General features: G+C 55.0%; 56 protein-coding genes (2 of these 56 running past the window's edge). 23 read left to right on the forward strand and 33 right to left on the reverse strand.

What is annotated here, in order from left to right; translation table 11 throughout:
* The 4 genes in view from rph to RA28_RS21295 are tightly spaced (at most 3 nt apart) and all read left to right on the forward strand, a layout consistent with a single transcriptional unit that may run on beyond the window.
* Positions 1–472 carry the 3' portion of a ribonuclease PH gene (rph, locus tag RA28_RS21280; protein ID WP_039533179.1) on the forward strand. 242 nt of this gene lie to the left of the window's left edge, so only the last 472 of its 714 coding nucleotides appear in the window; its start codon lies beyond the left edge, outside the window; its stop codon occupies positions 470–472.
* Positions 469–1,083 (forward strand): RdgB/HAM1 family non-canonical purine NTP pyrophosphatase, encoded by a 615-nt coding sequence (rdgB, locus tag RA28_RS21285; protein WP_039533182.1) that lies wholly within the window; start codon positions 469–471, stop codon positions 1,081–1,083. Before rph ends, rdgB begins: the two co-directional genes overlap by 4 nt.
* Positions 1,073–2,227 (forward strand): radical SAM family heme chaperone HemW, encoded by a 1,155-nt coding sequence (hemW, locus tag RA28_RS21290; RefSeq protein WP_039533183.1) that lies wholly within the window; start codon positions 1,073–1,075, stop codon positions 2,225–2,227. Before rdgB ends, hemW begins: the two co-directional genes overlap by 11 nt.
* Positions 2,228–2,230: 3 nt before the next feature.
* Positions 2,231–2,584, forward strand: coding sequence for a YbaN family protein (locus RA28_RS21295; protein WP_039533185.1), 354 nt, complete (start codon positions 2,231–2,233; stop codon positions 2,582–2,584).
* On the opposite strand, the gene RA28_RS21300 is transcribed toward RA28_RS21295, so the two are convergent.
* From RA28_RS21300 to RA28_RS21330, 7 genes are all read right to left on the reverse strand, one after another.
* Positions 2,574–3,470 (reverse strand): ParB/RepB/Spo0J family partition protein, encoded by an 897-nt coding sequence (locus tag RA28_RS21300; protein ID WP_039533188.1) that lies wholly within the window; start codon positions 3,468–3,470, stop codon positions 2,574–2,576. The two genes, RA28_RS21295 and RA28_RS21300, sit on opposite strands and share 11 nt — an antisense overlap.
* Positions 3,471–3,491: 21 nt before the next feature.
* Positions 3,492–4,292, reverse strand: a complete 801-nt coding sequence (locus RA28_RS21305; RefSeq protein WP_039533190.1) for a ParA family protein — start codon at positions 4,290–4,292, stop codon at positions 3,492–3,494.
* On the reverse strand, positions 4,285–4,908 hold the full coding sequence (gene rsmG / locus RA28_RS21310; RefSeq protein WP_039533192.1) for a 16S rRNA (guanine(527)-N(7))-methyltransferase RsmG: 624 nt from the start codon (positions 4,906–4,908) through the stop codon (positions 4,285–4,287). Before rsmG ends, RA28_RS21305 begins: the two co-directional genes overlap by 8 nt.
* Positions 4,905–6,782, reverse strand: a complete 1,878-nt coding sequence (mnmG, locus tag RA28_RS21315; protein ID WP_039533194.1) for a tRNA uridine-5-carboxymethylaminomethyl(34) synthesis enzyme MnmG — start codon at positions 6,780–6,782, stop codon at positions 4,905–4,907. Before mnmG ends, rsmG begins: the two co-directional genes overlap by 4 nt.
* A gap of 3 nt (positions 6,783–6,785) precedes the next feature.
* A complete protein-coding gene (mnmE, locus tag RA28_RS21320) occupies positions 6,786–8,069 on the reverse strand; it encodes a tRNA uridine-5-carboxymethylaminomethyl(34) synthesis GTPase MnmE (RefSeq protein ID WP_039533196.1) in 1,284 nt (427 codons plus the stop codon).
* 30 nt (positions 8,070–8,099) lie between these two features.
* Positions 8,100–9,371: a transcription termination factor Rho gene (rho, locus tag RA28_RS21325; protein WP_039533198.1), complete on the reverse strand. Its 1,272-nt coding sequence runs from the start codon at positions 9,369–9,371 to the stop codon at positions 8,100–8,102.
* Between the two features lie 124 nt (positions 9,372–9,495).
* On the reverse strand, positions 9,496–9,945 hold the full coding sequence (locus RA28_RS21330; protein WP_039533199.1) for a CopD family protein: 450 nt from the start codon (positions 9,943–9,945) through the stop codon (positions 9,496–9,498).
* 403 nt (positions 9,946–10,348) lie between these two features.
* Between RA28_RS21330 and RA28_RS21335 the strand changes: the two genes are divergently transcribed.
* The 4 genes from RA28_RS21335 to dnaQ are packed head-to-tail and all read left to right on the forward strand — an operon-like array spanning position 10,349 to position 13,083.
* The gene (locus RA28_RS21335) at positions 10,349–10,948 is read left to right on the forward strand and encodes a Maf family protein (RefSeq protein WP_039533201.1); all 600 of its coding nucleotides are present in this window, start codon (positions 10,349–10,351) and stop codon (positions 10,946–10,948) included.
* A complete protein-coding gene (locus RA28_RS21340; protein ID WP_039533203.1) occupies positions 10,945–11,778 on the forward strand; it encodes a shikimate dehydrogenase in 834 nt (277 codons plus the stop codon). Before RA28_RS21335 ends, RA28_RS21340 begins: the two co-directional genes overlap by 4 nt.
* Complete coding sequence (gene coaE / locus RA28_RS21345; RefSeq protein WP_039533206.1) at positions 11,775–12,368, forward strand: dephospho-CoA kinase; 594 nt, start codon at positions 11,775–11,777, stop codon at positions 12,366–12,368. The genes RA28_RS21340 and coaE overlap by 4 nt, the downstream gene beginning before the upstream one ends.
* A complete protein-coding gene (dnaQ, locus tag RA28_RS21350) occupies positions 12,361–13,083 on the forward strand; it encodes a DNA polymerase III subunit epsilon (RefSeq protein ID WP_039533208.1) in 723 nt (240 codons plus the stop codon). Before coaE ends, dnaQ begins: the two co-directional genes overlap by 8 nt.
* 25 nt (positions 13,084–13,108) lie before the next feature.
* On the opposite strand, the gene secB is transcribed toward dnaQ, so the two are convergent.
* Both secB and RA28_RS21360 read right to left on the reverse strand, forming a co-directional pair.
* A complete protein-coding gene (gene secB / locus RA28_RS21355) occupies positions 13,109–13,609 on the reverse strand; it encodes a protein-export chaperone SecB (RefSeq protein WP_039533211.1) in 501 nt (166 codons plus the stop codon).
* Between the two features lie 54 nt (positions 13,610–13,663).
* Positions 13,664–14,167: an FxsA family protein gene (locus RA28_RS21360; protein WP_039533213.1), complete on the reverse strand. Its 504-nt coding sequence runs from the start codon at positions 14,165–14,167 to the stop codon at positions 13,664–13,666.
* Between the two features lie 108 nt (positions 14,168–14,275).
* Here RA28_RS21360 and RA28_RS21365 point away from each other — a divergent pair, with 108 nt between their 5' ends.
* Genes RA28_RS21365 through RA28_RS21375 form a run of 3 tightly spaced genes read left to right on the forward strand, consistent with a single transcriptional unit; the run spans position 14,276 to position 16,565 of the window.
* Positions 14,276–14,935 carry a Tim44/TimA family putative adaptor protein gene (locus tag RA28_RS21365; protein WP_039533214.1) on the forward strand — a complete coding sequence of 220 codons (660 nt, stop codon included), beginning with the start codon at positions 14,276–14,278 and terminating at the stop codon, positions 14,933–14,935.
* Entirely contained in the window at positions 14,932–15,972 is a 1,041-nt protein-coding gene (gene mltA / locus RA28_RS21370; protein WP_039533216.1) for a murein transglycosylase A, read from the forward strand. Before RA28_RS21365 ends, mltA begins: the two co-directional genes overlap by 4 nt.
* The gene (locus RA28_RS21375) at positions 15,972–16,565 is read left to right on the forward strand and encodes a Smr/MutS family protein (protein WP_039533219.1); all 594 of its coding nucleotides are present in this window, start codon (positions 15,972–15,974) and stop codon (positions 16,563–16,565) included. Before mltA ends, RA28_RS21375 begins: the two co-directional genes overlap by 1 nt.
* A 123-nt stretch (positions 16,566–16,688) precedes the next feature.
* Here the strand turns inward: RA28_RS21375 and RA28_RS21380 are convergent, their stop codons facing one another.
* The 4 genes from RA28_RS21380 to RA28_RS21395 form a co-directional block, all read right to left on the reverse strand.
* On the reverse strand, positions 16,689–17,735 hold the full coding sequence (locus RA28_RS21380) for a phytanoyl-CoA dioxygenase family protein (protein ID WP_152612128.1): 1,047 nt from the start codon (positions 17,733–17,735) through the stop codon (positions 16,689–16,691).
* 119 nt (positions 17,736–17,854) lie between these two features.
* Entirely contained in the window at positions 17,855–19,156 is a 1,302-nt protein-coding gene (locus RA28_RS21385; protein WP_039533224.1) for a nucleotide sugar dehydrogenase, read from the reverse strand.
* Positions 19,157–19,400: 244 nt separating this feature from the next.
* Entirely contained in the window at positions 19,401–20,012 is a 612-nt protein-coding gene (locus tag RA28_RS21390) for a pseudaminic acid biosynthesis-associated methylase (RefSeq protein WP_039533226.1), read from the reverse strand.
* 89 nt (positions 20,013–20,101) lie between these two features.
* A complete protein-coding gene (locus RA28_RS21395; protein WP_152612129.1) occupies positions 20,102–21,637 on the reverse strand; it encodes a hypothetical protein in 1,536 nt (511 codons plus the stop codon).
* Positions 21,638–21,829: 192 nt separating this feature from the next.
* On the opposite strand from RA28_RS21395, the gene pseB reads away from it, so the two are divergent.
* Positions 21,830–22,840 (forward strand): UDP-N-acetylglucosamine 4,6-dehydratase (inverting), encoded by a 1,011-nt coding sequence (gene pseB / locus RA28_RS21400; protein WP_039533228.1) that lies wholly within the window; start codon positions 21,830–21,832, stop codon positions 22,838–22,840.
* Positions 22,798–24,021 (forward strand): UDP-4-amino-4,6-dideoxy-N-acetyl-beta-L-altrosamine transaminase, encoded by a 1,224-nt coding sequence (pseC, locus tag RA28_RS21405; RefSeq protein WP_342585429.1) that lies wholly within the window; start codon positions 22,798–22,800, stop codon positions 24,019–24,021. The genes pseB and pseC overlap by 43 nt, the downstream gene beginning before the upstream one ends.
* Positions 24,022–24,253: 232 nt before the next feature.
* On the opposite strand, the gene RA28_RS21410 is transcribed toward pseC, so the two are convergent.
* The 4 genes from RA28_RS21410 to RA28_RS21425 are packed head-to-tail and all read right to left on the reverse strand — an operon-like array spanning position 24,254 to position 28,063.
* Positions 24,254–25,408, reverse strand: coding sequence for an MBOAT family O-acyltransferase (locus RA28_RS21410; protein WP_039533231.1), 1,155 nt, complete (start codon positions 25,406–25,408; stop codon positions 24,254–24,256).
* Positions 25,409–25,448: 40 nt separating this feature from the next.
* Positions 25,449–26,273, reverse strand: a complete 825-nt coding sequence (locus RA28_RS21415) for a hypothetical protein (protein WP_039533233.1) — start codon at positions 26,271–26,273, stop codon at positions 25,449–25,451.
* 10 nt (positions 26,274–26,283) lie between these two features.
* Positions 26,284–27,798, reverse strand: a complete 1,515-nt coding sequence (locus tag RA28_RS21420) for a class I adenylate-forming enzyme family protein (RefSeq protein WP_082029884.1) — start codon at positions 27,796–27,798, stop codon at positions 26,284–26,286.
* 25 nt (positions 27,799–27,823) lie between these two features.
* The gene (locus tag RA28_RS21425) at positions 27,824–28,063 is read right to left on the reverse strand and encodes a phosphopantetheine-binding protein (protein WP_193747447.1); all 240 of its coding nucleotides are present in this window, start codon (positions 28,061–28,063) and stop codon (positions 27,824–27,826) included.
* A gap of 149 nt (positions 28,064–28,212) precedes the next feature.
* On the opposite strand from RA28_RS21425, the gene RA28_RS21430 reads away from it, so the two are divergent.
* The 3 genes from RA28_RS21430 to RA28_RS21440 all read left to right on the forward strand — a co-directional run bounded on the left by RA28_RS21430 (position 28,213) and on the right by RA28_RS21440 (position 32,312).
* The gene (locus RA28_RS21430) at positions 28,213–29,733 is read left to right on the forward strand and encodes an aldehyde dehydrogenase family protein (RefSeq protein ID WP_193747448.1); all 1,521 of its coding nucleotides are present in this window, start codon (positions 28,213–28,215) and stop codon (positions 29,731–29,733) included.
* A gap of 1 nt (position 29,734) precedes the next feature.
* Positions 29,735–30,691 carry a hypothetical protein gene (locus RA28_RS21435; RefSeq protein WP_039533240.1) on the forward strand — a complete coding sequence of 319 codons (957 nt, stop codon included), beginning with the start codon at positions 29,735–29,737 and terminating at the stop codon, positions 30,689–30,691.
* Positions 30,692–30,857: 166 nt separating this feature from the next.
* A complete protein-coding gene (locus tag RA28_RS21440) occupies positions 30,858–32,312 on the forward strand; it encodes a glycosyltransferase family 2 protein (protein ID WP_039533243.1) in 1,455 nt (484 codons plus the stop codon).
* 411 nt (positions 32,313–32,723) lie between these two features.
* On the opposite strand, the gene RA28_RS21445 is transcribed toward RA28_RS21440, so the two are convergent.
* Positions 32,724–33,821, reverse strand: coding sequence for an alpha/beta fold hydrolase (locus RA28_RS21445; protein ID WP_152612130.1), 1,098 nt, complete (start codon positions 33,819–33,821; stop codon positions 32,724–32,726).
* Positions 33,822–33,927: 106 nt separating this feature from the next.
* Positions 33,928–35,235 carry an ATP-dependent protease ATPase subunit HslU gene (gene hslU, locus RA28_RS21450; protein WP_039533244.1) on the reverse strand — a complete coding sequence of 436 codons (1,308 nt, stop codon included), beginning with the start codon at positions 35,233–35,235 and terminating at the stop codon, positions 33,928–33,930.
* Positions 35,236–35,426: 191 nt separating this feature from the next.
* On the opposite strand from hslU, the gene RA28_RS21455 reads away from it, so the two are divergent.
* Positions 35,427–36,668, forward strand: a complete 1,242-nt coding sequence (locus tag RA28_RS21455; RefSeq protein WP_039533245.1) for an MFS transporter — start codon at positions 35,427–35,429, stop codon at positions 36,666–36,668.
* Here RA28_RS21455 and hslV read toward each other — a convergent pair.
* Entirely contained in the window at positions 36,660–37,217 is a 558-nt protein-coding gene (hslV, locus tag RA28_RS21460; protein WP_039533246.1) for an ATP-dependent protease subunit HslV, read from the reverse strand. The two genes, RA28_RS21455 and hslV, sit on opposite strands and share 9 nt — an antisense overlap.
* Before the next feature lie 197 nt (positions 37,218–37,414).
* Here hslV and RA28_RS21465 point away from each other — a divergent pair, with 197 nt between their 5' ends.
* Entirely contained in the window at positions 37,415–37,609 is a 195-nt protein-coding gene (locus RA28_RS21465; protein ID WP_039533401.1) for a DUF1127 domain-containing protein, read from the forward strand.
* A gap of 60 nt (positions 37,610–37,669) precedes the next feature.
* Here RA28_RS21465 and RA28_RS21470 read toward each other — a convergent pair whose 3' ends face one another.
* On the reverse strand, positions 37,670–38,032 hold the full coding sequence (locus RA28_RS21470; RefSeq protein WP_039533247.1) for a Lin0512 family protein: 363 nt from the start codon (positions 38,030–38,032) through the stop codon (positions 37,670–37,672).
* On the reverse strand, positions 38,029–38,379 hold the full coding sequence (locus RA28_RS21475) for a Lin0512 family protein (RefSeq protein WP_039533248.1): 351 nt from the start codon (positions 38,377–38,379) through the stop codon (positions 38,029–38,031). Before RA28_RS21475 ends, RA28_RS21470 begins: the two co-directional genes overlap by 4 nt.
* 205 nt (positions 38,380–38,584) lie before the next feature.
* Here RA28_RS21475 and RA28_RS21480 point away from each other — a divergent pair, with 205 nt between their 5' ends.
* Entirely contained in the window at positions 38,585–38,920 is a 336-nt protein-coding gene (locus RA28_RS21480; RefSeq protein ID WP_152612131.1) for a hypothetical protein, read from the forward strand.
* Between the two features lie 89 nt (positions 38,921–39,009).
* Here RA28_RS21480 and trxA read toward each other — a convergent pair whose 3' ends face one another.
* The 8 genes from trxA to regB all read right to left on the reverse strand — a co-directional run bounded on the left by trxA (position 39,010) and on the right by regB (position 50,833).
* Complete coding sequence (gene trxA / locus RA28_RS21485) at positions 39,010–39,330, reverse strand: thioredoxin (RefSeq protein WP_039533251.1); 321 nt, start codon at positions 39,328–39,330, stop codon at positions 39,010–39,012.
* Between the two features lie 60 nt (positions 39,331–39,390).
* Positions 39,391–42,750, reverse strand: a complete 3,360-nt coding sequence (gene addA, locus RA28_RS21490; RefSeq protein WP_039533252.1) for a double-strand break repair helicase AddA — start codon at positions 42,748–42,750, stop codon at positions 39,391–39,393.
* Entirely contained in the window at positions 42,747–45,674 is a 2,928-nt protein-coding gene (gene addB / locus RA28_RS21495) for a double-strand break repair protein AddB (RefSeq protein WP_039533255.1), read from the reverse strand. The genes addA and addB overlap by 4 nt, the downstream gene beginning before the upstream one ends.
* The gene (locus tag RA28_RS21500; protein ID WP_039533257.1) at positions 45,667–46,353 is read right to left on the reverse strand and encodes a nucleotidyltransferase family protein; all 687 of its coding nucleotides are present in this window, start codon (positions 46,351–46,353) and stop codon (positions 45,667–45,669) included. The genes addB and RA28_RS21500 overlap by 8 nt, the downstream gene beginning before the upstream one ends.
* Positions 46,350–47,354, reverse strand: a complete 1,005-nt coding sequence (locus tag RA28_RS21505) for an aminoglycoside phosphotransferase family protein (RefSeq protein ID WP_039533259.1) — start codon at positions 47,352–47,354, stop codon at positions 46,350–46,352. Before RA28_RS21505 ends, RA28_RS21500 begins: the two co-directional genes overlap by 4 nt.
* On the reverse strand, positions 47,351–47,821 hold the full coding sequence (gene tsaE, locus RA28_RS21510; protein ID WP_039533260.1) for a tRNA (adenosine(37)-N6)-threonylcarbamoyltransferase complex ATPase subunit type 1 TsaE: 471 nt from the start codon (positions 47,819–47,821) through the stop codon (positions 47,351–47,353). The genes RA28_RS21505 and tsaE overlap by 4 nt, the downstream gene beginning before the upstream one ends.
* A 41-nt stretch (positions 47,822–47,862) precedes the next feature.
* Complete coding sequence (locus RA28_RS21515) at positions 47,863–49,371, reverse strand: PAS-domain containing protein (protein WP_039533403.1); 1,509 nt, start codon at positions 49,369–49,371, stop codon at positions 47,863–47,865.
* Between the two features lie 64 nt (positions 49,372–49,435).
* Positions 49,436–50,833: a sensor histidine kinase RegB gene (gene regB / locus RA28_RS21520; RefSeq protein ID WP_039533262.1), complete on the reverse strand. Its 1,398-nt coding sequence runs from the start codon at positions 50,831–50,833 to the stop codon at positions 49,436–49,438.
* An 88-nt stretch (positions 50,834–50,921) separates the two neighbouring features.
* Here regB and RA28_RS21525 point away from each other — a divergent pair, with 88 nt between their 5' ends.
* The gene (locus RA28_RS21525; RefSeq protein ID WP_039533264.1) at positions 50,922–51,542 is read left to right on the forward strand and encodes an SCO family protein; all 621 of its coding nucleotides are present in this window, start codon (positions 50,922–50,924) and stop codon (positions 51,540–51,542) included.
* 86 nt (positions 51,543–51,628) lie between these two features.
* Positions 51,629–52,183: an ActR/PrrA/RegA family redox response regulator transcription factor gene (locus RA28_RS21530; RefSeq protein WP_039533265.1), complete on the forward strand. Its 555-nt coding sequence runs from the start codon at positions 51,629–51,631 to the stop codon at positions 52,181–52,183.
* Here RA28_RS21530 and RA28_RS21535 read toward each other — a convergent pair.
* Both RA28_RS21535 and RA28_RS21540 read right to left on the reverse strand, forming a co-directional pair.
* Positions 52,176–53,882 (reverse strand): SulP family inorganic anion transporter, encoded by a 1,707-nt coding sequence (locus RA28_RS21535; protein ID WP_039533267.1) that lies wholly within the window; start codon positions 53,880–53,882, stop codon positions 52,176–52,178. The two genes, RA28_RS21530 and RA28_RS21535, sit on opposite strands and share 8 nt — an antisense overlap.
* Before the next feature lie 123 nt (positions 53,883–54,005).
* Positions 54,006–54,599, reverse strand: a complete 594-nt coding sequence (locus RA28_RS21540; protein WP_039533268.1) for an HD domain-containing protein — start codon at positions 54,597–54,599, stop codon at positions 54,006–54,008.
* Between the two features lie 207 nt (positions 54,600–54,806).
* Between RA28_RS21540 and RA28_RS21545 the strand changes: the two genes are divergently transcribed.
* Complete coding sequence (locus RA28_RS21545) at positions 54,807–55,121, forward strand: hypothetical protein (protein ID WP_039533270.1); 315 nt, start codon at positions 54,807–54,809, stop codon at positions 55,119–55,121.
* Positions 55,122–55,124: 3 nt separating this feature from the next.
* Here RA28_RS21545 and RA28_RS21550 read toward each other — a convergent pair whose 3' ends face one another.
* A complete protein-coding gene (locus RA28_RS21550) occupies positions 55,125–56,120 on the reverse strand; it encodes a glycosyltransferase family 8 protein (protein ID WP_241481188.1) in 996 nt (331 codons plus the stop codon).
* Between the two features lie 150 nt (positions 56,121–56,270).
* Between RA28_RS21550 and ahcY the strand changes: the two genes are divergently transcribed.
* Positions 56,271–57,054, forward strand: the 5' portion of a protein-coding gene (gene ahcY, locus RA28_RS21555) for an adenosylhomocysteinase (protein WP_039533275.1). 605 nt of this gene lie beyond the right edge of the window; only the first 784 of its 1,389 coding nucleotides appear in the window; the start codon lies at positions 56,271–56,273; its stop codon lies off the right edge, out of view.

The following is a 57,054-nucleotide window of genomic DNA, read 5'->3' on the forward strand; positions in this document are numbered from 1 at the left end:
AAAACAAGGCGGGCGTACGGTGGAAATCCAACGCCTGATTGGCCGTGCCCTGCGGGCTGGTGTCGACCGCGTCGCGTTGGGCGAACGTCAGATCACCGTCGACTGTGACGTCATCCAAGCCGATGGCGGAACCCGCTGCGCCTCGATCACCGGCGGCTGGGTCGCACTGCGCCTTGCAGTGAACAAGTTGATGAAGACCGGCGATGTGATCTCGGACCCTTTGGTAGACCCTGTTGCAGCGGTTTCTTGCGGAATTTACGCGGGTCAGCCGGTGCTGGACCTCGACTATCCAGAAGACAGCGAAGCGGGCGTCGATGGTAACTTCATCATGACTGGGTCCGGCAAGCTGATCGAAGTGCAGATGAGCGCTGAGGGCTCCGTTTTCAGCCGTGCGCAAATGGATCAGCTGGTGGATCTGGCGGAGAAAGGCGTGGCTGAGCTGGCCGCTGCCCAAAAGGCCGCCACCGCATGACCCGAAAGTTCGACGGCGACAGGCTGTTGGTCGCGACGCATAACAAAGGCAAGCTCGAGGAGGTCGCGCATCTGCTTGAACCCTTTGGCGTGACCGTCGTGAGTGCGGGTGAGATGAACCTGCCCGAACCGGAAGAGACCGAGGACACATTTGTTGGAAACGCCCGGATCAAAGCCCACGCCGCGGCCAAAGCAACCGGCCTGCCCGCCTTGTCGGACGATTCCGGAATCACCATCGACGCGCTGGACGGCGCACCCGGCGTTTACACCGCGGACTGGGCTGAAACCGAAAACGGGCGCGACTTTCTGATGGCAATGACGCGCGCGCATGACGCGCTTGAGGCCAAGGGCGCTGCGCATCCGCGCACCGCGCAATTCCGCTGCACCTTGGTTTTGGCCTGGCCCGACGGGCATGACGAAGTTTTCGAAGGCGTCGCACCCGGTCATCTGGTTTGGCCCATCCGGGGCAAGGACGGCTTTGGCTATGACCCGATGTTTGTTCCGGAAGGCCATGACATTACCTATGCGGAAATGGATCGCTGGGAAAAAAACAAGATCAGCCATCGCGGACGCGCGGTGGAGATGTTTGTGAAAGGCTGCTTTGGCGGATGATTGGCGCAACGGGGGCTTTGGCCTGTATGTGCACTGGCCTTTTTGCGAGGCCAAGTGCCCATATTGTGACTTCAATAGCCATGTCTCAAGAAATATTTATCAAAAACAATGGCTTGAGTGTTATCTGAGCGAACTGAAGCGCTCTGCTGCCGAGACACCGGATCGCGTCCTTAACACGATTTTCTTTGGCGGTGGTACTCCATCGCTGATGAATCCCGACACCGTCGCGGCGGTTATTGATGAAGCCCGCGCCCTCTGGCGGCCGGCCAACAATATGGAAATCACGTTGGAGGCCAATCCAGGCTCGGTCGAAGCGGGTCGGTTCGCGGCTTACCGGGATGCCGGGGTGAATCGGATCTCGATGGGTGTGCAGGCCTTGAACGACGAAGATTTGCGCCGTCTGGGCCGCATACATACCGTGGCTGAGGCCCGCACAGCGTTTGATATTGCCCGGGCCTGTTTCGATCGCGTCAGTTTTGATCTGATCTATGCGCGTCAGCACCAGACTCTGGCCGCTTGGCAATCCGAATTGTCCGAAGCATTGTCCATGGCCGTCGACCACCTGTCTTTGTACCAATTGACCATCGAGGACGGCACAGCCTTTGGCGATCGGTACGCAGTTGGCAAGCTGCGCGGTTTGCCCGAGGATGACAGTGCCGCCGATATGTATCTGGCCACTCAAGAGATTTGCGAGGCGCACGGATTGCCCGCGTATGAAATCTCGAACCACGCACGGCCCGGTGCCGAGTCTCAGCACAACCTGATCTATTGGCGTTATGGTGATTACGTCGGGATTGGCCCCGGCGCACACGGGCGCATCACCCGAAATGGCCAGAAATTCGCAACCGAAACGCATCTTGCCCCGCAGCGCTGGTTGAACGCTGCTTTGAACGGAAATGGGGAAAAGTCACTGGCGCCGTTAACGCAGGAAGAGCAAGGGAGCGAATACCTTATGATGGGGATGCGCATCCTTGAAGGTCTAGATATAGATCGGTATGCCGCTTTGTCCGGTCGAACCCTGCGCAAAGAGGTCATTGATCATCTGACCGATATCGACATGGTTCGGGTCATTGGCACCAGATTGGTTGCCACGAAAAACGGGCGTGCTGTCCTGAACGCCGTGGTTCGAGAGTTGTTGGAGTAACCGATGCAATATCTCTGGGCCGGCTTGGGTTTGATCTGCGTGGCGCTGGCCGTTGTCGGTATTGTCTTGCCGCTTGTTCCGACGGTTCCTTTTCTGTTGTTGGCCGCCTTTTTCTTCGCAAGATCATCCTCGCGATTGCACACTTGGCTGATCACGCACCGCACCTTTGGCCCAATGATTTTGGATTGGCAAAGGTCCGGCGCAATTCGGCCTGCCGCCAAAAAAGCAGCGACAGTTTCCGTTGCTGCGGTGTTTGGGTTGTCTTTGATCCTTGGCGCACCCTCACATATCCTGATTATTCAGGCAGTCGTGTTGAGTTGCGTTTTGGTCTTTATCTGGACTCGCCCTAACGGCTGAGCTTGGCGCAGAGATCGTCGAGCTGATCAAGGTTTTCATACGAAAGAACAACCTGCCCCGTTTCGCCGCCGGGTTTGTGGTTGATTGAAACCTTCATCGCCAGAATTGCAGACAGGTCTTTTTCCAGCGCACGTGTGTCAGCATCCTTGCCAGCATTCAGGTTTCTGGACTTCGGTGCCGGTTTGTCATCAGCTTGCTGGTTCTGCTTTTTCACCAGCGCCTCGGTCGCGCGGACAGATAGCCCATCCCGAACCACAAGCTTGGCCAGATCTGATGGTCTTTCGGCTGTAATGAGCGCGCGCGCGTGGCCTGCCGATAATTTCCCTTCAATAACAAGAGCTTGAACATCCATTGGAAGGGACAAAAGACGCATCAAGTTTGCAATGTGACTGCGGCTTTTGCCCAAAGCTTCTGAAAGTTTTTCCTGCGTATGGCCGAATTTGTCCATCAACTGCTTGTAACCTGCGGCCTCCTCCACGGCATTCAGGTCCGCGCGCTGGATATTTTCAATGATCGCGATCTCAAGGACTTCGGTGTCATCAAAATCTCGCACTATGACAGGGATATCATGCAACTGCGCCATCTGCGCCGCGCGCCAGCGGCGTTCGCCAGCGACGATTTCATAATCTCCGCCTGAGATACCGCGCACGATCAAAGGTTGGATAATTCCCTTTTCCTTAACCGAAGCTGCCAACTCGTCCAGTTTATCCTGGGCAAACGTTCTGCGCGGTTGGTTCGGGTTGGCACGCAGCTTTTCGATCGGAACTTTCATGTCAGGGCGGCGCGGTTCAGACGTTATGCGGCCCTCGCCTTCCGTCGTCACGTCCGCCATCAACGCGGACAGTCCCCGACCCAACCCTCGGGATTTGCTTTTTTTGACGCTCATGGTTGCCCTCCTGACGGCCGCTTAGGCGGCTACTTTATTCTTATGTATGACTTCCCGGGCCAAATGCCGGTACGCCATCGCCCCCAAAGACCCCGAGTCATACTGCAAAACCGGAAGTGCATATGAAGGCGCTTCGCTGACCCGGACATTTCTGGGTATCTTGGTTTTAAATACCATCTCTCCCAGATTGTCACGCGCATCCTTTTCGACCTGCCGGGACAAGTTGTTGCGGTTGTCATACATCGTCAACACAACACCTTCGATTCTCAGGTCTGGATTCGCGGTCTGCCGAACCTCCCGAATGGTCAACATAAGCTGCGACAGTCCTTCAAGCGCGAAGAACTCACTCTGCAATGGAACCAAGACAGAATGTGCCGCGACCATTGCATTGACCGTCAGAAGATTCAGCGATGGTGGGCAATCGATCAGGATGTAATCCAGATCAAATGCATCGACTGACGTCTGCCTTAACGCATCATGCAATAGATAACTGCGCTTTTCATTCGAGATGAGTTCTATGTCGGCCGAGCTGAGATCTACCGTTGCAGGGACGACCAGAAGATTCTCGATTTCCGACTCCTGAATCACGGCCTCAAGCGGCGCATCATCCAGCAACAGATCATAGGTTGTCCAATCCCGGTCTTCGACGCCAAGCCCGGTGGATGCGTTCCCCTGTGGGTCCAGATCCACAACAAGAACCTTGCATCCGGCCTCAGCCAACCCCGCAGCCAAGTTTATCGCCGTTGTGGTTTTCCCAACCCCGCCTTTTTGATTGGCCACCGCAATAATCCTGGGTCCGGCAGGACGAGACAGATCAACCACGGGTGACTCCTTTGACCATGAGGATAACGGCTTTGGGCTCCGTTAAACTTGTAATCGGGTCGGCCTGAAATTTCCATTCTTGACGGGCTTCAGAAACCTCTTTTTTCCAGTTTTCACCTTTCGGCAACAACGCAATCCCGGATTTGTTTAAATGCTTGTCGCAAAAAGAAATTAGCGTTCTTAGGTCAGCCAAGGCCCGCGCCGAAACAACATCCGCGTTCAGGGCATCCAAGGTTTCGATCCTTTTGGATAACACTCTGCAGTTTGCTTTGGTTTCCCGAACCACCGTTCTCAGAAACGCGGATTTCCTTTGGTCGCTTTCAACCAATGTAAATCTTGTTTCCGGGGAGTCTTCGATCGCCATGATCGCGCAAACCATGCCAGGGAAACCGCCTCCGCTGCCAAGATCGACCCAGTGATCCGCAGATGGTGCGCATCGAAAAACCTGCGCCGAGTCGAGAACATGGCGAGTCCAGATTTCATCCAGACTGTTTCGGGAAACAAGGTTAATTCTTGGATTCCAACGCTGTACCAAGTCGACATATTTGGAAAGCCTTTGAAGTGTTTCACGTGAAACATTCAGATCTGACAGCGCGCGGCAATCGTCCGGCGTCATACCTTGCGTACTTTCTGGGAGCGCCTGAGCTTGGCAAGGACCAGAGACAATGCCGCTGGTGTAACGCCCTCGACTCGACTGGCTTGCGCGATGTTTTCCGGTTGGGCCTTCGACAGTTTCTGCTTCATTTCATTTGAAAGGCCGTCCAAGGCGAAATAATCGAAGTCTCGCGGTATTACGTGGGATTCGTCCCGCTTCATGGCTTCGACGTCTTTTCTTTGTCGATCAATGTAGTTCGCGTAAAGCGCATCACGCTCAATCTGCCGACGCGTTTCCGGATCAGTATTTTCCAGCCCATCATAGAGCGGGACAAGGTCTTCAAAGTTAACATCTGGGAATGCCAGGATGTTCATGCCATTCCGACGGTTCCCATCCTGGTTGATGTTGATCCCAACCTGGCGGATTTCTTTTGGCGTAAAGTCCTTGTCAGATAAAAGCGACTTTGCCACTTCCAACTTTTCAATCTTCGCCTGAAAAACCTCATGTCTTTTGGCGCCGACGCATCCGAGATCGAGGCCGATTGGCGTAAGCCGCTGATCTGCATTGTCGGCCCGCAACGACAGGCGAAATTCGGCGCGGGATGTGAACATGCGGTAGGGCTCTGCCACGCCGCGCGTCGTCAAATCGTCAATCATTACGCCTATATAGCTGTCGGAACGGGTGAAGTAGTGTGGCTCACGGTCTTGCGTCTTCAAGGCCGCATTCAAACCTGCGACCAGCCCTTGGGCCGCGGCCTCTTCGTAACCAGTTGTTCCGTTGATTTGACCTGCGAGGTACAGCCCGGGCACACCCCGAAGCGCCAGTGTCGCTGACAGAGCACGGGGATCAACATAGTCGTATTCAATCGCATAGCCCGGCTGCAAAATCTCTGCGTGCTCCAACCCAGAAATGGACCGGACATAGTCCCATTGGACGTCTTCCGGCAGTGAGGTTGAAATTCCATTTGGATAAACCGTGTGGTCGTCAACACCCTCGGGCTCCAGAAAGATCTGGTGGGACTCTTTGTCCGCAAATCTGACAATCTTGTCTTCGATCGATGGGCAATACCTTGGGCCGATGCCATCGATGTGGCCGCCATACATGGCTGATCTGGAAAGGTTTTTTTCGATTATTTCGTGTGTCTTGGTATTCGTATGGGTGATTCCACACGCGATCTGAGGCGCAATCGTTCCACTGGACAGAAAAGAAAACAGTGTGGGTTCTGCGTCCCCATCTTGCCTTTCGAGGATATCCCAATTGATGGACCGCCCATCCAGACGTGGCGGCGTGCCGGTTTTCAATCTGGCCATCGGTAGATTGAAACCATCCAATCGTTCGGCCAGCTTGACCGATGGTCGGTCACCCATTCTCCCGCCGGGTCGCGACACATCTCCGATGTGAATAACCCCGCGCAGGAATGTTCCAGAGGTCAGGATGACTGTTTCGGACGGCACTTCGGATCCGCCCGCAAGCGATACCCCTGCTACGCGCTTTCCATCCATTAGAAAGTCTACAACTTCACCTTCAATGACGGACAGGTTCGGCTGATTTCGAACTTCTATCAGCATTGCCGCGCGGTAAAGTGCGCGGTCCGCTTGCGCCCTTGGCCCCTGAACGGCCGGGCCCTTGCGCCGATTGAGCAGGCGAAACTGAATTCCCGCCTTATCCGCAACGCGCCCCATGACGCCGTCCATGGCGTCGATTTCGCGCACGAGATGGCCTTTTCCCAAACCTCCGATGGCCGGGTTGCAGGACATCACGCCGATGTCGCGTTCTGACAACGTGACCAATGCGGTGTTTACACCCATCCGGGCTGCGGCATGCGCAGCCTCGACACCGGCATGGCCTGCACCTATCACAAGGACATCAAACCTTGAATGTTTCACGTGAAACACTCCCTACTTTCCCAAACAGAAGCTGGAGAATATTTCATCCAGCAGTGTTTCGACATCTATCCGCCCAACCAGAGATTCAAGGGCGCGAATGGCCGTGCGCAACTCCTCTGCCGCGATATCATACATATCCGGCCCCGATTCCAGAATGTTTTCGGCGGCGGTCAAAGCATCAATTGCATTCAACATCGCAACGCGATGGCGTTCCCGGGTGGCTATACCGTGACTTGCTGCTCTGTCGTTTAGAGTATTTGAGATACTGTCGATCAGTTGATCCACACCCTGCCCGGTTTTTCCGGATATGCCCTCACCTGTGTCTCTCAGGTCAGCTTTTGGCAGGACGTGAATGTCCCCATCCGCAAAACCCACGCCGAGCTCCGCCGGTGAATCTGAGAGAAAGACACGTAGGTCTGCATTCTCGGCGCGTTTACGGGCCAGTTCGATCCCAAGATTTTCAACGTGGTCTTCGGTATCCCGCAAACCAGCCGTATCCAGCAGTGTCACCGGTAAGCCTGACAAGTCCATGCGCACTTCGATTATATCACGTGTCGTGCCGGCGTATTCCGAGGTAATTGCAGCTTCCCGACCTGCTAACATATTCAAAAGAGTGGACTTTCCGGCGTTTGGAAGGCCAATAATCGCCACTTCAAACCCCGATCGTATACGCTCGGCAATCCGAACACCGCCCGCCTCTTTTTTTAGGTCGGCCAGGACGCGGGACATCAAGGACTTCACTTCTGGTGTGACGTCGGTTGGAACTTCTTCATCGGCAAAGTCAATTACGGCCTCCAGCAGTGCCGCAGCCCGTATCAGATCGCGGCGCCATTTTTCGACCAGTGAACCAAGTGCCCCTGTTAGGATAATCTGAGCCTGCTTGCGCTGCGCTTCCGTTTCCGCATCGATCAGATCGGCAAGACCTTCAACCTGGGTCAAATCCATCTGGCCGTTTTCCAGCGCGCGCCGGGTGAATTCGCCCGGTTCAGCCAGGCGCAATCCGTCCATATCTGACAGACATCTCATGACGGCATCAATGGATGCCGTACTGCCGTGAATCTGCAGCTCGGCAACATCCTCACCGGTGAAACTGGCTGGTCCTGTGAAGGTCAGAACCACCGCGTCATCCAGCGGTTCGCCCCCGCCGTCGCGCAATTCGCACAGCCTCATTCCCCGCGCTGGCAAAGCCCGTCCAGACAGCTTGGATGCGGCCGACAGTGCCAGCGGACCAGACAACCGTATGACCGCAACACCGGCTTTGCCTTGAGCGCTGGCCAAGGCGAATATCGTATCCATTCGGCGGCCTCGCGTCAGTTAAGACCAGGGTTAGGTATTCATCGAGTCGAAGAATTCCGAGTTCGTTTTGGTCTGCTTCAACTTGGACAAAAGGAACTCGATCGCGTCAGTCGTTCCCATCGGGTTGAGGATGCGGCGCAGAACATAGGTTTTCGCCAGATCGCCCTTATCCACCAGCAGGTCCTCTTTCCGGGTTCCGGACTTGAGAATATCGATCGCCGGATAAACACGCTTGTCCGCGATCTTCCGATCCAGAACAATCTCCGAGTTGCCCGTGCCCTTGAATTCTTCGAAGATCACTTCGTCCATCCGGCTGCCCGTATCGATCAGGGCCGTCGCGATGATGGTCAGCGAGCCGCCTTCCTCGATATTCCGTGCAGCGCCAAAGAACCGCTTGGGTCGTTGCAAAGCATTTGCATCGACACCACCGGTCAGAACTTTACCCGAAGATGGCACCACGGTGTTAAACGCCCTACCAAGTCTAGTGATCGAGTCTAGAAGAATAACAACATCTCGTTTGTGCTCGACCAGACGCTTGGCTTTTTCGATCACCATTTCCGACACGGCCACGTGGCGCGTTGCCGGTTCGTCGAAGGTCGAGGACACAACCTCACCCTTCACCGAGCGCTGCATGTCGGTCACCTCTTCCGGGCGTTCGTCGATCAGCAGGACGATCAGATAACACTCCGGGTGGTTCTGTTCGATCGAATGCGCAATGTTCTGTAGGATCACGGTTTTACCGGTCCGCGGCGGTGCGACGATCAGCGAACGCTGGCCTTTACCAATCGGAGCGACCAGATCGATTACACGAGCCGACTTGTCCTTGATCGTCGGGTCTTCGATCTCCATTTTCAGGCGCTCATCCGGGTACAGCGGCGTGAGGTTGTCGAACAGGATCTTGTGCTTGGCCTTTTCAGGATCTTCGAAGTTGATCTTGGTGACCTTGGTCAGGGCAAAATAACGTTCGTTATCGTCTGGTGCCTTGATCTCACCTTCGACCGTGTCGCCAGTGCGCAGCGAATGCTGGCGGATCATGTCAGGCGAAACATAAATGTCATCGGGACCCGGCAGATAGTTCGCCTCGGGCGAGCGCAGGAAGCCGAAGCCGTCTTGCAGGACCTCAAGCACACCATCACCACCAACGGTCCAACCCTCATCCGCGCGTTCGCGCAGAATCTGGAACATCATCTCGCCCTTGCGCATGGTCGAGGCGTTTTCGATCTCCAGCTCTTCGGCCATCGCCAGAAGGTCTTTGGGGCTTTTGGCCTTGAGGTCGGCCAGATTCAGGGATTCAGTGGACATGATGATACGAACCTTGGCCGCTAGGACACGGCACAGTCTGGAATTTCAAATCGGAAGATACGTCACCCGGACGGGCGTGTTGACCCCTACATAAGCGTCCGTGCGAACGGAGTCAAACAGGCCGTCAGAACTTCAGAACGACCGACAGGACGATGATAACCATCAAAACGGTCGGAACCTCGTTCATCAACCGATACTGCCGCCCAGTCAGCTTATTTTGCCCGTTCAGAAAGTCCTTGCGTCGCGCCATCAGCCAATGGTGAAACCACGTCATGGCAATCACCGCTGCCCCCTTGACCCAGGGCCAGCTCCAGTCCCACCCGACAATGCCCGGTGTGAATACCATGATCAAACCGCAGACCCATGCGACAATTATCGCGGGCCGCATGATCACGCGGAGCAGCTTTTCCTCCATTTCAAAGAAAATTCGCTCCGCACCCTCAACAGCTTGCGCTTTTTCAACGTGGTAAACGAACAAACGAGGTAAGTAGAACAGACCAGCCATCCATGAAATGACAGCCATGATATGCAGCGACTTCACCCAAGGATAAATTGTGTACAGAAGGTCTGCCATTGCTTCCCCGCGTTTCGGTCATGTCATCCCTAATAAAAAATAATAGAAAGAAAAAGGATGATGGTTTTGTAGGGGGCACAAATTCCGTGGATTACTTTTTTACCCTCGACTTTTCCCCACGAGGATAAGTCCATGGCATTGAAGGCGGTCCTTGTTTGTTACTTAAATTTTTAATTTAAAACAATGGTTTAAAGAAAATCCGAGCCAACAGAACTGGGGATAACTTGCTGAATAGATGGGGACAGGAAGGATATTCATGCCATGCAAGTTATCCTTGTCCCGTTTGGATCAGATCGGGACGACTCGCAGATGTTTTTTCCGAATTCCCCGGGCTTGCGTGTCAACAGGAAAGCCATACAAACCATCCTTGATCACTTAACGATTTGCTCAGGGGTTTTTCCACATGTCTGTCCCCATCATCCTCGCCTCGAGCTCGAACATTCGGGCGCAAATTCTGCGGAATGCGGGTGTTGCGTTCACGGTGCAAACCGCCCGAGTGGATGAAGAGGCCGCTAAACGCGCTTTGCTGGCCGAAAGTGCCCCGCCGCGCGATATTGCGGACACACTGGCCGAGATGAAGGCCCGCAAGGTCAGCGACAAAAACCCTGAGGCGATGGTGATTGGTTGCGACCAGGTTCTGGACTTTGAAGGCCAACTTCTTTCCAAACCGGAAACCCCGGATGAGGCAATCGCGCAACTGAAAATGATGCGGGGCAAACGTCATGTGTTGCTCTCCGCCGCGGTTATCTATCAGGACAGCGAACCCCTTTGGCGGCATGTGGGTCAGGTTCGGCTTCGGATGCGGGCGAGTTCGGATGCATATCTGCGCGCCTATGTCGCGCGAAACTGGGACAGCATTCGCCACGCCGTAGGAGCCTATAAACTGGAAGAAGAAGGCGTACGCCTTTTTGCCACAATTGATGGCGACTATTTCAACGTACTGGGTATGCCATTATTGGAACTTCTGAATTTCTTGGCTGTGAAAGGTGTAATCGACCAATGACGGATCACCGTATTCCGCTGGCCGGTGTCCTCGGGCATCCGATTGCGCACTCCCGCTCTCCCAAATTACACGGTCACTGGCTGAAAACCTATGGTTTGCCAGGTCATTACATTCCGATGGACGTTGCACCGGCTGACCTTGAGACCGTTCTGCGAACGCTGCCGAAGGCAGGTTTCGTAGGTGCGAACGTCACCGTGCCGCATAAAGAGGCCGCTTTGCGACTGGCGGACCACGTCTCAGACCGGGCCTCGGTCATCGGGGCCGCCAATACTCTTGTTTTTCGCAATGACGGTTCAATCCATGCTGACAACACAGACGGGTACGGGTTCATCGAAAACCTTCGCGCTGGGGCGCCGGACTGGGTCCCGCAGGATGGGCCTGCGGTTGTATTTGGGGCTGGCGGTGCCGCACGCGCAATCCTATGGGCCTTGGCTGACGCCGGAGTTCCGGAAATTTTGCTGACCAACCGCACACGAACCCGCGCCGACCACCTGAAGGAAGAGTTTGGTCAGCGTATTACGGTCGTCGATTGGGTGCAGGCCGGCAATGTTATCGAAACCGCTGAACTGGTCGTCAACACCACGTCGCTTGGTATGCAGGGTCAACCGGAATTGCGCGTCCCCTTGGACGGATTGCAGCCGGGCGCTGTAGTTACCGATCTTGTCTACACACCTCTTCGAACCCGTTTGTTGCAACAGGCTGAAGATGCCGGCTGTACCACGGTCGATGGCCTGGGTATGTTGCTGCATCAGGCCGTTCCTGGATTTGAGCGTTGGTTTGGAGTACGGCCCCAAGTGGACGCGGAAACCCGCGCGGCAGCTTTGGCATGAGCTTCGCGCTGGGCCTGACCGGTTCTATTGGCATGGGCAAAAGTACAACGGCGCGAATGTTTGTGGACGAGGGTTGTGCCCTGTGGGACGCAGATGCCGCCGTTCACCGGCTGTACGCCGTTGGAGGTGAGGCCGTAGCACCAATTCAAGCAGCCTTTCCCGACGCAATTTCAAATGGCGCGGTCAGCCGTGAGGATCTGAAGCGGATAATCTCGGCCGATCCCTCCGCGCTGAAGACGATTGAGTTCATTGTCCATCCTCTTGTCGCGAAGGATCGCGCCGCCTTTCGGGACAATGCGTTGGCGGATATTTTGGTCTTTGATATCCCTTTGCTGTTCGAAACCGGCGGCGACGCTGCAATGGATGCCGTTGCTTGTGTTTCCGTGTCTGCGCAGGAACAGTTGCGCCGGGTCATGGCGCGCGGAACCATGACAGAGGCGCAGTTCCAACAAATTCGGTCAAAACAGATGCCCAACGACGAAAAATGTGCGCGGTCCGATTTCGTAATTGTCACAGACACGCTGGACCACGCCCGCGCGCAGGTGCAGGATGTCGTCAGGCAGATCAGGGCGGGGCTGGCAGATGCGTGAAATCGTGCTCGATACAGAGACAACGGGATTTGATCCGGAAAGCGGCGATCGGATTGTCGAGATCGGTGCGGTTGAGTTGTGGAATCATGTGGCAACCGGGGAAACCTATCACGTCTACATCAACCCCGAACGCTCGATGCCAGAAGAGGCGTTCGGCGTCCACGGCATTGGTCCGGACCTGCTGGAAAGCCCGCGCCCGCCGGAAAAAGGTGAGGTTACGCTGAAAGACAAACCCAAGTTTGCCAAAGTTGGTCAGGGTTTTCGGGATTTCGTCGGCGACGCAAAGCTGGTGATTCACAACGCCTCATTCGACATGAAGTTTCTCAATGCCGAGTTGGGCTGGATGGGGATTGCGCCTATCCCGATGGACCAGGCGATTGATACGCTGGCCATCGCGCGCAAACGCTTCCCTGGATCGCCAGCTTCGTTGGATGCGCTTTGTCGCAGATTCAACATCGACAACTCGAACCGCGTGTTACACGGCGCGTTGCTCGACTCTGAAATTCTGGCCGAGGTATATCTGGAACTGATCGGTGGACGGCAGCCCGATTTCGGTCTGTCTACCTCGGCGTCAAGTGCCGGGGGTGGCAGCGAAGATTGGCGACCGACCCCACGCGCCACCGCGTTACCCGCAAGAATTACCGAGGACGAGCGCGCAGCGCATGAGGCTTTTGTCGAGAAACTGGGCGAAAAAGCCCTGTGGACCCGCGCCTGATCACTGACAGCCGCGGGTCAATTGATCAGGCTTCAGTTTTCTGTGCCTGCGCGGCCTTGCGGCGCGCCAACTCGTTCCGATACAGCGCAACAAAGTCGATATTGTCCAGGTTGACCGGCGGATAACCACCGTCGCGGGTTATGTCACTGACGACACGACGCAGGAACGGGAACAGCATGCGCGGGCATTCGATCAACAGGAATGGGTGCATCTGATCTTCCGGCACACCTTCCACGTGGAACAGGCCGCAATAGTCGATCTCGCACAAGAACAGGATGTCATCCATACCCTTGGCTTTGGACTTCAGGTTCAGCTTGATCGACACCTCAAACTGGTGTTCGACCGAACGTTTCTTGGCGTCCAGATTGACCTGGACCGAGATTTCGGGCTGCACTTCGCCCGAAACGCCCTTTTGCGCCATAACGTTCTCAAAAGACAAATCGCGAATGAATTGCCCCAGAACGCGCATCTGGACCTGCGGGGCGGCCTGTGCCGCGGTGTTTTCTTTGGCGTCTTCTTCGGCCATGGAACTACTCCAAAAATGAATTTCGCCACTGCTTAGCAAGTTGGGCGTGGCACCTCAATGCTGGTGCGGACCTTCCACCCATTTTGAGGGCTTTGAAGGATCCTTTCGGGGCTTCACTTCCGAAAACTCTCCGTCGATTATGTCGCCCTGATCAAAAGGTGCGGGGCCGCCGCGAAAATGCGTACCCCCATGTCCCATCTGGAATTGTGTCACTGTTACTTTGGACTTCAGATAGCGAAACACGGCAACACGTACCCCGGGTATCAACAAAGCAAAGCCAACGGCGTCTGTGAAAAATCCGGGCGTCAGCAACAATGCGCCCGAGAGCAGGATCATCGCCCCATGGGCCAAGGGTTCGGTCGGGTCGTCCAACTCGGCGAATGATCGCTGAAGATTTGCAAGCGCCATGCGACCTTGTGTCCGCACCAAAACCGTACCCAGAACCGCCGTCAGAACGACGATGGCAAGGGTTGGCCACAGCCCGATCAGACCGCCGACTTGTATGAAAAGGGCGATCTCGATGATGGGTACCAACAAAAATGCCAAGAACAGATACATTTGCGCTATCCTATACCATATCCCGAACTGTGGACTTGCCACCCGGTGTCACCTACATAAGTGCAAGAGGCCGGGTATACAAAGTTCCGGTTCTGAAAAGAGGACGAAATGAACAATCCCATGATCCAGCTATTGGTCCTGCTTGGCATTGCTGTTTTCCTGATCATGCGCCTAAGAAGCGTATTGGGCACACGCGAAGGCTTTGAAAAGCCGCCGCTGCAGCAACAGCCCGACACCAGCAAATCGCGCCGCGACTTCGAGGTGATCGAAGGCGGCCCGGATCATGACATCACCGACCATGTGGCCGAGGACAGCGAGCAGGCCCAGACGTTGACCGCGATGAAGCGGATCGAACCCAGTTTTTCTGTCACCGAGTTTGTTCAAGGTGCGCGCGGGGCGTATGAAATGATCGTGATGGGCTTTGAAAAAGGCAACCTGGATGAAATCCAGCCGTTCCTGTCCGAAGAAGTCTTTGACAGCTTTGTTTCGGTGGTCGCGGATCGCGAAGATAAAGGCCTGACAATCGAGGCAGAGTTCATCGGGGTGCGCGAAACCACTTTGGCGGACGCCCATTTCGACAAGGATACAAATCAAGCGGAAATCACGATGCGGTTTATTGGTGAGCTCACTTCGGTCGTACGAGATCGGGGCGGCGATATCATCGAGGGCAACCCGAACACCGTGAAGCGCCAAAAGGACAGCTGGACATTCGCCCGCGTTATGGGAACGGATGATCCGAACTGGCTGCTTGTTGCTACGGACGCATGATTGCCGCGCTCCGGTCGCTCTTTCTGGTGGGTGCGATGACGACTGCCAGCGCGGCAGGAGCCGACGCGACGCGCTCTATTCTGTCATTTGACGATCTGGATGGCTGGGCCGCCGACGATCACGGGGCGGCCCTTTCAGTTTTTCTCAATACCTGCGGGGATCTGAAAGATCCTGATTGGCAGGCGCTGTGCGCCGCGGCACGCAGCTATGAACCTGGGGCTGCCCGGGCCTTCTTTGAGGTGTTTTTCCGTCCGGTTTTAATCGAAGATGGTGATGACGCCCTTTTCACCGGTTACTTCGAACCCGAACTGGACGGGGCGACAACTCCTTCAGGGAAGTTCCGGTATCCGCTGTACAAAATGCCGCCCGAGGCGAGACAGCAAAGCCAATGGCTGAGCCGGCGCGAGTTGTTGAGCAGCGACGTAATGAAGGGCCGTGGGCTGGAAATCGCCTGGGTCGATGATCCTGTCGAGTTGTTCTTCCTTCAGATTCAGGGCTCGGGCCGCATTCGCCTGCCGGATGGCAGCGCACTACGCGTTGGATACGGCGGGGCCAACGGGCATCCGTATCGGTCGATCGGGGCAGAGTTGGTGCGGCGTGGGGCGCTGGGCGCACACGAGGTCAGTGCCCAGATGATCCGCGCCTGGGTGCGCAAGAATCCTGAGGCCGGAGCCGAACTTTTGTTCCACAACCCATCCTACGTATTCTTCCGCGAGGTCACGCGCGTTGCGCCAGAATTTGGACCCCTGGGCGCGATGAACCGATCTGTCACGACACTGCGTAGTATTGCCGCTGATCCTGCCTATACACCCCTTGGCGCCCCTGTCTGGGTCGAGAAAGACGGCAAGAACCCAATGCGGCGTTTGATGATCGCTCAGGATACCGGGTCGGCCATCAAGGGCGCGCAGCGCGCAGACATCTTTTTCGGCACCGGGGATCAGGCCGGGCAAGCGGCCGGACGTCTGAAAGATCCTGGCCGCATGGTCGTCCTTTTGCCAATTCAACGTGCGTATGCGTTGCTTCCGGACGAGTTCTGATGTCTCGGCGAAAATTGACGGCGGATGAAATCGAGCTTTGGCGCAAGGTCGCAAAACAGGCTGAACGCCTGCATCCGGAACTGCCCCAGACCGTGCATCCAACCCTATTGCCAAAGCCAAAGCCGTCGAAAACGCCAAAGCCACGGATCGAGGCCTTTGAAATCGGTCAGATGTCCAAACCCGCACCAACAGCAGGCCGGAGCACGTTCAAGCCATCTGTTGCCGAGGAGCTTCGGGGTGCTCCGGTTCAGATGGATATCAAAGCTTTCGGGCGCATGAAGCGTGGCAAACTCAAGCCCGAGGGAAGGATCGATCTTCATGGTATGCGCGTCGATACTGCGCACCCCGCCCTGATCCGTTTCATCCTGACGGCGCAGACACAAGGCAAACGCCTGGTTCTGGTCATCACAGGCAAAGGCAAAGACAGGGACGAGCCCGGCCCCATCCCCACCCCGCGCGGTGTTCTTCGCAACCAGGTCCCACAATGGCTGTCCCTGCCGCCGCTGGCTCAAGCCGTGCTACAGGTAGCGCCCGCGCATATCAGCCATGGCGGCGAGGGGGCGTATTATGTCTATCTGCGTCGAAACCGGTGATAGTTAAGTTGATCCAGAAATAGAAATTTTTGGAAACGACAACACGCGCGCTTTGCAATTTAACCAATCAAAGGCAATTCGACTCGTTTCTGGAAAGCTGAATTGCAGGTGGGGGCGCAGTTACTAAAGACCAGACGCCCATTTCGCCCATTCGTGGACTCTGTGAGGGCGCGACTGGGCGCGAATAATGTTGCGACGCTTTCCGGGTGCCACGGGTTGTGCGCCATGCGCAGTATCGGTGAGAAACAAAAAGAACGTTCCTGCGGGGCCCCCAGTTGATATGACGGGGACATCTTCTTCGCGGACGCTATTGTCGATCTTTCGAAGTGGAACGCCGTCGAACATAGCGTCTTCGCGCGCGTATCTGAGCCACTTGTTGCTGCCGACCCCTGCGCGCATGGCGCCGCAACCTTCTCCGCCGTCGGTGACATATAGCCAAGACTTCAATGTAAGTTGTTTGTCCCAATGCAAGGTACCTGATGCTGGCACGCTGGTGTGATCGGTCCATTGCGCGTAAAGCGCTGAATTGAAGTCAAATGCTTGTCCCGCAAAGATCTCGCGTGTTATTTGGCTGATCGTTTCCGACGCAAACAGTGCATGAACCTCGTCAAACCGTTCTGAAGGCAAACCCTCGCGTTCAATCCAAACACCGAAGGAATTAGCTGTAGAGTCTTCCCGAGCGTCGACTTTATAGGCGAATTGGGCACCGTTTTCGATCATGTCCTCGTACTGGCGTGAGATTCTTTCAAGCCGGTCTTCTCCAAGAACCGATGGAAAGATAGCGACACCATAATTTCGCAGAGTTTCGACAACCGTTGACATATCTACCGGTTCACGAAAGGTAACCAGGTCGAGGCAGGCTTCGGCATTTCTGTCCAAAGCCTCAAAGTCGTCAATTCTGCTCTGAACTTTGCGCAGAACACTTGCCGTGTCTGCGGGACCCTCGGGCTTATCCTTGGAGTTAACGTCTCCAGTTTCAGGCTTGTCCATTACAATGCGCATCGAAAGCGGGTCCGAAAGAAGCACTTGGCTCTCCTCAACCCTACTGGTCGCCGCAATTGCGTCGCGAGGCACGTGTAACTCCGTTGAGTCTGAGAAATCCTTCTTTCTAGAAAGATACTCGCTTGCTTTTTTGAACAACATGGTATGCCTTCGGTTATCTTTGGCCAAATCTAGCCCATCTCTAAGTCTTGTCGCAACAACGACACACTCTGGGTCACGCTGTTTGTTGGAGTGAAACCGCTGCTCAGATCGGCAGTTCAATCAGCCGTTCAATGAGGTTGATGTCCTCAGGCCCGGACAATGTTTTCCCCGCCGTCCCGAAATTTTCCGCGCGTATCAATCAAAAGCGGGGCGTTCTCTTTGATCATGCCGTAGTCAAACGAACTGTGATCGGTCAACAGAAGCACCGCGTCTTGTTCAGAAAGTACCTGTGGTGTGAGATCGACCGACGACAAATCGAACTTGTGCTCGCGCATCGTTGGAAAAACGGGCACATTAGGGTCGGAGTAAGACAGATCAGCGCCCCATTCGCGCAACAGCTCCATCACAAGGACCGACGGGCTTTCCCGGACATCATCTATGTCCCTTTTGTATGAGATACCAAGTGTAAGAACTTTCGCGCCCTTAAGCGATTTTCCGGCCTCATTGAGTGCGCGGATCGTCTTGTCGACCACAAACTGAGGCATTTGATTGTTAATCTCACCAGCCAGTTCAATGAATCGGGTGTGAAGGCCGTATTCGCGTGCCTTCCAGGTGAGGTAGAACGGGTCAATTGGTATGCAATGTCCGCCGATACCCGGCCCCGGGTAATAAGGCGTAAACCCAAACGGCTTCGTCGCGGCGGCCTCAATGATCTCAAAAATGTCCAAGTTCATTGCGTCGGCAACGATTTTCATTTCGTTGGCAAGACCGATATTGATGGATCGGTGAATGTTTTCGAGCAGCTTTACAAGCTCGGCCGCTTGCGTCGAACTGACTGGCACAACCTTGTCAATAAAGGACCCGTACAACTTTTGTCCTTCAGCCAAACACGCAGGCGTATGACCGCCCACAATCTTGGGGATTGTTTTGGTGTTGAAATGCCTGTTGCCTGGGTCTTCCCGCTCAGGCGAGTAAACGAGGTAGAAGTCCTTACCCACTTCAAGTCCGGACTTCTCTACGTAAGGAAGCAACACTTCTTTTGTGGTTCCTGGCCAAGAAGTGCTTTCGAGACTCAGCAACTGACCCTTGCGCAGGTACGGAGCGATCGACTCCATTGTCGCAGTCACAAAACTCAGGTCCGGTTCCCTTGATTTATCCAATGGCGTCGGTACGCAGATAATCAAAGCATTACATTCCGCGGCGCGACTGAAATCAGTTGTTGCCTGAAAGCCGGCCGAAAGCATGTTGGAAATACTGTCATCTGAGATATGTTTGATCGGACTGATGCCGCCGTTGAGTTGTTCAATTCGTTCGGGCAGAACGTCAAAACCCAGAACTGGGTGACCGCACTCTGAGATGCGCAATGCGAGCGGAACGCCGACGTATCCGAGGCCGAGCACTCCGACTTTTCCGGAGCTTGTAGATACCGTGACTGAAGGGCTGGGCATGATTCACGATCCGTTGAAGAATTTTTCTGCTTCTAGCGTGTTGTGCGCGGAATGCAAACTGAGTGTGTAAGCTTGATTTTGGCATATGGGCGAGTTGGCTTGAACAAATTCGGCCTCGGGAAATTCAGTGTAAGTTTCCAGGTATTTTGACCACTCAATCTGCGACGCCATTTCCAAGGCGGCTGGTCTGACAAAAGCGGGTCAAATCCATTAGATCAGTTTTGTTCCGAACCGTTGGACCGCGCTACTTTTCCATCAAGAACCAAGTAATGTCGTCTTGCGGCGCCCAGTTATCGCGTTTGTAAATAAATCCGTAGTCAACAAGCTTAAGCCCAAACTGATCCATCAACTCCCCCGCAAAATCTCTTTTGAAAAGCCTGTCGGTACTTCCCCGATAGCTGATCGTTGTAGGCGTTGGGTTGTAATACTCTGCAACCAGCACATATCGCCGAGAGACTTCGAAAAGATTGGTGTAAACGTCATGTAGCCTGTCGGGGTTAATGTGAATCAACACTCCAGCGGTGAAGGTCAAATCCACAGCGTCGTGTTCGATTGGATCGAGAATCGTCCCTCGTGTAATTTTAGCGATCTCAAGTTCCGAGGCTCGCTTCGCGGCTTCTTCGTTGATCTCAATCCCGCTAAGCTTCAACGAGGGCATGAGCTTGTTCAATGCCAGCAAGTTGCCGCCGATATTGCATCCCAATTCGAGAACAGACGTGATCCCGTGCGCGCTGGAAAGCATCTTTGACCACATGGCGACTTTAGGCATCAACAGCCGTTCATGCGTATTGCGTTCAATATACTGATTGCCGAACTTTCCGGCCCAAAACTCTTCCTGTTCAGTGGAAAAACTCAATTTTGATCTCCTGGTGGATGAACATCCACTCGCTTCACTGCCCGCAAACCGTTTGCGATGCAAGTTTCCGGAATGTGGATGGCAGTTTTTCAACGTTTCAATTCAGCAAATGCCTCTCGTACGCGAGCGATGTTCTCGGTCTGACGCTCTTTTGCGGTGGGCCTCTGGCTGCCACCAGATTGCCTGAGCGCGATGTCGGTAACCACGTTTACGAGTGTTTCGAAATCTGTCGCCACACTGATTTCATCTGCCGCCACTAACTCCTCAAAAACTGCAGCGCCCTTTTTGGACCAAACGGCTGCGTCTGCTCCATAATCAAGCGCTTCGTAAATGATTGTAGAAGCATTACAGAGAATTAAGTCAATTTCCGGAAGCACCTGGTGCAGCGGTTTGGCGCTTTCGGCCAACACACTTTCCTTCGTGACGCCAAACTCGCGCGCAACTTCATCAAGGTAATTGTGCCCCATAGGATGCAAACGGAACCTCCAGTCCACAATGTCCCTGGTCGCAAGGTACGCATCTTTTACATGCGGCTGGATCATTGGATCGCCACCATATTGAAAACCAATCAGCACCTGTGGCCGTTGGTGCCCACTTTCGAAGGAAATGGTTTCGCCCGCGAGCGAGTAGTCCAATGCCGTTTTCGGGTTTCCACCAACAATGGCACGATGCCTGCCACTGCCATTTGAGTTAATGTAGGCAGCGCTGCGCTTATCCCAGCACCAGAAGACGTCCGGAAGTAATTCGTACCCGTGTTTGGGCGCCTTGTTCCAATTGGAAACAAGCGGGTGATGTTGATGCATGCCCCCATGCTGAATGTCGATCACGGGAATCCCAAGTCGTTTTCCCGCCGCACAGATATAGCTGACACCTGTGTAGCTGCTTAGAAAAACTGCCTTGGGCTTAATATGACTTAAGACGGCGAACCAATACATCAGGCGTTGTGAACAGTTTTTAACTCTCACCAATACCTCATATTCATTCAGTCGCAGTTGCGCATAGCGATCAGGTATTGAAGCATTTACTCGTGAAACGGTCTTCAGAATCTTGTTTCGCACCCAAAGCTCGGCCAGCGTTGAAGGCCTTAGAAAGTTAATCAGGTCCCGGCTTGGCATGTAGGGAAGAACTTCGGTCGGCAGCAAAAACTCTGACCCGAAGTCGCTTGGATTGCCGTCTACCAGCGTCAGCTGCCGGTGCTCCTCCGGGCAAAGATACCTTATCCCATCCGTCAAAGGTTCATGCGCCTTGCCATGCGCAACCTGACGATACTGCGCACTGCGCGTCAGAAACAAGTGATCTGCGGTTGGTAAATTTTGGATATGACCGCTCAAATTGCGCTCTGCTGCACGGCTATTCAGGTCATCAAAATACTTTACGCCAGTCGAACGGTCTCTAAGCGCCAACTGATAGAGCTCGATTTTTCGTTGGCGGGTAACCTCGGCTAACGCTAGTTCATTGCGCGGCGCCTGAAACTTCCGCTCCGCATTGATCATAAAGCGCATCAATGGCCAGTAATTATAGTGGAAAAATCGGCAGCTTCCCGGAACAACTTGGTTCTCGATTTCGGTCAGCAACTCGATAAACGCCCGTCCTTCGGGCAAACTTGTTTCCTGCTTGAGTGGCATGAGGGCCTCGTCGCGAGAGTGCCCGTGCGACATTTTGTGCCGCCCACACTCAGATATCCTTTCCTTGGTATGACGAATATGTGAGTTATTCAAGCACTCAAGGTACGCTTTTCGTCGGGCAGTAAACCCTTTGCGGCCAGAGGTTTTCTTCGGTATTCAAATGCAACAAAAAACTTGAAGCGAGCTGATTTCATGAGTTCCAAATTCGACAACGCCACCGTCTTGGTGACCGGAGGGACCGGTTCTTTCGGCAACGCTTTCGTCCCGATGACTCTTGCGACGACCAATGTAAAAAAGGTTATCGTCTTTTCCCGCGATGAAATGAAGCAATGGGAAATGGCGAAGAACTTTCAGCATGATAATCGTGTCAGGTTCTTTATCGGAGATGTTCGGGACCGAGAGCGTCTTTACCGCGCGTTCGATGGGGTGGATTATGTTGTCCATGCCGCTGCAACAAAGATTGTTCCAACGGCCGAATACAACCCATTCGAATGCATCAAGACCAACGTAAATGGTGCAATGAACGTTATCGATGCCGCGATCGACAAACGCGTGAAGGGCGTGGTTGCGCTTTCAACGGACAAAGCGTCCAGCCCAATTAACCTGTATGGTGCCTCAAAGCTGGCGTCTGATAAGCTCTTTGTCGCAGGTAATTCTTACGCTGGTTCGCACGACACACACTTTTCCGTGGTGAGGTATGGGAATGTCATGGGCTCAAGAGGTTCAGTGATACCGTTCTTCATGCAAAAGCAAGATGTTCCGAGCTTGCCTATAACCGACCAGCGAATGACCCGCTTCATGATCACGCTTGAAGAAGGTGTCGAACTCGTTTGGCACGCATTCAATGATATGGTTGGCGGCGAAATCTACGTCAAAAAAATCCCCTCAATGAAAGTGACGGACATTGCCCGGGCTATTTCTCCGAATGCCACGCATGAGATTATCGGTATTCGTCCCGGGGAAAAGATTCACGAGCAAATGGTCGGCATCGAAGATGCGCCGTTCACTTATGAATACGAAGAATACTTCAAAATCCTTCCTGCGATTCACAATTGGTCGACGTCGAAGGAGCGCATAAAAGATGGGGTCAGAGTAGCAGATGACTTTGTGTATTCGAGTGACAAAAATGACGATTGGATGACAGAAGACGCTCTGTTGGCTTGGATCGAAAAGAACCGTTCCAGTTTGGAAGGGCACAAATGATACCATACGGCCGCCAGGATATAAATGAAGACGATATCGACGCCGTAGTCGCGGTTTTGAAATCAGACTTCCTTACGCAAGGCCCTGCGGTTCCCCGGTTTGAAGACGCCTTGGCATCAAAGGTTCGGGCATCACACGCAGTTGCAGTTAACTCCGCCACGTCAGCGCTACACGTTGCGTTGGCGGCTCTTGATGTCGGTCCCGGAGACTTGATCTGGACGTCGCCGATAACGTTTGTTGCATCCGCGAATTGCGCGCTTTATTGCGGCGCGGATGTAGATTTTGTCGACATAGATCCGCGCACTTACAACATGTGCGCCAACGCCCTCGAGCAAAAACTCCACAAAGCTGCTTTGAATGGAAAACTGCCCAAAGCCATTATTCCGGTCCATATGAGTGGCCAGTCGCCCGACATGCACCGCATATCTGAATTGGTGGCCGACTATGGCATCCATGTGGTTGAAGATGCGAGTCACGCGATCGGCGCAGAATACAAAGGAACTCCGGTGGGTGATTGCGCACATTCGGCAATCACTGTTTTCAGCTTCCATCCGGTAAAAATCATTACGTCGGCGGAAGGCGGCATGGCAACCACCAATAATCCTCGCCTCGCTGAACGCATGGCGATGCTTCGCAGCCACGGCGTTACGCGCGATCCAAGTCTAATGCGGGGGCAGCCGGATGGACCTTGGTATTATCAGCAGATTGATCTCGGCTGGAATTACAGAATGACAGACGTCCAGGCAGCGTTGGGCTTGAGTCAGCTCAGCAGGCTGGACGAGTTTGTGCAAGCCAGAAATGAGCATGCTGATCGATATGACGAACTGCTTGCAGATATTCCAATCGGTCTCCCTAACAGATTGCCCGAGTCTCGGTCTGCATTTCATCTGTATGTTGTAAGGCTGCAAACAGACAACGCTATGGCGCATAGATCTGTTTTTGAAGACATGCGCAATGCCGGGATCGGGGTGAACCTTCACTATATCCCTGTGCACGTTCAGCCCTATTACCGGGATCTAGGTTTTTCGTGGGGCGATTTTCCGCAAGCTGAGACGTATTACCAACAAGCGATGACTTTGCCTCTGTTTCCTGGTCTCACGTCGCAGGAACAGGAAAAAGTAGTTGAAACGCTGAAAAATTCGATCTTGCGGCGAAACGCGACCCCGGCGGCAACAGCTTGAGGTATTCGTTTTATCATGGGTCAATTTTGGTAGTCATACTGTCGGTGGGGTCGCCCAATACAAATAATGACAGGCAATCAGCTGGCGAATTGTTGCGTTTTCAACCTTATTGAGATTTCCAAGGACTTGGGTGCCAATGCCCCAAATTTACCGATGACTGACCCGAGTAAGATCACAAAAGCAATAAACCAGGAAATAGCTAAGCCTTGAGAGACCAAGTTGCCAAGGTTACTCAAGAAAGCCCGAGTAGCTTAGCGGTCATCAAAACGGCTGTCTCAAAATCTTCCAGGTTCGCGAATGTCTGAATCCACGAAATGAACAGCAATGTCAGAATGCCGCCGAGCGCTTTCGTCGCCAACCTCGCCACCGCGCTTTCTTTGAACAACGGAAAGATCTTTTTGTTCGCACCATAGTGAACCATCGCAACGCCTAATCCGTTTCCAAGGCCCCAAATAAAATAGTTCAAATCAAATGCGTGCCACATGCCGAACAGAATGAACGCGACGATTGTCGCGGCATAGGTTGCCCAGGGGCGTTTGAGCCAGAGGACGATTGGGAAAAAAATGAACTGGTTTATCGCGTTACCCATCGAAATATGATAGCGCTTCCAAAACTCAGCAATGTTCGAGACCAACAAGGGCCTGTCGAAATTCTCGAAGACCTTAAGCCCGAAAATTCGGCTCAATCCAATCGCGACCGAGGAAAACCCTTCGAAGTTGATGTACGTGTAAAGGAAGCTCGCAATAATCAGCCCGAGAGCCTGAGATTGCGAGAACACCGCGATGTCCTCATAGGCGCGGCCAAACCATTGATTTCGAATAGGGTCTAGGATTTCACCACCAATGAACATTACCAGAAAGAGGCCGACAGCAATGCGGTAGACACCATAAATTGCTTGCTTAAAGTCAAAGCGGTTGGCGAAGTTGTTTTGCGCAAATGTTGATATTTTCTCGACGGGACCCACGGTAAACAGCGGGAAAAAGAAAATTAGAAGAAACGCGTCCAACGCCTTCAGGTGTTGGCGGCCTCCGTACGCGATCATGACGAGGCCTAGAGATTTTACTGTCGCGAAGGCAACGCCAAATGACAAAAAGAATGACTGCTCGCTGAACACACGCAAACCAACCAATGGGCAAAGCGCCAACGCAATAAATAGCCAGAAGCTCCAGATGTTTCGGAACTGAAAAAACACGCGCTGTGCCAGCAGCGGCGTGATCGCTAGGCAAATACAGAAGAAGAAACCTCCGAGCGAGTACAGCAAGACCAGCGCAGCAGAAATTGAAAGCAAGACGATTTGCCGAGCCTGGGGTCGATCTGCCGGAACGGACCAGAACAATGCCAGTGCAACTAAGCTGCCGAAGAAAAAAAGCCAAATATTCGCCAGCATTAATAATCACTTCTCCGGAACGATTTCATAAACGACCTTGTCATCTTTCGCACCCTTGGATCGGAATAGACTCGAAGTTCTCTAGGGTCGCCCATGTGAAATTGTCGTTCTCGGCAGCCAATACATCCAACTGTCTAAGCGTTGTTTCCACGAGGTCACCGCCGTCACCCCAGTCCGTGTCACGGTCGTCGAATACTCCGATAATTTGTCCCTTGTAGCGATCGAAGGAACCAAATGCGCGTTCCCAGTTTTCTTCGTTTGGGTCGGAAAACCTGGCTTGGCCGACCATTCTGGGTGGACGGCCCGGTTCGCTGTCGAGATCGGGAAGGCTGCGTTCTGTATTTGCCCATTTTTTCAAGATTTCGAAAAACAGTTTCACATCCGCTTCCCAGCCCCGTTTTCGCAGCACACTGCGCAACAACTCGGGATCTGAATTCGCGCCCATAGACCGCGCACGCAAGCTAAAAAGCGGGGAAACTTGAACGATTATCGCGCAGACTTTTGATTTTGTTCGCCGATCTCCAGGCACCAGAGCCCTGGAAACCAGACGCAGATCATCTGGATCATAGCTGTTGACAATAATGCGCTGTGTATTCGGTAACTCCGCGATCCATTCCGGCACGCTGCTTTGGAACAAGCTGTCGCCCACTATGACTGCAGAAAATTCTGTCTTTTGATCCGGCAGGAACAGAGTTTGGGCCTGATACCGTTCATCCTGCGAGAATCGCAGGTTCAAGAATTGCCAAAATGCACGCTGTTCCGGTAGTTTACCAAAAACCAGGACGACGAAAGCGAATGTAAATAAAAACACAGCAAGCACGACTGCGTACTTGAGGAGCGTGGGTGGCTTGATCCATCCAAACATAAGCGGAAAATTAACCCTCTGCTTTGGATGAGCCCTTGGTCGCTTCAATCAGACTGGCCAGTCTTCGGCGATCAACTTTACCAGAGCCTGTTCGCGGAATTTCCGGAAGGCTGACGTATCGGGCCGGAATATGATTGACCGGAATGAACCGACGCAAGGTCCGAGAGATTTCACCGCTGTCCATTTCGCTTTCGTTTTTCCACGAAATATACGCCACTGGGACGCGGCCTTCAAAATCGTTCTCCTCGCTGGTGCAGAACACGTCGTGGATTTCATCCAAGTTCATGAGTGCGTCAGCGATGATCTGAGCAGAGACCTTCAAGCCCGATCGTTTGAAAACCGAATCCGAACGTCCCGAAAGGAAGACAAAACCTTCGTCGTCAACATATCCCATATCACCATTCAGAAAACCAACCGAGCTAAGAACTTTCTGATTGGCTTTTGTGTTTCTAAAGTATCCTTCGAAACCGATCTGACCGGAAACGTAGATATTTCCCACCTCACCGACATCGCAGGTCGTGCCGTCGTCGCGACGTATGGTGATCTCAAACCCGTTAATGGGAAATCCGACGCTGCCGGCCTTATTACTGAGATATTGCGGAGGAAGTTCGCAAAAACGCCCGCCCAATTCAGCCATTCCATAAACCACGTGAAGCTCCAAATTGGAGAAGTTGCCTGCCAGCTTTTCGATAACTTCCCGCCGCAAATGGTCTCCCGATGACATTGCCCAGCGCAATTTTGGCAAGCGGTGTTCACCTGCCATGGCGATGAACTGCATGTGAAAAGGTGAACCACCAAAGGCCGAAATGTCCCTGTCGTTCAATATGTCGATCAGGTCCTTGATCATCAGTGTGCGTTCAACGCCAAAGAAAGCAGCGCCGCTTAACAGCGTGACGAGAAAATGAGAAATGGAAGAGATAAAACGGAACGGTGTCGCAATCAGTAGCCTGTCGCTGTCTCTCAACTGCAGGCGCTGCGCGGTCGAAAGAGCATTCAAGTTCAACGCCCTGTGCGTCAGGGGAACGCCCTTGGGTAAGCCGGTTGTGCCTGAGGTGAAGATCAACCCCGCCAGGTCAGGCAATTCACTGTCATCAACAAATGGCAGGTCCCTGAAGCAAGATTGCAAATCACCGGCCTCAGCATTTGGATCAAATGAAGAAGGCAATCTCTCCAGCGCTTTGAATTCGGGGGTCGTTGTTTCGTCTGCTCCGATGATTTTCGATACGCTTGTCATCTGAACCACGGAGGCCGCATGTTCGTCCGAGATGTTCTTTTCGACGCAAATTGGTTTGGCACCCAAGACCCAAGCCGCAAGTAATTCGGACCAAAAAGCCAAACCCCTGTCACACATCAAGACTACGAAGTCGTCTGGTCTAAGGCCGCTCTGCAAGAATAGATTGGCCTGCAGCCGGACGTTTTCGAACAAAGAAGATCGGTCCAGGCAAACAGTGTCGTCACCAAGTACGGGCTTGTTTGGGCGCCGAAGCAGGCTACCCAGAACGAGGCGGGATGTATTGTCTTTCAAGTGTGACGTCCTTGGCCATTCGGCGCTAGTCTTTCAATCGATTTACGGTTTCCGTGATTTTCGAGATGCTGTCCACATCATCAAGCGAAACATCAAGTGGCGAGATCGACAAGCCAAATTGGCTCTCCAGCATCATGAGGAGTCGGAGCGAATTGAGGCTATCCAACAACCCGGCACTGAAAATTGCCGCGTCTGTTTCAAGACTGCTTGAATCAAGCCCAAATTCTGAGCTCAGGATTGATCGAACACTTTCTTCAACCGCCATGCTTTCCTCCATTACCACAATTGCCCTTAGTTGGAATAAGCCATGGTTGCAATCTGCTTTCCAGTTGAATCGAAGTATGCTTAGGGTTAGCCGGAGATATGACGTATTTTAGGCTTGGGCCTACAAAATTTGGTGTTTCAGGGGACGAAATGATTGAGCTCTCGAACGAATTGACTAAGCGCCGAGCACGAGCGTTTTCCGCAGGGGAAGGTGCTTTGGCCTGGTACCGGCAGCGCTGCGCTGCGACGATGGGCGATGTCGACATGTCAACCGGAGAAGGCGTGAAGTGCTATGATCCTTCGACGGGCATGGAAACTTGGACCATTCCCGAAAGTTCGGACCACCTGATCAATACATTCATCGAGCGCGCTCGCCGAGCACAACCGAAATGGATGAAGACAGAACCTGCTGAACGAGCAAAGATCCTTTGGGCCTGCGCCGATGCCCTTGAGGCGGAGCAAAGTGAACTTGCAGAGATTCTTGCGCTTGAAACGGGCAAGTCACTTACACATGAATGCAAAGGTGAAGTGACGTTGCCGGCGTCAATTTTCAGATATTTCTCTGGCCTTGTTCACGAAATAAAGGGCCGGTCGATACAAGCCGGTCCCAAGCTGATGGGCTATACGACATACCACCCATGGGGCGTTGTCGCCGGCGTTGTGCCTTGGAATGTGCCACTGATGTTCATGGCCTACAAGATCGCTGCTCCGCTTGCAGCTGGAAACACCGTGTTGATCAAGGCCCCCGAGCAGGCGACGGCATCGTTGGCATACGCATTTCGTTTGATCGCCCACCTGTTGCCAGATGGGGCCGTTGAGATTGTAAGTGGGTCAGGTTCGGGTGCGGGAAACAAACTGATTTCAAACCCGGGCATAGACAAAGTGAGCTTTACAGGCTCGGTTGAAACCGGCCGGGCAATATACCGACAAGCTGCAAAAGACTTTCGCTCTGTTACACTGGAACTCGGGGGCAAGAACCCCATGATCATTTTGGAAGATTGCGATCTGGACAAAGCCGTCAACGGCGTTATCGGCTCCATGCGGTTCACACGGGCTGGTCAAAGTTGCACGGCTTCCAGTCGAATTTACGTGCCGCGGAAACTGATGGACAAATACCGCGAAGCGCTTGGCTTGGCATTGAATGACCTCAAGATCGGACACGCGCTGGATCCGGATACGCATTCCGGCCCGGTGGTTTCGAAGGCACAACAGACTCGCATACAAGACTATCTGACGTCTGCGGCGTCAGATGGGCTGGATGTTAAGTCGTATGGGAACGTGCTTGATGAAGAGCTGTTTACAAAAGGCTATTTCGTAAAACCGCATCTGATCTTTGACCCGGAACATGAACACCCTGTTTCTCAGGAAGAAATTTTTGGTCCCGTGGCCACTCTCACTGGATACGATAGCCTGGACAACGCAATTGAGTTCGCGAACAGCACCGATTTCGGCTTATCCGCGAGCGTATGGGGTCGGGATATCGATGCGTGTTTGACTTGTGCTGATGCGTTTCGCGCGGGTATCGTGCAAATCAATCAAAATGCAATTATGCTGCCCGGTTTTTCATATGGCGGAATAGGAATTTCAGGTGTGGGCAAAGAGTCTTCGCTGGAGGCAATGCGCGAAACCTACATGTTTGAAAAAACCAATATCGTGAATTTTGCAGGCTAGCATGATGCGCGTCTTTTTCATCACATTGGCGCTCATCGTTTGTGGGGTTGCGGTGGTGGTGTGGATAGGCGCACAGCCCGAGCGACGATATGAAACTTCTGCCTGCCAATACAGGATGATTCACGAATACAAACCAGAACATGAAATCGGGCTTGTTACGGTTGGGGGGTCTCGAATGAGGGTTTCAACGAATGCGCAGCACTTCGACGAGATCCTGGCTGAAATTCGACCGGGCTCTTTGCCTGTTCACAACCTGGCGCACAGCTACTTTTCGATTGGAAAGGAATACGTTCTTATCGAAGAGTTTCTTGAAAACCATAATCCAAAAGCGATTGTTGTTATGATCCGGCGGCGGACAGGAGATTATGGAACTGTCCATCGGGATTTTGTCGACATTGCGCGCTTGAAAGACATTCCACTTGTCGTACACGCCTTGTGGCCAGAAGATAGGCTCAACGCGATCCGTGCAGCGAGGGACGTGGTTTTAAAGCATCTGGTTCCACTGCGTCGTGTTCAGGCTCCTCATCCTGAAATGACAATTCGAAACTGTGATCGATTGGACTTCCGACTGGATGCCCTTGCCTTGGACAACGGTGCAAAAAAATTCGAAACCCTTGACGGTGTGACTGTTGATTGGGAATTGAGCGATCCTCGCCAAGAGGGCCTCAGACGTTGGATTGCTGCATTCAAAGAGCTTTCGAACCGGACCGGCACGGATATTATCTTTTTGTCTATAACGGCTACGTGGGAACCGCTTCCCGAGAAAGGCTTGGAACTCGAGTTTGAAGCTGAAACGGGTATGCCATTGATCGTTCTTGACAGGGAACTGCACAGGAAGCTTGTTGAAGACGGAAAGCGTGACGAATCCCACATGAACCAGGCGGGGAGAGAGATTTTCCTGCCTTGGCTTGTGTCGCGCATTGAAGAAAAATGCAGCCGCAGCGACGGGTGCCTCTGATGGAGCAAAAAGCGACTCATAGGAACACCGCTTGGCAAGTCCTCGCTCGGGGGACTCGCCTATTGGTTGTCTGTTTTATAATCAGTGTGGTACTTTTGTATCTGGCCTTTTCTGCCGAGTATACAGCGGTCCGGGCTGTTTATGAGGCATATTGAAGGGGGCAGCCGTGGCCGTTGATTGCGACGACAAAACGCATAGAGAACTCAGACAACTGCGCTACCAAATCAAAAAGCTGAAGTATCAGAACGCCCGGTACCAACAGCAGATTGACGCTGCAACTTGTGCGTCAGACGATGCCAAACAGCAATTGGACGACGCGCGACAGCTGCTTGATCTTCATTACGTGGTCAAAAATAAACCACTCACTTTGGCCTACTTTCCCCTATTGACGCTCCTGCTCCCGGTCACGTTGCCGATGACCATTTACAGGTATCTGATCAAGCGAAAACAACGTCGGAAAGAAAAGCGCGCCAAGAAAAACAAGTCGAGCGCAAAACAGCGAAATCTGGAAAAGCAATCGGGAAAAGCCCATTCGATCGTCTTGAATGCGTTTTGGAAACTCAAAGAAGATCGAGAGCAGGAGGCGTTTGAACTTCTCGAGACCCGAAGGTCAGAAATTCCCGATGAAATAATCCCCTTGTTTCGAAGCGCCACGGCGTCGGATGATCAGACTTGGCTCGATAATTTCAACTTATTCTTGTCCAGTTTGGACAAACCGATTGCCGTTTTGGAAGCCTCCGAACAGCCGCGTTTCAACAGAATCCGTTTTTCCCCAGTGAAAGCGGTGACTGATGGACCAAAAGTTTCAGTCATCATGCCGACTTTCAATTGTGAGGATACGGTACGCTACGCGGTGGATTCTATATTAAACCAGAGCTGGCAGAATTTGGAACTCATAGCAGTGGATGATTGCAGTCAAGATTCCACGTATGAAATTCTGTGCCAGATTGCCGAGACAGATAGTCGGCTGGTTGTCCTGCGTCAAACAGTAAACGGTGGCCCCTATGTTGCGAAAAACAGGGCATTGGCCACCGCAATTGGTGAGTACATAACCGGTCATGATGCGGATGACATCGCCTTGCCGGATAGGATCGCAGTTCAGATGCAACCAATTCTGGATGATCCTGATTGTCAGGCGAGTATCGGGTATATGACGCGGCTGGACACTGATGCCCGATTCTCATGGCCGACCAAAGTCGGTAGCTACAGTTTCAATGGAGCTTGTAGGATTGCCTCGATTTCGCTGCTGATCCAAAAAGAAGTTATGGAATTCGATCTGGGGTATTGGGACACAGTGCGTTTTGGCGCGGACAGTGAACTCATCGCGCGGGCGGGTGAATTACTGGGAGAGCGGCTGGTTAAGTTGGAAACGCTTACCATGCTTTGTTTGGATGATGCGTCGGGACTTACAGGGCACGTGCAACACGGGATCAGTGTGGAGACCGGAATGTCGCCGTCTCGCATCGAATACCGCGACGCCTGGAGGGCTTGGCACCAGAATACTATGCCAGAAGACCGGTTTTTGCCGTTTCCGCATCATGGAGCAGATAGATTTTTTGACCAGCCAGAGAATATGAAGGTTTCGGACGACGTAATTAAGTCTTTGAAGGAATACACCTAAAAAAGACGAGTGGCTTTCTTCGTTGTCAATTGCGTGCAAACAAGTGAATGCGACTTTGTTTATGTGAAGGCAATGACACCGAAGCCATTCACATTGCAGTTTAAAAGAGATCAGACATCGCGCCAGCGACCCGGGCCGCTGAGCCAATTGGGATCATCGACGCGATCGACTTCAGCGCGCGAAATGACTGGGCGGAATTTGAACGATTTTTTGTTCGGTAATAAAGATGTAGCCTTGCCAAGTTGCGCTCATCGGAGTCGAGCGTACAGCTTCCGCTCAGATTGGAAGGTGTATGTCAGAACGCTTCTACCGGATACAGAATTTGGAGTATTGGATTAAAGACCTGGAACCCAGAGCGGCGCAGTGTCGGTTGCACCTTCAGGGCAGCTCACTCCCCAGGGCCCGCCTCATTCAAGGCGCACTGACTTGGGCTTGTCCGGTTTCTGTCAGCACGATCTCAGTCGCGCCATCGGGGTTGCGTTCGCTTTCCGGGACCAGAACATCAATGCCGGGTCGGTCCGGTCCGAAGGTGCTGCTTACCCGCCGGACTGAACTGAGCAGGGCCAGCAACGCCGGGGATGTGGCCGCGACAAAGTGAGAGGATCCCGCGTCGCTGTTGAAGGCTGTCGTGTCGATAACGCTGATCGGGTACTCTGCCAGATCCTCGATCGAACTGATATTGCCCAGCCGCTCGCTGTCCGCGGTCCCGCGCAGTCGCGCTGAAATGTTGAGTATCTTGTCCTTCTGCGACACCATCACCACAAAGGGTTCGGGCGGGTTTTTGATGCTGTCCATCTGAGATCGAAACAAATCCACGTCCAGATCAGGCGAAATCAGAATTACGCCTTCTATGTTTTTGTTTGACCATCCCGGTTGCCGCAACTCGGCTTGACGCATCATTTCCATGGTCAGGGCACTGCCCATGGAATGCGCGATAACGATCACCCGTTTCACACCGATTGATTTCAGCTTGCGAATGGTTTTCTCCAACCCGTCCCGGGCAAACAACATGCTGTCCAGATCGTACGCGTATCCCGTTCCCTTTGCCCGACTGGGCCAAGAATAGATCAGGGTCGAGCCCGGAATACCTATGTCATGTGACAACTGCGCGGCCCGGAAGGCGGTTTCCGTTTGCGTCGCGTTGTAACCATGGACAAAGATCGAAACCTCATCCACGCCGCGCAGACGCGACGCAAGGTCCTGCGTGCCTGAGAACTCGGTTACATCCGCCAGAACGAACTCTTTGTCAGGGTTTGGATTGGCGTAAGAGAAATCCAGCGTGCCCGGCGTGTGTGCGGGCGGAATCGAAACCGTCATTTCAAGAAAGCGAAGCCCCTGGCCACGACGATACCCATAAGCTCCGTTCGCCTCGCGTGCGCGTGTCGTCGCGGCAAACACGGTCTCTGGAACGCCAACGCGCAAAGCACCTGGCACCGTTTCGGAAACCGAGCGATCCACACAGGCTCCAAGAACTGAAATAGCCAAGAACAGAATCAGGTGACGCAGCAAAGTCGGACCTCGAACAAACTGACGCCACGCTACTGAATTCTGAGAAGACGTCCAGTGACAGCTTCTAAAATTGGATGTGGAACCGGCGGGAACCGGCTGCCCGGTGTTACAAAACGTAACGGCTGAGATCGGTGGATTTTGTCAGTTCGCCCAGATTGTCGCTGACGAATTGCGCGTCGACATTGATCTCGGTTCCGGCTCTTTCAGGCGCCGCAAAGGAAAGTTCTTCAAACACTCGTTCCATCACCGTGTAGAGCCGCCGCGCGCCGATATTTTCAACGCTTTGGTTCACATCCGCCGCGATACGGGCCAAAGCTGCGATGCCGTCTTCGCTGAAACTGACCGTGACATCTTCGGTTCCCATCAGGGCGGTGTACTGCAACGTCAACGCATTGTCCGTTTCGGTCAGGATACGAACGAAATCCGCTTCGGTCAGGGCCCGCAACTCGACGCGGATCGGCAGACGTCCCTGTAGCTCAGGCAGAAGGTCCGAGGGCTTGGCGATGTGGAATGCACCCGAAGCGATGAACAGGATGTGGTCGGTTTTGACGGGTCCGTGTTTGGTCGAAACCGTGGTCCCCTCGATCAGCGGAAGCAGGTCGCGCTGTACCCCTTCGCGGCTGACATCGCCCCCGCGGGCATCTGATCTGGCACAGACTTTGTCGATTTCATCCAGAAAGACGATTCCGTTCTGCTCGACCGACTCGAGGGCAACGCGATTGACAGTTTCGTCATCCAGCAACTTGTCAGCTTCTTCGCTGATGAGCGCGTCATAGCTTTCGGCAACCGTCATGCGTTTCTTGACGGTCCTTCCTCCAAAGGCTTTACCGAAGATGTCGCCAAGGTTCATCATCCCCATCTGACCGCGCGGCTGTCCGGGAATGTCGAACATCGGCATCGGGTTCGAGGTCTCGGAGAGCTCCAACTCGATCTCGGTATCGTCCAGTTCGCCTGCCTTCAGTTTCTTGCGGAACATCTCGCGCGTTGCCTCGCGAGCGTCGGTGCCGGCAATCGCTTCGATGACGCGGTCTTCGGCGGCCTGATGGGCCTTTGCTTTGACGTCATCGCGCATGTACTCGCGGGTTTGCAGGATCGCAGCATCGGCCAGATCGCGCACGATCTGTTCCACATCGCGGCCGACATAGCCGACCTCGGTAAACTTGGTCGCCTCGACCTTGATGAACGGCGCACGCGCCAGTTTGGCCAGACGGCGGCTGATCTCGGTTTTGCCGACACCGGTGGGGCCTATCATCAGAATGTTCTTGGGATAGACCTCATCCCGGATGTCATCCGGCAATTGCTTGCGCCGCCAACGGTTGCGCAGGGCCACCGCAACGGCGCGCTTGGCATCCTTCTGGCCGATAATGAAACGGTCCAGTTCCGAGACAATCTCGCGCGGGGTCAGGTCGGTCAAGGTGCGGTCCTTTCGGTCGGCATGGCAAAGCTTGGGCTTAGGTAGTTACGCGCCACGCGAAAACAACCAAGCGAATTTCCTTGGCCGCGTTGGTTAGCAACGCCCCATCGGGTTTGCAAACGCTTTCCATAGGTGAAACGTCGCTGCTCTGTTACAGTGATTTCAACGTGTTGCGGGTCCGGAGTGTGTAAATGACGAAAATTGCCAAGATCACCCTTCTGTTTGTCGTGTTCGTGGACCTCATTGGACAGGGGCTGGTCTTTCCGATCATCAACTCGTTGATCATGGAAACAAAATCCGGGTTCCTGCCTGACAGCACGTCCATGGGAACAAGGCACCTGTACTATGGTTTGGTGATCGGGTGCTTTTTTCTGTCTTGGTTTCTGGGTGTTGTGTACGTGGCCAAGGTCTCGGACTCGATTGGACGCAAGAACGCGCTTTTGGTTTGCCTCGGCGGGGCCCTGGCAGGCTATGCGCTGACAATTGCGGCGCTCTACCTCAACAGTCTGTTGCTTTTGATCATTGGTCGGTCGATCACCGGGTTTACGGCAGGGAACCAACCCATCGCGCAGGCTGCGATGATTGACGGCAGCACCGACGCTGCGGACCGGGACCGCAATATGGGCTATATCATCACCGGCGTCAGTTTCGGTCTGGTCGGCGGCCCGATAATAGGCGCGGTTCTTTCGGATGCGAACCTTTTGGGCAGCTTTGCCACATTGAAAACACCATTCTACGGTGCCTTTGTCCTGGTGTTGATCGCGATCTTTCTGGTGCTTTTCTTCTTCAAGGATTTGCGCACCGAGCGAACCCGTTTCGTGTTCCGCCCAAGAGATATCACCGACAGTCTGATTGCTGTGCGCGAGCATCCACTGGTTCTGAAAATCCTACCGGTCTACGCCTTGTTCATGATTGCGAACGTCACCTTTTATGTGTTCGTCGATAACTTCCTGACCAGTGCCTGGGGCTATGGCGTGATCGGCGGCAGCATGGCGATGGTTGTCATCGGCTTTGCGCTGGCGTTCTCAAGCACGTTTCTTGTCAAGCCAGCGCAAGAAAGGTTCAGCAAGCACCAGATCATCTACACGTCTTTGGTCGTGATGGTGATTTGCGGTTTCGGATTTGCCTTCAGCCCAAGCGGCGTTCTGAGTTATGTGCCCGTGTTCTTTTTCTACTTCTTTTTTGGCGTGTCATACCCGACCTTGCTTGGGCTGTTTTCCTCGTCCGTCAGCGAGACAGATCAAGGGTGGGTCATGGGTGTGACGACTGCAGTGTTCTGCCTGGCGGGCGGGGTCATGTCGCTGATCGGCGGCGGGCTCATGAGCTTTGATATCCGCCTGCCGTATTACATCGTTATTGCCACCGCTCTGATGGGATTGGTCGGCATGCACCTGCGCTGGAAAGGCAAAGAGATCAAAGCCTTGTTAACCTGAGATCGTTTCGACAGTCAGATTGCCATTGGTGTACACGCAGATGTCGGCAGCAATCGCCATGGCCGCGCGCGCAACGTCCTCGGCAGGTTTGTCACTGTCCATCATTGCGCGGGCTGCGGCCAAGGCAAAGTTACCGCCCGATCCGATGGCGGCCACATCGTGCTCTGGCTCCAGCACGTCCCCTGCCCCGGTGATGACGAACAGGTCCTTTCCGTCGGTGACGATCAGCATCGCCTCAAGCTTTTGCAGGTATTTGTCCGTGCGCCAGTCTTTCGCCAGTTCGACCGAGGCGCGCGCCAATTGACCCGGGGTGGATTCCAACTTGGCCTCCAACCGCTCAAGCAGCGTAAACGCATCCGCCGTCGACCCTGCAAAACCGGCGACGATTTCGAATCCGCCCGGTGACAGTCGTCGCACCTTGCGCGCGGTCCCCTTGATGACGGTTTGGCCCAGACTGACCTGCCCATCACCGGCAATAACGACCTGACCGCCTTTTTTGACGCCAATGATGGTCGTCCCATGCCATCCGGGAAAATCGCTGTCTGCCATGAAAGCCTCCGTTCTCACAGTCGCTATATATGGGCCGCGCAAGAGACAGGCGCAACCCGTTCTAAAACCGCTCAAAAGATATGCACTGAGCGCAATTCGGGGTTACCAGACCAGCAATTGTGAGTCCGCGACAGCGGGACTACATGAGCCTTACAACCGACAACGGGTCGGCTGTTTCAGACAAAAGGACTGCGCACATGGCAAATTCTGCAACAAAACATGCGCCGCTCGGAGCAGCTACCATCCTGCACATCGCGGACGCTTTCATCTCTGCCTTCGACAACGTTGTCGAATGGAATCAAGATCGCAAGACACGCAAGCTGCTGTCCGGGCTGACGGACGCACAGCTGGACGACATCGGTCTGGATCGCGCGGACATCGCGAAGATCTAAGGTCCCGACAAGATCGCCGAATTGGAACAGCCGCCCGGACACCCGAGCGGCTTTTTCTTTTTAATCAAGTATATAGTTTCCTGTTTGATCCGGAAGATAGGCCTCGATAGCCGCCGTAGCAACGACAAGATGTTTTCCGGATGGGTCATCGACAACGTCCAGACCACCTTTGATCGCGCGCACCTCGGCACGGCCTCGCGGCAAATCGGCGGCGATTTGGGCGCAATCGACCTTTTCGGGTTGCTGCACGCCGATGGTCACCTGAACACGCATATCGGTATGGTCTATGCCAAGCTTCGAGAACAACGTGATCGAGGAATGATGCAGAGCATCCTGCACGGCACGGCGGGCGGCCTTGGTATAGTCCTGACCATAAAGATCATTACCGGTGCCCATCTCAAGAATGATACGCTTATCGCTCATTGGGCGGGCTCCATGTTGAACGAGACAATGACAGCAGCATTGGCAATCACCGTGACTCCCTGCGTATGCGGCTTGTCGATGTCCAGCCCGCCAAGTGACGCCGTGATGTTGGGTTGACCATAGGGAAAGATCGCCTTCAGCGCTTCGGTATCCACAAGCTCGGGTTTCTGCACTCCGATCTCAGCATCGATGATCATCGCCTCTTTTGGGAACCCGAACGCCTCTGCCATGTTCACGGAATTGTGCCAAAGTGCATCCTTGATCGCCCGCGATGCGGCCTCGGTATAGTCTTCGCGCCTGAGCGATGTGCCCATTCCGAATTCTACTAGTACCCGTGTTTTGGGCATGTCGCCTCCTCTATGTCGTTTCACATAGTATCCAGCACGCAAGGTGCCAAAATGTAAGACCCAGAACCGACAACCCAATCCAGCCAAAAGGAGTTTCGCCAACAAATTTGGCGGCTTGCGATGTTACAAACCGACGATTCTCGCTAAAATCGGGCTGCAATCCAAAAGGGAGGGGTCTGAGGCAATGGTGTGCTTGAAACGCGTGATGCTGCTGGTGGGGTTGGGGTGTGCGGCGGCTCCGGCATCGTCGGAGGAAATTAAAAGCAAACAAGAGTTCCTGAAAATGGTCGCCGACAAGAGACTTGTTCAGGGCGAGACTTGGGTGAAAATACTGAAAGACGGCACGGTTGAAGGCAAAGGCCCAGAAGCCGGAACCATCAGCGGGTCTTGGGAGTGGAAGGAACAATATTACTGTCGGGACCTCGTCATTGATGACGTTCCCCTGCCCCATGATTGCCAAGAGGTCGTGCTGGAAGGCGACACCGTTTCGTTCCGACACAGGGACGGCAGCGGGATTTCCGTAAGTTGGAAGATTGAGTGATTGGATCACTGCCACTTAAAGACCCGCCTGCCCAACAAAAAAGGACGCCAAGATTCAGGCGTCCCTTCGCATTTACCGATTGCAGGCGGTTAGATGGATTCGTCGATCCAGCTTTGCAGCGCGGCTTTGGGCGCAGCGCCGGCGCGGTTCGACACAACCTGACCGTCTTTGAAGATGAACAGAGCCGGAATGCCGCGTACGCCCATGGCGGCGGCTGAATTCGGGTTGCTGTCCACGTCTACCTTGGCGATTTTTATCTTGCCGCCATATTCGGTCGCCAGCTCTTCCAGTGCGGGACCAATCTGTTTACACGGGCCGCACCATTCGGCCCAGAAGTCCACGACAACGGGAACATCGGAATTCTTGACTTCGGCGTCAAAGGTATCGTCGGTTACGGCAACGGTCGACATGATCTGTCTCCTGAAAGAGGTACGCTTGGGCACTGAACCTAGGTGCGCGGATTTGCAAGGTCAAGAGATCGCCGCGCGGGCCAAAGCATCCGTCACAAGATCGTGTGGCACCCACATCAAGTCAGCTGTTCGGGTCCACAAAATGGCGGTGCGAATGGTCCGATCGGGATAGATTTGGGACAGTGCGCGCTCATACGCGCCCATCTGGCGCAGCAGCCCCTCGGGGCAGGACTCCGGGCTGTCCGGAACTATTGCATTCGACTTAAAATCAATGACTTGTACTTGATCCTCGGCCACGATCAACCGGTCGATGATGCCGTGAATTCTGCGTCCATCAAGATTGGCAGAGACGGGAACTTCTGCCAGAGTGTGAGGTGAAAACAGAAACTCAAGCTCTGGCGCGTTCAAAACGCGCTCAACTTCTTGCAGCAGATCGTCGCGTTTCGGTCCCTGCATATCGGGCAGCAACCGGGCGCAAAGCTGTGAACGGGTATCGGGCGCGACAGACGGCAAGTGTTCCAGCAACAGATGCAGGTGTGTCCCGCGCTGTTTGGCTTCTTCTTCGTCCAGGCCGGCGTCGCCTGGCAACGCCTTGGCCCCGCCCAAGTCTGATGGGCTGAGCGTACCTTTTGGCAAGACTGGATCCACAGCGGGCCGGTGGTAAATTTCGGGTAAATCCAACGCCTGGCTTTTCGGTTTGTCGCCCGAGACCAGTGGCAACGCACACCAATCGCCATGGGCAAGCCGTTTTGTCCGCGAGCCGGGTACATTTACCGCCCCTGCCCGCTCCATCGCGGCCTCGACCAGTTGGTACCAGCTGTTGCCGTCTTTGCCGACATCTCCGGCGGCGGCAACGATCAACCACTTTTCCGCCCGAGTCAGAGCCACATAAAGCAGTCGCAGCCGTTCGTTCTCTTCCCGCTCGCGGGCGGCATCCCGGGCTTGCGTGATTAGTCTGGGTGACGCACCGGCAGGAAGCTTCCAGACCGGTTTATCCCCCGCGACCATGATTTCCGCGTCCCGTGGCGGTTGTCTTTTGCCGGTGTCGGGCAGGATGACAATCGGCGCCTCCAACCCCTTGGAGCCATGGACGGTCATGACCCGGATCATGTCACCAACGCCTGTCATCTGGCGCTTGATTTCCAGATCGTCCGTTTGCATCCAAACGAGGAAGCCGGTCAGACTGGGAATATCCGTTCGTTCATAGGCCAAGGCCTGTGACAGCAAGGCGTTGATGCCGTCCTCGGCCTCTGCCCCAAGTCGGCCCAGCAGTTTTCGCCGACCGTCGTGGCGCGTCAGAATACGTTCGATCAAGTCATATGGGCGCAAGAAATCGGTTTGTCCGCGCAGATCGTTGAGAACCGAGAGCGTATCGGGAAACTCGTCCGCACGCCCCCGCAGGGCCGCCCACAGGTAAGTTTCCTCGCGCCGGTGCGCCAGATCAAAAAGTTGCTGTTCCGACCATCCAAACAGTGGAGATTTGAGAACCGTGGCCAGCGACAGGCTGTCTTCGGGCGTCGCCAGAAAACTCAACAAGGCAGCCAAATCCTTGACCGCCAGTTCTGCGCCGACTTTCAGACGGTCCGCCCCCGCAATGGGTAGATTTTCAGCTTTGCAGGCGCGAATGATCTCGGCAAACAGGTCCGAGCGACGCTGTACAAGGATCAGAAAGTCGCCGGGTGTCACATTGCGGCGTGCGAAAATGCCGGGCGTGCTACCATCGATGGGTATCGTTTCACCGTTGTTGATCATATCCCGAATTGACCAGGCGACTTTTTCAGCCAGCAGGACGGTATGGTGGCGGGCACCGGGTCGGTCGACCGGGTCGGTCCAGTCGCCATCTTCTTCCTCTTCGACTTTTTCGATCACGGGCCACAGGTCAACGCGACCCGGTAGGTCGGCCTTGAATGCACGGTGTTGCGATTCCTTCTGAAACCCGGCCTCAATCTGATTTTCAAACAGAATATCCACCAGGCTCAGGATCGCACTGGACGACCGAAACGAGTATTCCAGCGTGGAATTCCAAAGTTTAGAGCCTGATTCCTGCAATCGTTGCCCAAACTCGGCCTGCATCCGGTCAAAGGCTTGAGGGTCAGCGCCCTGAAAGGAATAGATCGACTGTTTCTTGTCCCCCACAACGAAGATGGTGCGCTCAACGTCAGAGCGCGCGCCCTCTCCGCTGGTGAATTCCTGAGCTAGCTTTTCGATTACGTCCCACTGGCCGGGGCTGGTGTCCTGGGCCTCGTCCACCAGAATGTGGTCGATGCCGCCGTCCAGACGATACAGCACCCATGCCGCCACCGCTGGGTCATTCAGGACCTGACGGGCGCGCAGGATCAGATCGTCAAAGTCCAGCCAACCGCGCAATTGCTTGCGGCGTCCGTATTCCGGCAGAAAAACTGAAGCAAACCGATGAAGAGCATGTGACTTTCGAGCAGCCATGAGCGCAAGCCGCTGCTCTCGGGCGCTCTCAACCCGCTTCATAAAGTCATCCAATTGCGACATTCGGTCCGCCAGCGCACCTTCACGCACGGGCTTCGTCGGAAAGTTCCCAACCTTTGCGGCAAAAGGCTCTTTTGCGGACTTGCCAAAAAGAAAGACGCTTTCCAGTGCTGGCAATGCATCCATATCGGCAGTCGAAACCGCAGAGAGCTTGGCAGCCGCTTTGGCGTTGTTTCCACCGCTCTCCGTCAGAACAGGAAGAATGGATCGCAGCAGATCAACCTCGCCGCCCAGAAAGACGCTGCGAAGCAGCGCTTCTTCATCAAAGTCATCCGGCAGTCCGAAAACGGTCAGCAAGTCCTCAAATGACGATGGCTGCGCAAACAGAGTGCGCTTTTGCGAAATTGCCGCCGTGAGTTTGTCGAGATCGGTATCCGTGACAAACCGCGCGATTTCCGTGATTAGATGGGCGTGGGGCCCATCGGCGAAGTCTTCGACAATTTCCTGCCGCAACAAAGCGGCGGCGCGGTCTTCCATCTCCGAGAATTGAGGGCTTACCCCGGCTTCTAGGGGGAACCGACGCAGCAAGGACGCGCAGAACGAGTGGATTGTTTGGATTTTCAGACCGCCGGGCGTTTCGATGGCGCGCGCAAAAAGCGTGCGGGCCTGCGCCAGACTGTCTTGACCGACATCACCGTCGACACCAAGGTCGGTGAGTTCCGTCCGCAGCGTCGCGTCATCCAGCATTGCCCAGTGACCCAGCCGCTTGAACAACCGGTTCTGCATCTCGCTCGCCGCGGCCTTGGTATAGGTCAGGCACAGGATGTGCTGTGGCTGAACGCCGCTCAACAATAGCCGCGCAACCCGATCCGTCAGAACGCGTGTTTTGCCAGATCCCGCATTCGCCGCCAACCAGGTCGAGGCATCCGGGCGCGCGGCTTGCACCTGCCGCTCGGTCGCATCGTTGCGTGCGGTCATGTCAGGTCCTCGGATATGGTTTGCGCTGTTCGATCCCATTCCCCGAACCGCGCCAGATGGTCATAGTCACCGATATCGGTATCCTTGTGCAGCATTCTACGGGACGAGAACCCCTGATCAGGCTCTAAATAGGCCGAAATCAACTTCTGTAGCTCTGCCAGGACCTTGTCAGAAGGCTCGTTATCCAATGGCGCCGGCACTTCTTTGTAGCTGCCGCCCATCCCGATAAAGACGGCCTGCGCCACGGGCAATGGATCAAAACCCTCAAGTCCGCCTTGTTCGGCGACGGCAGCCTCGATCAAAAGCTGTTTTTCGAACTTGGCTTGCTGGTTTTCAGTTGGCGGTACGCCCGTTTTGTAATCGACGATCCGAAGGGCGCCGCGGCTGTTGACGTCGATCCGGTCCGCACGCCCATTTAGCGTGAAAGCCAACTGGCGGATGTCCAGCTTCAACGCCGCCTCAAATGCAACTGGGCCGCCATCTGTCCTGCGCAAGCGTTCGGCCGTCAGAAACTGATCTGCAATCCGTTCCAACCGAGCCAGCCAGAGCGCCCGCGCCGTCGGCCAGGCCACATGTTCGGCCAACAGCGTTTCGGCCCGTTTCAGGAAATTCTCTCGGGTCAATAGCGCCATATCCAAGACGCTATCCCTCACGAAGTGTTCGAGGATCTCGTGAACCACGATACCACGCAGCAACGCGTCAGGCGCTTGCACCAGCGGGTCCAGTGGCCTCAGCCGCAATACATGCTTGGCGTAGATTGCATATGGATCGCGGATCAGGCGCTTGATCTCGGTCACGGACAAACGCCGTGGTCGGGCCGCGACCGGAGGGCAGGGCGATGGTCGATGTGCGGGCGCAGTGCGGGGTGCGTCTTCCAGCATCGCTGCCCAACGCAACCACTGGTTCCCTCGGCCGCGCATGTCGGCAAGAGACTGCGGTCCGCCTTGGTCCGGCAGGCCTTGCAACAGATTGATGAGGCGGTTCAACCAGCGTGATGCAACGGTTTCGGCATCGTCGGACCGGACAGATCGGGTCAACCAAACCTCGGCTGCACCGATGGCTTGTTGAAAGTCGTGCGCAGACAAACCGATCCTGCGTTCTGGCAGCAACAAGCCCGCCTTGTCGCGCATCTGGCGGTTCAACCATGGATCGGGCGCGGGCGCCTCGGGCCAACTGCCTTCGTTCAGGCCACCCAAGATCAACAGATCGGCGCCCTGAACGCGCGCCTCAAGCGTGCCCCAGATCATGATGCGCGGGTGTGGCGCATCGCGGTCACGCACCTCTTCCCCGGCAAGCAGTGCGCCCAGCAGATCGGCAAAGTCATGCGCTGACATCGACCCGCCGTGATGGGCTTCGTTTTCTAGCGCGGTGACAACAGAAAGTGCCTTTTGGCCTGCGTTCTTTTCCCACAGCGTTCCCGTACCCCCGTCGGACCCGCCGGAAATCGCCTGCGCCAGCGTGCGAAGACGCGCGACCCAGTCAGCGGTCGGTCGTTCGCCGGGACACTGTTGGTCGCAGAAGTTTTCCGTAACCCAAGCCAGCCAAGTCTCCGAGATACCGTCGCCTGCGCCGAAATCCTCCATACTCTCGCGGCTCGGGAACGGGGGGCCGTTGCGACGCAAATGCAGTTCCAGATCGCGGGTATGCAACAGATGCGTTCCGCGCTCGCCACCGTCATGGCACAGCGGATGCTTCAACAGCGTCAAAAGCGCCTCGCCATCCAGTCTTCGGGCGAACAATCCGGCAACGTGGCGCAGGAACCGGCCAGGCGGTGAAAGCTGTAGCGGCAATCCGGCGCTATCGTCGGGCAGAATGTTCCAGCGATCCAGCGCCGCGCTAACCTGCCGTGTCAGCATCCGATCCGGTGTGATCAGCGCTGCCGTTTGTCCATCTTCTGCCGCCTGTCGCAGCCGCAGGGCAATGGCCAGCGCTTCGGCGCGGGGTGAAAGCGCCTCGACCAGTGTCAGGTCACGGGTGGCGCCCTCGATATTGTCCAGCGTTGGCCCTTCGGCCATCCATGCATCCGTTATTGGAGCAGGGCGCAAAGCCAGCGAAACCAACCGGTTACGCGCGGGAGAAGGGGGTGGATCACCCGTCCATGCCCTGACGTCGCTTGGCTTTAACCCCAGCTTGTTCATCAGTTTACTGAACCGGAATTGCGGATGATCTTCGCTGGTCAAGGCGTCATTCAGTCGGTCCCAGACATAATCCGGCTGATCGAAATCGAACCCGGGCAGAATCAACGCCCCCTGCGGCAAACGGGCCACCGCCTGCATGAGCATCAGGGTCGTCCCGCGCGACCCGGTTGACCCGGCAAGGATCACCGGGTGCTTGGGCGGGGTGTCTTGCCAGTCGGCGATCAAGGCCTCGACAACGCGTCGTTGGCGGGCTTGGGCGTCAAGCGCGCCGTCCCCGGATGAAATGAGTTGATCCGCGATCCCGACGAATTTCTGTGCGCGCTCCCAATGACCCGACATGTCGCTGACATCCAGTTTCCGGATCGCATCTGCCGAAACGCCTTCGCCCTGCATCTCATCAATCAGGGCGGCGAGGCTGTCGGACAGATCAAACAGAGAGGCCCGCGCCGCCAGATCGGGTTGCTGATCCAACAACTTCGCGATCAGCTGCGTCAACTCTAGTCGACGGCGCAGCGCAGGGATCGCCGGTGGAATGTGCCCAAGATCGGCGCTTTCGCCCAGATCGGTGACAAGGGACAAACGGGGCAACAAGCACGGCGCCCCTTGGTCAAACAAATCCCGGACACGGCGTGCCATTCGACGCGTATTCACGACCAGTTGCACGCGGGCCAGCGCCTCGGGTGGTTGCGCGGCGGTGCGTGCCCGCAATCCGTTGACCAAAGCCTTGGGAAAGTCTGCGCCTGGAGGCACTGCAAAAACGCGGGGCGTTGTGCCTTGATCAAACATCGGTAATCAAACTTTCTGCCAACGCGACCCCGCCCGGATGGCCAACATCGCACCACCGCCCGGGGTATTCCACCGCAAACAATCGCCCATTGTCGTGTATTCTGTCCCACAGCGCATTCAGCGAGAAAACATCGTCGGGTATGGCATGCAACCCGTCCGGTTTGACGATTTGCGCACCGCCATAGATCAGCCCGGGGCCGCGGGTGATACGCCCCGTGTCGTCCCGGCTGAAATCGCCAGGGCCGGAATGGCCAATCGCTTGTGCAACCGGAATACACATCAAAAGCGCGTCCATTCTGTCTGGGTCCCAAGCATTCTCCAAAAGCCTGAGCGGATTTGGCCCAGCCCAGATCGCGTCGGAATTCAAAGTAAATACCGGACCCGTCCCCAACAAAGGTAATGCGGCCCGCAAGCCGCCGCCGGTGTCCAGAATCCTGTCCTTTTCGTGAGAGACAAGAACCTCCGTTGCCGAAAGATGCGCAATTATCTGGTCGGCCAGATAGTGCACGTTCACGACGGCTCGGGCGGGCTTTTGCGCGTCGACGAGGTCCAACGCATAGTCGATCAATGGTCGCCCTGATACTTCGATCAACGGCTTCGGTCGGGTTCGGGTCAGGTCGCCCATACGGGTTCCAAACCCGGCGGCAAACAACATCACGGCGTCGGGGTTTGTCATCATTGCGGCTTCAGCTGTGCAAGGTGTTCCGGTGTCGGAGCAGGGAGCGTATCGCGGATGATCTGCGCAATTGAGGTCAGCGCAGGATGTTCGAGGTCGCGCATCAGATGAGCCCAGGCGGCGGGGATCAGGTCAACATATTGCGGTTTGCCGAAATCGGTCGCCAGCCGCGCGAACCCGCCCAATATCCTCAAATTTCGTTGCGCACCCAGCACGCTATAGGCGGTTCGGAAGTCGTGCCCGTCAACGCCCGTGGCGTCAATGTACCGGTCAATCATACGCATTTCGATCCCGGCGGGTACCGACCGTCGGACATCTTGCAGCAGCGACATCAAATCGTAGGCTGGATGCCCCAGCATCGCGCTCTGGAAATCCAACAGTCCAACCCGGCAAAGACCTTCACGGTCCGGCAACCAGATCAGGTTTTCAGCGTGATAGTCCCGTTGCACAACAACTCGCGCCCCGCCGGTTTCCCTGTGCAAGATGTCCGCAAACCGCAACTCAAACCGGTTTCGCGCGTCCGTGTCATGTGTGCCCATGATGCCCTGCGCATATTTGGTAAACGCCAGAGCCGCGTACTCGGTCATCAGACTTGGATCATAGCTTTCCAGCGTCAACACCGGTGCGGCGTGCAGGTGGACCAGAACATCTGTTGCGGCGGCGTAAAGGGTTCGCTCGAGACCGGGGTCTTTTTCAAGAACGCGGGCGAAGAGGGCGTCACCCAAGTCTTCCAAAAGCAGAAACCCGAATTCAAGATCCATCGCATAGATCTCGGGCGCGCTCAGGCCGATGGACCGCAAGTGGTTTGCCATGCGGACAAATGCACCCATGTCTTCGTTCTGTTCCGGCGGCGCGTCCATCAGAACCGCGGTTTTTCCACTGGCTGGGTCAGTCAGGCGTTCGTAGCGACGATTCGAGGCGTCCCCGGCCAAAGGTACGTGCTGGGCGTCCGCCCATTGCGTGCCGGCGGTCAGCGCCTTGCCCAGAATATCACGATTTGTCATCGCAGACCCTCCAGCCTGTCCTGCCATTTGGGGTCGGACCAACGAATTTGAAGGTTCCGGGTGTCCTCATCCCCCAGATCCGTCCGAAATCCAAACGTCAGGGCAGAAGGCGGGGTCAGCGGCCCCAGTTTTTCGGGCCATTCAACAAGGCAAACCGCCGTTTCAAAAGCGTCTGTAAGGCCAAGTTCTTCGACCTCGGAAATGTCAGAGAGTCGGTAAAGATCCGAATGCCAAATTTCTCCAATCACTGTCTCGTAGACTTGGACCAGCGTGAAAGTCGGAGAGGGGACATCCTCGGGCTTGCGCATCAGGGATCGGATCAAGGAACGCGCAAAATGTGTTTTTCCACTGCCGATGGCACCTTCCAGCAGAAGAACGTCGCCGGGTTGCAAAACTGCGCCCAGTTTCTTTGCCAGATCAGTGGTTTCTTCCGGTGATTTCAGTGTGATCGCAGCGGGATTTTGCATGGCGCCACAATGGACGTGCCGCCAGCCAGCCGCAACCCGGTTCAGGCACTGATTTTCTGAATTTCAGACGTTTGCTCTGGTTGATGACCAAGCGAAAACCGAACGATGGTCGCCCCGTTTTGCATCGGACTGACCGTGCAAGTCATACTTTGGCCATCCCGCCGCGACATGTCCGCCGACCATTGGGTGCGATTGTCGCGCATTTCGACGAAATCCCGAATTTCACCCAGAACCGGAGTGGCCATGCATTGCTCCTGCCATCCGCGAGTTACATCCAGCACAGTTGCAAGTTCGAATGCCGTCTCTTCCGGCTCACCCCACAGCTGATTGTAGGCGTAATTGGTCAGGGCCAATGTGCCGTCGTCGGAAAAAACAGCGATCGCATCCGCCAGTTTGTCGAGTATGGACTGCATGAGGCCCATTTCCGCGCGAAACCTGCGGGTCAACGTAATTTCAGCCGTGATATCTTCGAACAAAAACGCCACAGCCCCGTCCGGATGCGGCCGGCCGCTGACGGAATATACCGATCCGGAAGGCAGTGACCAAGTTTCCTGATAATTCCCGTCCTGTGCGGCTTCGACCAGGTCATTCATCTGGCGGCGCCAACTGCGGTAATTCTTGGGCTCCGGCATCATGTGCTGATCCCGCATGCGATCAAAAAAGCTGGATAGGCTGGGACGACAACTCAGGAAATCGGGCGGCAGATTGGTCAGGTCAATCAGTGCCGGATTGAACAGGGCCAACTGGCGGTTGCGGTCGAAGATGGCAAGCCCGATGGACAATTGCGCAAAGGTCTTGGTCATCGTCTGGACAAATTTACGCTGTGCGGCCTCAGCCTCGACAATCGCATTGATGTCAGTCGCATAGATCAACTGACCTTCGTCGCGATCGACATGGGCCAGGTCAAACCAAAGCTTGTTCTTGCTGCCTGTCACCGCGACCGACACCCTGGATTTCCTGCCCAGATTGTTCTGGCCCTGAATCCGATGGAACAAAGGCTCGGTCAGGTCTGCGTCGCGGCCCCTTGCCTTGCGCACCAACGAAACATACGCCGCGTTGCACCATCGAACCCTGTCTGACCGGTCCAGCAGAAGTACCGGGTAAGGGGCTTGATCCATCGCAAGGCGAATTGGGTCGTTTGGATCCCGGGTAATCGGGCACGTTTCGCGATTTCGTTCACGCAATTGTACGCGGGCGATACCATCGATCCATTCGCACAGGACCTCGCGTTCGATTGTGCAATCTATGGCGGTTACGATCAGATTGCCTTCGGTCCGAACAGTTTCCGGTGTCTCGGGAAAGGTTGGAAAGTCGCGTTTCAGCAATCGTCGCAAATCTGCCCAATCCTGTACCGTCTCGTACCCGGCCAAGGCCACATCCGAGTGGCTGATCAGGCGGTTCCCGTCGAACAGAAAAACCGTATCGAACAGTGTATTCGGCGTTGCCAGCCCGTAATCGCCGACCCAGTTCGGGCGGCGCGGCAACAACCATTGCAACGAAAAGCCGGCAGTAATCAGGCTGATCACGGCCAGAATAATCCAGTCAGCCATAACAGCGACATCCCCTCGGTCCACCGTGCCGACTATGGACGGCAATAGTTAACGGGGCCTTAATTCAAATCTGGAATGGCTGATTTGCGCCGGACGGAACCGGTGAATCACCTTTTTGCGCGTCGATCAGCTTGCGTTGCCAGGACACCTGAACGATGGCACCGCGCCGGTCCGGGTCGGTGTTCAGGTTCTGGTAGGGATCGGTCCCGTTCGCGAATTTCAACTCGGCGCCGCTGCGCTCCAGCAGGGTCTTGGCGATGAACAGACCTAGCCCCATGCCAACATATTCAGGGCGCGCGGACTTGTCGCTGTCTGAACGCCGCCGTCGCATGAAGGGGTCTCCGATCCGGCCGATCATGTGCGGCGGATAGCCCCGGCCATCGTCCATGATACAGATCGTGATTTGATCCGGGGTCCATTCGGCCTCGACCCAGACATTTGCCTGTGCGAAATCCACGGCGTTCTGGATCAGGTTGCGCAAACCGTGGATGATTTCGGGTTTGCGCAGTATCGAAGGCTGCTGCATGTCGGCGTCGCCGCTGGGACGTTCGCCGAAATGGACCGATTTGCCACGATTTACGTGAGGCTCGGCAGCTTCGTGAATAACCGTCGTCAGAGGTGCCTGGCGCAGATGCAGATCGTCTTTTCCCGCGCGACCCATGTTCCGGAGAATGTCCCGGCACCGATTTGCCTGTTCGCGGATCAAGGCGGCGTCTTCCATAAGGTCTGGTCGGTCGTCCAACTCTTCGATCAATTCGGAACTGGCCAGCTTGATCGTGGCCAAAGGCGTACCCAATTCATGCGCGGCAGCGGCGACAACGCCGCCCAGGTCGGTCAGCTTTTGTTCCCGAGCCAGCGCCATGTGGGTGGCCGACAAGGCTTCGGACATGGATTGAACTTCAGAGCTGACGCGGTGGGAATAGGCTCCGATGAACACGATAGCGATAATGATCGCGACCCAGTTCCCGAATAACAGGGTGTCCGGCATGTCCAGAACCAGGCCCAGATTGGTCCGAAGCGGCAAATGAAACTGGGCCAGAAGGCTGGTCAGAACAATGGCAACGGCCCCCACGATCAGCGTTGATCGCGTGCTCATCACGTTGGCCGAAATCGTCACCGGACCGACCAACAGCAGCGCGAAGGGGTTGTTCAATCCACCCGTCAGGTACAGCAAAAACGACAATTGCAACAAATCGAACAGCACCATCAGGAAGTTTTCGAATTCGGACAGGCGCTTGTTTTCGGGGAATAAAAGGATCGCAGTCAGGTTGCCCATGACCGAAACGCCGACCGCAAAGTAGCACAGCCCCAGTTCAAGCTGCACATGATAGGTCTGCTGCGCGACGGTGATCGCGGTAAGCTGGCCGATAATTGCGACCCAACGCAACAGGATCAGCGTGCGCAGGCGAATCCAACTGCTGCGCTCCTGTCCTTGCCACAGGCTGATCTTGGATTCTGCCATGGGTCGAATATGTCCTATTGCGTCGGCTTGGTAACTTGATAGGTGTCCGGGCCGTTACGATCAACAACCCTGCTTCAGGACAACTGCCATGACTCGCCTTTATGCCATTCTCGCAACCATCGTTCTGGCCGTGGGCCTGGGGGCAATGTGGCTCATGACTCAAGGGGGCGGGTCGGACGACAAATTCGCCCAATGCCGCACCAGCCAGATCGCAGGCGGCGCTGCCGCGATCGGAGGGCCGTTCGAGCTTGTCAACGGCAAGGGGGAAACCGTGACGGATACGGATGTGATCACCGAACCCACGCTGGTATACTTCGGATACACGTTCTGCCCCGATGTCTGCCCCTTTGACATGTCACGAAACGCCGAAGCCGTTGATATCCTGGCCGAGCGTGGACAGTCGGTAACGCCCCTGTTCATCTCGATCGACCCGGACCGGGATACGCCCGAAGTGGTGGACGATTATGCATTCAACCTCGGGGGTAAGACGATTGCGCTGACCGGGTCACCCGAACAAGTCAAGGCCGCAAGCCAGGCCTACAAGACCTATTACAAAGCCCATGACAAAAGCGATGAGTTCTATCTGGTGGACCATTCGACCTTCACGTATCTGGTGACACCTCAGGACGGGTTCATTGAATTTTTCAATCGTGATGATACGGCTACGCAAATGGCCGATAAGGTTGGGTGCTTTCTGGACAAGGTCTAGGCCGCCACAGGCTGTTTGACCTTTGGGTTGGCGCTGCTAAAACTCATGTGTAAGCCAAATGCATGAAATAGCGGAAAGACCTATACATGGCAGACATTTCCCAGCTTGAAATCGGGCCTGATAAATCCCTGCTTCTGGTGGATGATGACGAGCCGTTTCTGAGACGTCTGGCCAAGGCCATGGAGAAACGCGGCTTTGAGGTTGAGACCGCAGGCTCTGTTGCCGCGGGCCGCGCTATTTCAACTGCCCGCCCACCTGCCTATGCGGTGGTTGATCTGCGTTTAGAGGATGGCAATGGTCTGGACGTGGTCGAAGTGCTGCGCGAGAAACGGCCTGACAGCCGGGTTGTGGTTCTGACCGGATACGGTGCTATCGCAACAGCCGTCGCTGCGGTGAAAATTGGTGCAACCGACTATCTGTCGAAACCCGCTGATGCCACGGACATCACCAATGCTCTGTTGGCCAAGGGTGACGAACTGCCCCCGCCGCCGGAAAACCCCATGAGCGCCGATCGCGTGCGCTGGGAGCATATCCAGCGGGTTTATGAGCTGTGTGATCGGAATGTCTCTGAGACTGCACGGCGGCTCAACATGCACCGCAGGACATTGCAGAGGATTCTGGCGAAACGCAGTCCTAGGTAGGTTGCGCGTCACGCTTGCTGAATGCCTCCAGCAGTTCCGTGCCAGACCCGAATACAGCGTCATCACCCAAAGTCCCGGTAATGCCGTAGCGGTCGATTTCTGCTTTCACGCGCGGCTCAGTAAACAGAAACACCAGCCGAATGCCCCTGTCCTGAAGGGTCTTGCATAGCGACCGCAGTGTGTAGCCGGCTGTATAATCGATGTCGTCAATGGCAGACGCTTCGATACAAAACCACGAAACCTCAGGTTGGGCATCTTGCACGATTTCGAACACTTCCGTCGTGAGCCGCTGGGCGTTTGCATAATAAAGCCCGTGTGAGAACCGATAGACAACAAGACCGGGCTCGTACTGTGCGTGACTTGAAACTGGCTTTGAGTGCCAGCCGCCGCTCTCTGCCTTCACGATAACCGCGTTCTTGGGCCGGTATCCGTGGCGCGTGTGGTCAATCAATGACAGCACCATCGCCAGCAGGATGCCCTGCTCAACCCCGATAAAGACAACCACGGCGGCCGTTGCGACGGCCACCCAAAACTCGGATCTCGCTTGCCGGAAAATCGTGCGCAATCCGCGCAGGTCGATCAGGTTTAACCCAATCAGAAAGACTACGGCAGACAGCGCGGCATTCGGTAAATAGGCCAACGGTGCGGTCAGGAACAGGATCACGATCAGAACGATCACTACGGTCGTCAACTGGGCGATCTGAGAGTGGCCACCCGCGCTGGTCACCATCTCGGTTTTGGTCGGACTGCCATTTACAACGAAAGTCCCGGTGAAGGCGGCACCGAAATTGGCAAGCCCCAAGCCCGTAAGATCGGTGTTTTCGTCGAACTTCTCGTTGTAACGCGCCGCATAGGCCCGCGATGTTGCAGCGCTTTGCGCAAGGATGACCACAACGATCGAAAATGCGGTTGGTGTCAGTTGCTTCAACAGGGTCCAGCTCCAATCCACATCGGGAATGGAAAAACTGGGCAGGCCGCTGGGAACCGCCCCTAAAACCGAGATGCCCGCTGCGCTAAACTGAAACCCCCAACTCAACAGGATCACACCGATGACGGCGATAAGAGGTCCCGGTATTCGGGCCGACAATTGCCTGCCGCCAATGACGACGGTCAGAACCGAAAGAGCAACCAGCAGCGTGGGCCAACTGATCTGATCGTAGTGCTGGGCGATGCTGGACAGTTTGGCAAGCGTCCCGTGCGCTGTTGCCTCGATCCCCAGCATGGTAGGTACTTCCCCAATCGCCACTTGAATGCCAACGCCGGTCAAAAATCCGATCAGCACGGTTCTGGATAAAAAATCAGCCAGAAAACCGAGGCCGATGACACGAGCCAGCAACAGGAGAATGGCAGCCATCAAAGCCAGTAATGAGGCCAAGGCCAGATATTCGGACGAGCCTGACACCGCCAGGCCCGCCAGTGCCGAAGCCGTGATCGCTGCGGTGGCCGAATCTGCGCCGACGACAAGGTGTCTTGAAGAGCCGAAAATGGCGAACAAGGCCATCGGGATCAGGATCGTGTAAAGGCCGGTGATGACCGGGGTGCCAGCGATCTTGGTATAGCCCATCACTTCGGGGATCGCGAGGCTGGCAAAGGTCAGCCCGGCCAGAATCTCGGCCGGAAGCTTCGACGGTTCAAACGGCAGAATCCCCTGAAAGACCGGCAGTCGAAATCTGGATTTTGATTTCTGCGCGTCCGCCATTCACGGTCCTTCAGAACATGCTTGTACGAATATCATACGAACACGCCAAGGTTTTTGAACCCTGGTGTGTCTCTGGCTGGCCAAAAGGCGCGAAACTGAAAGGGAGTTGGCGGCTGCCGTTTCTCAAGTTGCCTCTAACAACGCCGCGTGCCGGTCCGTGTAGGCCCGCCGCACCTCAATCGGTGGCCGCAACTTGATCTCCAGCCCCTCCATCACTGCCATATCGGGGCGACCAAAGAACTTCGTAGCCTCAGCTTCGGAAAACCCCGCGATCTGCGTCGCCTCCATCCATGCACTGATCTTGTCGGCCTTTTTGACCTGCCGTTTCACCGTTTTTGGCACCGCTGCGGGCAAACCGAACCGGATATGGATTGCTACAGCCAAACGGTCGTCCAAAGCGCCATAGCCGGGGCCAACTGCGGATTTAACGGGCGAAATCATGTCGCCGATCACATATTCCGGCGCGTCGTGTAACAGGGCCGCAAGCCGCCATTTTGCCGGTGCATTTGGTGCGATGCGGCCAAAGAGCTCTTCAACCAAAAGGGAATGTTCGGCCACCGAATATGCAAAATCTCCCTTTGTCTGCCCGTTCCAGCGGGCCACAAAGGCCAGCCCGTGCGCAATATCCTCGATCTCGATGTCCACAGGTGTCGGGTCCAGCAGGTCCAGCCTGCGACCTGACAGCATTCTTTGCCACGCTCTGGGTTGTGTTGCCATTCTGCCATGCCTTGTGAAGTAGGACACATTCAATCGGTGTTTTTGTGGTATGATGTATCTGTCAGGATCACCGGCTGCCAACAATTTCTTGAGCATTCGTGCTTTGAACCAATTGGAAGTGATCCCGACATTATGGACTGAGGGGGTGCAGACGCCTCTCAGTCGCGCGCCCTCTCGAAACGAAACACGTATCGAAAGGAGCTTGCTATGTTCAAGCGTTTGTTTGCAATCGCCCTGACTTTTGGAATGGCTGCCACCGCGCCCCCGGCTTTTGCCCAGAATTGTGCACAACGCGATGATGTGATCGCCAAACTCAAGGACAGCTATTCGGAAGAACTGGCATTTGGCGGTTTACAGAAATCACGTGGTGGACATTCGGTCATGGAGGTTTGGACCTCGAAAGAGACGGGCAGCTACACCGTTCTCGTGACCCATGCGAACGGCCTGAGTTGTATTGTCGCCGTTGGCACTGATTTTTTTGAAGCGATACCCAAAGCTATCCCGGACGGCATCCCAAGCTGATCCCTAGCTGCCCGGATTTGATCTGCGCCCTGATTTGATAACCGTCAGGTCATCCGGAAATCGGCTGAGATAACGCTGCGTTTTTGCGCCTGACAGAAAATGCTTGAGCAGCATCTTTCGCATTTTTCCGCTGTTGGGTTCCAGCGGCTTGTTGACCGATTGAAACATGTCGAGTTCAGGAAAATACCTGTCGGAAAAGGCTTTCATCGCATTGGCAAAGCGCGGGCTCAGCTCTCCCTTCGGGTCTTTCCACGGTTTGGTCTTGCCGATGAAGTGAACAAGGTGGGGTTCCATTTGCATCGCAAAAAGTAGGGATGACCAAGTGAACTGCCAGTTCCACATGGGGCTGATCTCGGCCCAATCACCTTGCAGAACCGCATTGTACAGGTTCTGATCGTGCCGGATCATGATATCAGCATTCGCTTTGCCAAGCGCAAGGCAGCGGTTCAGCAGGCCCTGTTCGTTGTACCGCGCGACATCCATCAGAATGACGCCCGCATTGAAATAAGGCGCGGCCTTCAGGTTCAGGGACTTGAATTGCTTGGGTTTGCGGCCCGGCGTTCGCCATTGCGTATTGTCCCGCACTGCCGCTATCGCATGGGGCGCAATATCCAGATCCAAAAGCGCACTGAAATCGCCGCCCTGAATAAAGATGTCACTGTCGAGATACAGGATGCGATCATATTCGTCCGCAAAAGCCGCCGGAAGCGCCAGACGCAAATACACATCGTGGCTTTTCCCGCGGTCCAATCGCAGACCTTCGAACAACCCGTCGGTTTTCACGTAGCAGAGGCGGATATTCAGATGGTCCAGCGCGGCGGGTATCGCCACCGGACGCTCGTCATAGCAAATGCAGATGTCGAAATCGCGTTCGGGGTGCAATGCCGCAATCTGTGATGCCGCGTGAGCTGCAAAGACAAGATAATTCTGATCGCAGCAAAACATGATGGCTTTTCGAAAAGCGGCGGGCCCCGAGGCGGACAAACTCAGCTGCGGCATCGTTTTTTCCATCAGAAAGTGCGGTCGACCCTAACGCGACGATTGCATGTACCGCCCGAGTTTCGTTCAGCGCGGATGCCCATTTCGTTACGCATTGCAGGACAAGGATGTCAATGCTAGATGCCCATTCAGCAAATTCGGAGAGGTCCTATGGGCAGTGACTACATAGTCAAAGATATTTCGCTGGCTGATTTTGGCCGCAAAGAACTGGATATCGCTGAAACCGAGATGCCGGGCCTGATGGCCCTGCGTTCGGAATATGGCGAGAGCAAACCGCTGAAGGGCGCGCGGATTGTCGGGTCTTTGCACATGACAATCCAGACCGCTGTTCTGATCGAGACTTTGGTCGCACTGGGCGCTGATGTGCGCTGGGCGTCGTGCAACATTTTCTCGACGCAAGACCACGCGGCAGCAGCGATTGCGGCAGCGGATATTCCGGTTTTTGCCATCAAGGGCCAGACGCTGGAAGAACACTGGGATTACCTGGATAAATCCTTCCTGTTCGACGATGGCCCCAACATGATTCTGGACGATGGCGGTGACGCGACGCTCTATATCCTGTTGGGTGCGCGGGCCGAGGCGGGTGAGGACATCATCCCGGTTCCGACCTCGGAAGAGGAAGAAGTGATCAAGAAGCAGATCGCCAAACGTATGGCAGCAAGCCCAGGCTGGTTCACCAAGATGCGCGACCAGATTCAGGGTGTCTCCGAGGAAACCACAACCGGTGTGAACCGCTTGTATCAGCTGGTAAAAGACGGCCACCTGCCGTTCCCTGCGATTAACGTGAATGACTCGGTCACCAAGTCGAAATTCGACAACAAATACGGCTGCAAGGAATCGCTTGTCGACGGCATCCGCCGCGCCACCGACACGATGATGGCCGGTAAGGTTGCCGTGGTCTGCGGTTACGGTGATGTCGGCAAAGGCTCTGCCG

The sequence above is a fragment of the Ruegeria sp. ANG-S4 genome (assembly GCF_000814005.1).
GTDB lineage: Bacteria > Pseudomonadota > Alphaproteobacteria > Rhodobacterales > Rhodobacteraceae > Ruegeria.

What these genes read in the sequence shown, in the direction of transcription:
- rdgB (WP_039533182.1), top strand. Translation starts at nt 469, where the DNA reads ATGACCCGAAAGTTCGACGGCGACAGGCTGTTGGTCGCGACGCATAAC.
- RA28_RS21295 (WP_039533185.1), top strand. Translation starts at nt 2,231, where the DNA reads ATGCAATATCTCTGGGCCGGCTTGGGTTTGATCTGCGTGGCGCTGGCC.
- RA28_RS21300 (WP_039533188.1), bottom strand. Translation starts at nt 3,470, where the DNA reads ATGAGCGTCAAAAAAAGCAAATCCCGAGGGTTGGGTCGGGGACTGTCC.
- rsmG (WP_039533192.1), bottom strand. Translation starts at nt 4,908, where the DNA reads ATGACGCCGGACGATTGCCGCGCGCTGTCAGATCTGAATGTTTCACGT.
- mnmE (WP_039533196.1), bottom strand. Translation starts at nt 8,069, where the DNA reads ATGGATACGATATTCGCCTTGGCCAGCGCTCAAGGCAAAGCCGGTGTT.
- rho (WP_039533198.1), bottom strand. Translation starts at nt 9,371, where the DNA reads ATGTCCACTGAATCCCTGAATCTGGCCGACCTCAAGGCCAAAAGCCCC.
- RA28_RS21330 (WP_039533199.1), bottom strand. Translation starts at nt 9,945, where the DNA reads ATGGCAGACCTTCTGTACACAATTTATCCTTGGGTGAAGTCGCTGCAT.
- RA28_RS21335 (WP_039533201.1), top strand. Translation starts at nt 10,349, where the DNA reads ATGTCTGTCCCCATCATCCTCGCCTCGAGCTCGAACATTCGGGCGCAA.
- RA28_RS21340 (WP_039533203.1), top strand. Translation starts at nt 10,945, where the DNA reads ATGACGGATCACCGTATTCCGCTGGCCGGTGTCCTCGGGCATCCGATT.
- coaE (WP_039533206.1), top strand. Translation starts at nt 11,775, where the DNA reads ATGAGCTTCGCGCTGGGCCTGACCGGTTCTATTGGCATGGGCAAAAGT.
- dnaQ (WP_039533208.1), top strand. Translation starts at nt 12,361, where the DNA reads ATGCGTGAAATCGTGCTCGATACAGAGACAACGGGATTTGATCCGGAA.
- secB (WP_039533211.1), bottom strand. Translation starts at nt 13,609, where the DNA reads ATGGCCGAAGAAGACGCCAAAGAAAACACCGCGGCACAGGCCGCCCCG.
- RA28_RS21360 (WP_039533213.1), bottom strand. Translation starts at nt 14,167, where the DNA reads ATGTATCTGTTCTTGGCATTTTTGTTGGTACCCATCATCGAGATCGCC.
- RA28_RS21365 (WP_039533214.1), top strand. Translation starts at nt 14,276, where the DNA reads ATGAACAATCCCATGATCCAGCTATTGGTCCTGCTTGGCATTGCTGTT.
- mltA (WP_039533216.1), top strand. Translation starts at nt 14,932, where the DNA reads ATGATTGCCGCGCTCCGGTCGCTCTTTCTGGTGGGTGCGATGACGACT.
- RA28_RS21375 (WP_039533219.1), top strand. Translation starts at nt 15,972, where the DNA reads ATGTCTCGGCGAAAATTGACGGCGGATGAAATCGAGCTTTGGCGCAAG.
- RA28_RS21385 (WP_039533224.1), bottom strand. Translation starts at nt 19,156, where the DNA reads ATGCCCAGCCCTTCAGTCACGGTATCTACAAGCTCCGGAAAAGTCGGA.
- RA28_RS21395 (WP_152612129.1), bottom strand. Translation starts at nt 21,637, where the DNA reads ATGCCACTCAAGCAGGAAACAAGTTTGCCCGAAGGACGGGCGTTTATC.
- pseB (WP_039533228.1), top strand. Translation starts at nt 21,830, where the DNA reads ATGAGTTCCAAATTCGACAACGCCACCGTCTTGGTGACCGGAGGGACC.
- RA28_RS21410 (WP_039533231.1), bottom strand. Translation starts at nt 25,408, where the DNA reads ATGCTGGCGAATATTTGGCTTTTTTTCTTCGGCAGCTTAGTTGCACTG.
- RA28_RS21415 (WP_039533233.1), bottom strand. Translation starts at nt 26,273, where the DNA reads ATGTTTGGATGGATCAAGCCACCCACGCTCCTCAAGTACGCAGTCGTG.
- RA28_RS21425 (WP_193747447.1), bottom strand. Translation starts at nt 28,063, where the DNA reads ATGGCGGTTGAAGAAAGTGTTCGATCAATCCTGAGCTCAGAATTTGGG.
- RA28_RS21430 (WP_193747448.1), top strand. Translation starts at nt 28,213, where the DNA reads ATGATTGAGCTCTCGAACGAATTGACTAAGCGCCGAGCACGAGCGTTT.
- RA28_RS21435 (WP_039533240.1), top strand. Translation starts at nt 29,735, where the DNA reads ATGATGCGCGTCTTTTTCATCACATTGGCGCTCATCGTTTGTGGGGTT.
- RA28_RS21455 (WP_039533245.1), top strand. Translation starts at nt 35,427, where the DNA reads ATGACGAAAATTGCCAAGATCACCCTTCTGTTTGTCGTGTTCGTGGAC.
- hslV (WP_039533246.1), bottom strand. Translation starts at nt 37,217, where the DNA reads ATGGCAGACAGCGATTTTCCCGGATGGCATGGGACGACCATCATTGGC.
- RA28_RS21465 (WP_039533401.1), top strand. Translation starts at nt 37,415, where the DNA reads ATGGCAAATTCTGCAACAAAACATGCGCCGCTCGGAGCAGCTACCATC.
- RA28_RS21470 (WP_039533247.1), bottom strand. Translation starts at nt 38,032, where the DNA reads ATGAGCGATAAGCGTATCATTCTTGAGATGGGCACCGGTAATGATCTT.
- RA28_RS21475 (WP_039533248.1), bottom strand. Translation starts at nt 38,379, where the DNA reads ATGCCCAAAACACGGGTACTAGTAGAATTCGGAATGGGCACATCGCTC.
- RA28_RS21480 (WP_152612131.1), top strand. Translation starts at nt 38,585, where the DNA reads ATGCTGCTGGTGGGGTTGGGGTGTGCGGCGGCTCCGGCATCGTCGGAG.
- trxA (WP_039533251.1), bottom strand. Translation starts at nt 39,330, where the DNA reads ATGTCGACCGTTGCCGTAACCGACGATACCTTTGACGCCGAAGTCAAG.
- addA (WP_039533252.1), bottom strand. Translation starts at nt 42,750, where the DNA reads ATGACCGCACGCAACGATGCGACCGAGCGGCAGGTGCAAGCCGCGCGC.
- addB (WP_039533255.1), bottom strand. Translation starts at nt 45,674, where the DNA reads ATGTTTGATCAAGGCACAACGCCCCGCGTTTTTGCAGTGCCTCCAGGC.
- RA28_RS21500 (WP_039533257.1), bottom strand. Translation starts at nt 46,353, where the DNA reads ATGATGACAAACCCCGACGCCGTGATGTTGTTTGCCGCCGGGTTTGGA.
- RA28_RS21505 (WP_039533259.1), bottom strand. Translation starts at nt 47,354, where the DNA reads ATGACAAATCGTGATATTCTGGGCAAGGCGCTGACCGCCGGCACGCAA.
- tsaE (WP_039533260.1), bottom strand. Translation starts at nt 47,821, where the DNA reads ATGCAAAATCCCGCTGCGATCACACTGAAATCACCGGAAGAAACCACT.
- RA28_RS21515 (WP_039533403.1), bottom strand. Translation starts at nt 49,371, where the DNA reads ATGGCTGACTGGATTATTCTGGCCGTGATCAGCCTGATTACTGCCGGC.
- regB (WP_039533262.1), bottom strand. Translation starts at nt 50,833, where the DNA reads ATGGCAGAATCCAAGATCAGCCTGTGGCAAGGACAGGAGCGCAGCAGT.
- RA28_RS21525 (WP_039533264.1), top strand. Translation starts at nt 50,922, where the DNA reads ATGACTCGCCTTTATGCCATTCTCGCAACCATCGTTCTGGCCGTGGGC.
- RA28_RS21530 (WP_039533265.1), top strand. Translation starts at nt 51,629, where the DNA reads ATGGCAGACATTTCCCAGCTTGAAATCGGGCCTGATAAATCCCTGCTT.
- RA28_RS21535 (WP_039533267.1), bottom strand. Translation starts at nt 53,882, where the DNA reads ATGGCGGACGCGCAGAAATCAAAATCCAGATTTCGACTGCCGGTCTTT.
- RA28_RS21540 (WP_039533268.1), bottom strand. Translation starts at nt 54,599, where the DNA reads ATGGCAACACAACCCAGAGCGTGGCAAAGAATGCTGTCAGGTCGCAGG.
- RA28_RS21545 (WP_039533270.1), top strand. Translation starts at nt 54,807, where the DNA reads ATGTTCAAGCGTTTGTTTGCAATCGCCCTGACTTTTGGAATGGCTGCC.
- RA28_RS21550 (WP_241481188.1), bottom strand. Translation starts at nt 56,120, where the DNA reads ATGCCGCAGCTGAGTTTGTCCGCCTCGGGGCCCGCCGCTTTTCGAAAA.